Genomic DNA, 57,671 nt, shown 5'->3' on the forward strand with positions numbered 1-57,671 from the left:
CCAACTATAAGCAAGCTTATGATTGGCTCGTTGCCTGCGCGCAGAATCGGACAGGCTACGCCGTGTCCGCTCCGATGCGTACAACATGATGTAACAATTGTCGGTACTGGGTTAGTCGTTTGTTGATTTACATTGCATAATTATAAAATTAAGTTGAATCTGAAATAGAATTTGCGAAACTTAAAAAAGCGAACAAAAATTGCTTTGATGTCGGTTTCCGCAAACAATTTCGTAACGTGTAGGCGAACAGTCGATAGACTGTACGCTGTACAGTGTAGAAATTGTTTCGCGCAAACCGGCAGCGAAGCTCACGGCACTCTAGCAAATAACAGCGTGAAAGGATAGACATATGAATAATTTTAGTTTTAAAATACCGCAGGAAATCATCTGTGGGGTGGATAGTATTGAGAAATTGCCGGGGCTTTTAGCTAAGCAGGGACTTAAGAAGGCAATGGTGGTTTCGGGGCCGCATCTGAATAAGATGGGGGTGGTTGCGAAGATCACGGATATTCTGGCCCAGGCCGGATTGGCTTTTGACAGTTTTACCGAAACTGAAGCGAACCCTTCGGTGGAAACCGTCGATAAGGCGACTAAGGCCTTTGCCAATAGCGGAGCGGACTGTATTATTGCTTTGGGCGGCGGTTCGCCAATGGATGTAGCTAAGGCCGTGGGGGTGCTGGCCAAGTTTGGCGGGTCGATTGGGGACTATGAAGGGGCTGACAAGGTGCCCGGGGCGATTGTGCCGCTGATTGCGATTCCCACCACCGCCGGCACCGGTTCGGAGGTGACGGCCTTTGCGGTGATCACCGATCGTTCCCGGAATTATAAGCTAACGGTGTTCAGTTATGAACTGCTGCCGGCCTTTGCGGTGCTGGATCCGACGCTGGTGATGACTACCCCGGAAAAAACCGCGGCGGCCTGCGGCATTGATGCCCTGGTTCATGCCATCGAGGCCTATCTGTCCAAGGCAGCCTCGCCGTTTTCCGATGCCATGGCTGAAAAGGCACTGGCTCTGATCGGCGCGAATATACGCCTGTTTGTGGCGGATCGGACCAATCCCGAGGCGGCGGCGGCGATGCTTTACGGCAGTATGTTTGCCGGGATCGCCTTTGCCTGGGCGCGGCTGGGCAATGTCCACGCGATGGCCCATCCGCTGGGCGGCTATTTCGATGTGCCTCATGGGGTCGCCAATGCGGTACTGCTGCCGACGGTACTGGAATTTAATGCCCTGGCCGATACTGGCCGCTATCAGACCATTTACGATGCCATCAAAGGCGGGGCGGGCGAAGTCGTTTTCACGCCCCAGACGCTGGTTGCTGAGATCCGCCGCCTGACTACCGCGTTGGGGATTCCTCAGACTCTCGCTGAGGTGGGAGTTACGGCTGAAATGATCCCGGCGATGGCGGTAGATGCCATGAAAAGCGGTAATATTCTGGTCAATCCCCGGGCCACCACCCTGATCCAGATCGAAGATCTGTACCGCCAGGCGTTGTAGGCGGTCAATTATGAATGCGATTGAACAAAAAATAAAACTGGTGGTCGCGTCATCGGGTTGTCCGCTTTATGCACCGGGGGATGAAGTCATTTTTGATGGACCCCTGCTGGATAAGGAACAGAGCGGAAACTTTTGTATGATGGCACTCAGTGCAGTGTTTCCCTTTGTCTATGCGGCCCGTAAAGGCGTCATTACAGACGCCCCGCTTCAATGTCCGGACTGTGGGGAAAAAGTGGTGTTCCGAATTTACAAAGCCTGACACCCCAACCCCCATGCCAAATAAAACAGCAGCGCCGTCACCATTCGGCGCTGCTGTTTTTGTGGGTTAGCGGCAAACTACCGTACCGACCAATTGTTAATCTGTTGTTCGCTGCACCATGCGAAATCCGCTACGCTCCTTTCGCATTGGTCGCGGGCAGTCGCCAACTATAAGCAAGCTTATGATTGGCTCGTTGCCTTCGCGCAGGATCGAACAGGTTTATCAACCTGTTCGCCCCGATGCGTACAACATGATGTAACAATTGTCGGTACTGGTTTAGCTGCTCCAAAATGCGATTGATGAACTCTCGGGTTCATCTTTTTTATGTCCGTCAAATACTTAACTTGTTAAACAAATGATTGCGACTTGACTAAAATGGGCATATACTGTTTAGTAACAAAAATACAAACAATTAATACTGAGGAGGAGAAATGAATAAATCAATGATCCTCACTGTTGTTTTGAAATGGAAAGGTGGCGCGCCAGATGGCCTTAGAAAGTTTATTCAACCGCATTAAAATCAAAGAATCCTCAGCCTTGCCAGAACCAGACGAGTGGTATCTGGAAAACCGTCGTCATGCCCAGGAAATGATGAAAACCGGATCCTGGACCTATGAAATTGGTAATGACACGATTTATTTTACTGATGAATACTATCGCATTTTTGAAACCGTTCCCGATCAGTTGGAGCGAAATGCTGAGTCCTATTTTCAATTTGTCAGCAAAGCCGATATCAATAAGGTGAAAAATTCCCGGGAGCTGGCTTTTCAGGGCCATAATCAGGAACTGGAATACCAGATTATCACGGCTCAGGGTAAGCAAAAATTCGTTAAAGAAAAAACCCGGACACTCCTTGATGAAAAGGGTATCCCGGTTAAAATAATTGGGGCCCTTCAGGATATCACCAGCGAGAAAATCATCGAAAACAGTTTGAAAGAGCTGGGTGAAAACCTCAATCTGGGTCAAAAGGTAGCCGGTTTGGGGAGCTGGAAATTCAATGCCGTAAAAAAGGAAATCTTCTGGTCCGACGAGATTTATCGGATTTATGACCTCAAACCCCAGGAATTTGGCGGCACCGTGGTTGAACTAATGGACTTTACCTATCCCGCGGATCGCCATGTTTTGGCGGAACTAACCCAAAAACGGCTGGCCCATCAAAAATTTGACCTACAGTACCGGATTTTACTGCGCAACGGGGCAATCAAATACGTGCGCCTGGTGGGCGAGCCGATTGCCAATAAGGATGGATTAAACACCGATCTGGTGGGCACTATTCAGGATGTGACGGAAATTAAGGAACTGGAAAACGAGATCATTTTTATCAAAAAAAATCTCGAACAGGCCCAACGGCTGGCCAAAATTGGTAGTTGGGAAATGAATGCCGTGACCGATCGGAATTATATGTCCGCTGAGGCACTGCGGATTTTTGGGATCACTGCGGCGGAATTCCTGGGTACCTTTGAGGATTTTTTGGGCCGGGTCCATCCCGAGGATCGCAGTATCATCACCGACTCGATGGAGGGTGAGTTGAGCGAAGAACCTTTTGAGCTGGAATTTCGGGTGATCCGCAAAGATGGGACCATTCGTGAGGTTTTTCAGGTGGTTGAATACCATCTCGATGAAAACCGTCAGCCCGCCCATGTTTATGGTACGATCCAGGATATTACCGAAAAAAAAGAGTATCAACGGGCGATTGAAATTAAACAGCGCGAGATTGACAAAATTCAGCAGCGCACCAAAATGCTGATTCAGGAATCGGGAATGGTGTTTGAGATCATCACCGCCGATGGGATCATCCGCTATATTAGCGACACTTCCCGGAAGGTCATTAATTATGACCCGCAGAGTATGATTGGCAAAAGCGTCTATGACTACTATGACCATGATGAAGCGGCTTATTTAAAGGGCCTGATTTGCAGTGCCATGGAAAATCCGCGGATCACCGAAACCGGGATCATTACCTTTGCCGGGGCCGGCGATAAGCCCATTTATCTGGAAGTGCACATTCAGAATTTTCTCGATCATCCCATTATTCAGGGGCTGGTGCTGGATTTCCGGGATGTCACCAATCGCATCATCATGCAGCGGAAAATAGAAAAGCTGGCCTCTTATGACGAGACCACAGCGCTGCCCAAACCGAATCAGTTTAAAAAGGAGCTCACCGAAAAATGTCTTACCGCCAGCCTTGACCAGCGCAGTCTGATTGTCATGATGCTGGATTTTGACGGCTTTAAAGAGATCAATGATTCGTTGGGGTTTATGGTCGGTCAGCAACTGATTGTTCAGATTGTGATGCGGCTGCGCGGATTGTTGGGCAAAGACACGCTGATTTCGCGGTATTCCGAAGACCAGTTTGCCATTGTTATCGAGGGGCTGATCAATCTCGAGGCCTACGAGGCCAGGGCGCTGGAAGTCATTGATTTTTTCCATCGGCCTTTTAAAATTGATATTTATGAATTTGATATCAACATTAATGTCGGCGTCAGTGTTTATCCGCTGGAAACGGCAGCAAAAGATGCCGATACTGATGGTGAAGACGAGATGACCGAAGCCGAGCCAGCCGGGGATGAAATTGAACAGCTGGTCCAATATGCCAGTATTGCTCTAATGTGGTCGAAAAAAGAGGGTAAGAACCGTTATCGCTTCTATTCCTCCGAGCTGAATATCCAAAACTACAAACAGCTCCAGTTGCGTCACGATTTGCGGATGGCAGTTAAGCGGGATCAGTTTATGGTTTTTTATCAGCCGATGGTGCGGATCAAAAACAATCAGATTCTGGCGGTTGAAGCCCTGATCCGCTGGAATCATCCGGATTGGGGAATGGTTTCACCCGACGAATTTATTTACCTGGCCGAAGAAACCGGCGCGATTGTCGAAATGGGCAAATGGATGCTCAAAAAAGTCTGTGAGGATCATCGCTATTGGATGTTGAAGGGCTATGAACCGGTTTATATTTCGGTGAATTTTTCCAGCATTCAGTTTTATGAACGGGATTTTGTTAAGAGTATTACCGATGTTCTGGCTGAATATGAGGTCGATCCCCAATATCTGATCGTTGAACTGACCGAAAGCCTGATCATCGAAAATGCACACAAGGCCATTGTCGATATTGAAAAACTGCAGCGGGCCGGGATTAAGGTGGCCCTGGATGATTTTGGAAGCGGCTATTCGTCACTCAGTTACCTGCAGCATTTTAACATCGACATCATCAAAATGGATGCCGCCTTTTTAAAGAACATCATGACCGACCAGACCAGTGCCATTATCACCCGGTCGATCATCAATCTGACCAAGGAGCTGCACATTAAACTGGTTTGCGAAGGGATTGAGAACTGGGGACAGCTGTCGTTTTTGCGGGAATATAACTGCTTTGCGGGACAGGGCTACCTCTACTCCCGACCGGTGCCGTTTCTGAAGATTGATGAAATTCTGGAAAATGGCAAATGCCGGCCGGTCTTCAGCAATACCACCTTCAAGCCCCAGGCCGAGCGGCGAAAATCATTCCGCCAGGTATTCCGGGATTTATTAAAAACCGATCTGCGGATCTTAAAGATCAAGGATAAAACCATGAATGTCGGGAATTCAAAAGCGCTGATTAAAGACCTCGGGCCGGGCGGCCTCTGTTTTATCTCTAACATTCAATTTCCGCTGGAACGGGATTTTACCCTGGAATTTACGACCACCCTGCTGGGTAATGCGGTCACGGCCATCGGCACCCCGGTGTGGAGCCGGGAAGTGGCGGACAATCTGTTTGAATATGGGGTCAAATTTATGATGGATGAACGGGAAGCCGACGAACTGATGCGGACCCTTTATGAGGTACAGGTTAAAATGAAGAAAAATATCCTCTTTGCTGATGGTAACTTTACGGATAAAACCGCCTACCAGTATTTCGACGAACTGACTGGCCAGCCGACTCCGGAAAAAGTGGATTTCAGCCAATATAAAAGAAGCAAATTCTAATCAACGGCGATAAGTTGTGTAAATTGAAGGCATAAAAAAAGATGAACGAATGCTCATCAATCGAATTTTGAAGCAGCTAACCCAGTACCGACAATTGTTACATCATGTTGTACGCATCGGAGCGGACACGGCGTAGCCTGTCCGATTCTGCGCGAAGGCAACGAGCCAATCACAAGCTTGCTTGTAGTTGGCGACTGCCCGCGAACCAAAGAGAAAGAAGCACAGCGGATTTCTCGTGGTTGCAGCGAACAACAGATTAACAATTGGTCGGTACGGTAGTTTGCCGCTAACCTCTAGGATGAACTCTCGGGTTCATCTTTTTTTATGCCGGCCGGCTAGAAGCTGATCGGCTGGGGTTGGTGGGTTTCCAGAAAATCGACGCAGAGGATGTACTTTTGGGCGGCCAGCCGGAAGACCCGGGAATAGGTGATGCAGAGGCTGCCGGTGGCCATCGAAACGTAGGGTTCGGAAATGTAGGTGTCCTGCTTGCGTTTGATCAGATTATAATAGAAATTTTTGATTGAATGATCGACCCCCATCTTGGCTGAGTGGAAGACCAGCTTTTCGCAGGCACCGATGTTTTTGGCTCCCACCGTGTCGCTGCACTGAATCCCCGATTCATCGAGGACGTAGGCGCAATCCACCGCTTCGGCATGGACCAGGCACTTGTGGAGCTGGCCGTCAAATTCATCTGGTCGGTCGACCACCGCCAGGGCTTTGATCATCCCGTTGACGGTGTGGGTGTAGGCCAGACATTTCTGGTTATAGTCCTCCAACTCCTGCAGCAGCAGGGTCTTATAGGCATCGACGACCTCGGCGGTTTTGACGATCAGTTCGGCTTTGAGGACGAAATCATTGCCGGGGCGGGCAAAATAGAAGCCCTGGATCACCTGGCCGCCCAGTTTCAGCACCTGAATCGCTTCGGCCCGGGTTTCCACCCCTTCAGCGACAATCAGGGCGCCAATCTTATTGGTGAGGTTGACCAGCGATTTAAAGACCTCCTGTTTGTGATAAATGCGATCCATATCCTGGATAATCGAGCGGTCGATTTTGACAATATCCGGCTTCAGTCCGGCGATCCGGTCCATGTTGGAAAAGCCGGCCCCGACATCGTCCAGGGCGATCAGAAAGCCCTTGTTTTTGTAGGTAGTCACAAACTGGCTCAGGCCCCGGGTATCGAGGGCCTTGGACTCGTTGATTTCGATGACGATATTCTTAGGGCTGATGCCGCTGTGGCGGACCTGATCGCAGAGATAATTGGACCCGCCGACTTCATCGATGATGGCCGTATCGAGATTCAAAAACAGCAGCAGATCCGGATTGGCCTGATGATAATCATGAAAGGCGGCCAGAACCGCATCCCGGCAGGCCCGGTCGAGTTCGATGGTCAGCCCGCTGGCCAGGGCGGCATCAAAAAGCAGTTTAGGGGCGATCAGCTGGTCTGATCCGGGAATGATGCCCCGGATCAGACCCTCCAGGCCGAGGATTTTTTTCCCGGTCACTGACATAATCGGTTGAAAGTAAGCCACCAGGCTTTTTTGTCGGATGACTTCACTGATATTAACGGCTGTTTCAGCCGGGTTGGTTTGGTGCGTCGATATTTCCAATTGTTTTCTCCAGAATTTTACGATTTATGGCGCTTTTTTGATGTTAGCGGTGAGGTCCGTTGAGTACCGCAAAAGGTCACTCCGTACCGACAATTGCTCGATCAAATTGGTCGCTACGACAGTTCAACGAGCGACTAAAAGCATTACTCTATTGTACTTTTTTATCAGCCTTTTTTCAATCTTTTTCGGGCTTTAATGGTCATGGTGGATATGGTTGCAGCTGTGGCTGTGGACATGGGGTTGGTCTTCCTTGGATTTAATCTGGATAAAATCCTCATAAGCGGCATGAATGGCTTCGTAGTTTTCGAAGATGCTGATGTTGTCGATATTGTCATGGACGGCCTGCAGCAGCTCGTGGACGTGATGGCGGTTTAAATAGTCCGGCAGGCTGACATCAAAATTGACGTAGGAGCCGATCGCCAGAGCCTGGCCGTAGAATTCCGCCAAAGCCTGCATATGGGCAGTGAGGTCAAAGGACAGCAGCGTCTCGTAATCGGGCACGGTGCCGCAGAGATAGGAAAAGAGGACGGCCTTGTTTTCAGCGCTGATCAGGTTGTAGTAGAGGTTGAAACCCCGGTACCAGGCCCGGACTTCCGCTAAAAACAAAAAACAGGCCGAGTCGGGGAATTGGGCTGCCCGCAGATTGGGAACCTGGTATTTCTCCTGAATATCGGCATAATCGATCAGCCGGGTGTATTCATAGGCGATCGCCTGGCCGTATTGCTGGGTTTGATCAAAAAGATCTTCATGGAGCAGCAGATAATAATGGCTGTCGGCATCGTCCGGCAGGACCAGCAGTTTCAGGCGGTCATCAAGCTCCTGTTTGGAGGCTTCAACAATGGCCTGGTCACATTTGGTATTGGCCAGTTTCAGTCGTTCATGATAGAGATCGGTGGTGACAATGATTTCCAATGGGTAATCCTTTTCAACCTGGTAAACGAGATTATATGTTTGGATCATGTTTTTTATTACGGACATGGGGTTCTCCTCCTTGATGGGTGCAAATTTGTCAGTCGCCGCAATCGGGCTATTTCATAAGTATAACCGTTTCAGGGGATGGTGTAAATGGGGGAACGTAGATTTCAGTTCAATCGGAATGGCTCAGGTCACGATCAGCATCACGCCGTACTTAAAAAGGGGGCGCAGCGATTGTTAAAAAAGGTGAGCCGTTCGCTGGTCAGCAGGTACAGAAAGCCGCTTGAAATAAAAATTTGAGGTTTAACTAAAAGTTGGCAGGGTATACTTTAGTTAAGACAAGTACTTGAGGCTATTTCCAATCTGGGCCAGAAAGGATTTAGAGATGAACTGGTTTGCCTTGATCTATTTTAGCTGTTTTATTTATTATTTCATCACTGGGATTGTTACCTTGTTCCGACCCCAAAAGAATGGTGCCAACTGGGTTTTTGGGGTGATCTGCATGAATCTCTCCGTCTGGTCGGGATTTCTTTTTTTGATGTTTATCACCAATGTTCCCGAAACCGCGGCCTTGTACCGACAATTAATGAGCATCTGCTGGTCGACCCTGTTTACGGAGCTCTTATATTTTGTGTTATTTTTATCAAAACAGCAGGTTTTTTACAACCGGGTCTGGAAGAACATGCTGCTACTGATCCCAGGCCTTTTCTGTTTTGGCTATTATTTTCTGACGCCCATTGAAGCGACCTTTATGATTTATCTGGATCCCGGCTGGGCCTTTGGTGTGCCGGCGGATCGGGGCTTTATCTGGGATTATTACTTCATCGCTTATTATGTCACCTACACATTGCTGGCACTGGTAGCCGCCGCCAGCTGGAATCGCAGCACGCCATACGTCCGGGAGCGGCGCCAGTCAATGATTATTTTTCTATCCTTTTTGTCGACCCTGATTCTGAGTGGGATTTCTGATTCGCTGCTGCCGATGCTGGGTATCAGTGCTTTTCCACCATTAACATCGGTGTTTTCACTGGCCTGCATCATGGGCCTGAATGTTGCGATTACCCGCTACCGGATGATGAGTATTACCCCGGAAAGCATTATGATGGAAGTGTTTATGATGATGAACGAGGGTTTGATCATCACCAATGGTCAGGGTCTGATCGTGACGATGAATGCCGGTGCGGAGATGATTCTAGGCTATCAGAGCCGGGAACTTTGCGATCAGCCAATCAAAGCGTTGTTTGAACTGGACGCTGCTTTTGACGGTCAGTCTGACCAGGAGTTAAAAAGCAGCGCCATGACCCTGATCGGCAAAGACCAGCGTCCGGTACCAGTGCTGATCTCCTGTCATACCCATTACGATCAGTTTTCTAATCCCATCGGCACGGTCTTCACTTTTCAGGACATTAAGGACTTAAAGGCGGCCGAAAAAGCGCTGGAGCAGTCCAATCTGGAGCTGGAACAAAAGGTCTGCCAGCGGACCGCGGAACTGGCAGCAATGAATCAGCAGTTGAAAAATGAAATTGCCGAAAACAGCCGCAATGAAGCGCGGATCAAAAAAATGGTTTACGAGGATGCCCTGACAAAATTGTATAACCGCCGCTTTTTTTATGAATATCTGGAAAAGCATATGACCGATGCGATGCGTTATAATAAGGGCTTTACGGTTTTATTTATTGATCTTGACGGGTTTAAAATGATTAATGATTCGCTTGGCCATGACATGGGCGATGCGTTGTTGATCCGGGTCGCCCAAATTCTGAAAAAAGCCCTGCGCGAAAGTGATGTCCTCAGTCGCGCTGGCGGCGATGAGTTTCTGATTTTGCTTGACAATACCTACCTCAAGGAAGAGGTCACCAACGCCTGTGAAAAAGTTCTGCAGCGGCTGGAAATGCCGATTATGATGGACAGCTACAACCTTCACATCAGTGCCAGCATCGGCATCGCCTGTTTTCCGCAACATGGCTATTCCTCAGAATTGTTGATTAAAAATGCCGATATTGCGATGTATGAAGCTAAAGAACAGGGTAAAGGGCGGTTTGTTTTTTACGACGACAGTCTCAAAGAAGATATCGACGAAAACATGAGCCTGACCAATGACCTGTATTCGGCGTTGGAAAATAACGAGTTTGAACTGCTCTATCAACCCCAGGTGGATGCCACCACCCATCAGATTAACGGCTTTGAGGCCCTGATCCGCTGGCATCATCCCGATCGGGGCCTGCTGGGTCCGGCAAAATTCATTCCCCTCGCCGAACAGACCGGACTGATTATCCCGATTGGCGAATGGGTGATCCGAACGGCGATGGCGCAACAGCAAAAATGGCAGGAGCGGATCGGAAAAGCCATGCGGATGGGCGTTAATCTGTCGACCAGACAGCTGAAGATGACCGATTTTGTCGATTGTCTTGAGCGCGCCATGCTCGAGTTTGATATCAATCCGGCTTATTTTGAACTGGAGATCACCGAATCCATTTTCATGGCCGATACAGCCCTGATTCTGGATCAGCTCGGTCACATTAAACGAATGGGGATGGCCATTGCCATTGATGATTTTGGTACCGAATACGCCTCCTTATCCTATCTCAAAAAGCTGCCGCTGGATCGGATCAAAATTCCCAAGACCTTTATTGATGGCATTGGTGACAATGCAAAAGATGAAGCGATTATCGTGTCGACCATTGTTCTGGGCATCAAACTGGGCTGTAGTACTATTGCCGAAGGGGTCGAGCATGAAAATCAGCTTATTTTCCTGAAACAGCACGGCTGTGCCGAAATTCAGGGTTACTATTTTTATCACCCGATGCAAGCTCAAAAAGTTGAGCATGAATTGCTGAATCCGAATAAAAAAACCAATGGGCTGATTTGCCTGCCGGCTCATAAAATTACGTCGGTTCCCAGGTATTACATGTAAAAACGGGAACAATAGATAATAATTATTGATATAAAAAGTCATCCCGATCGAAATGCTTGATCGGGATGACTTTTTGAATGCATCTAATTACTCAATAAAGATACGCCTTTTTGGATGACAAAATACGCCTTTTTCCAGTAGTTACGGTAAAGTTAAAGTGCTATGATATATTTGTCTGAATTTAAACTTAAATAGCAAGATAAAACTCAACGTAATGGGAGAAGAAATGATGCAACATAAACGATTTTACTGGTGGGCTTTAATGACACTGGTTTTTCTGGGTTTCCCGGCAACGGCTTTGGCGGCGGACAATCCGCCGGGGGTAGCCTATCGCGGTCATATCCAGGATTTTGGCGATTACCCGACGGATGGCAGCTGGGTCGACAGCCCCGCGATTATCGGTACTGTCGGCCAGAGTAAGCGGATTGAGGGCTTTGAAATCAAGCTGACCGGAACTGTTCCCGAGGGGATGGAGCTACGTTATAACGTCCATGTCCAGAACAAGGGCTGGCTTTATGACGAGAACGATTCGGCCGACTGGCCCAAAGATGGTGCCTACGCCGGCACCCGGGGCAACAGTCTGCGGATTGAAGCGGTCAAAATCGTTTTGACTGATAGCGAGGGGAAGCCGGTGGGTGGTTACGCGGTTCAGTACCGCGGCCATGTCCAGAATGTCGGGGATCTGCCAGCGGATGACAGCCAGTGGCTGACCGATGGCGAACAGCTGGGCACTGTCGGCAGTTCGTTGCGGCTGGAAGCGCTGCTGGTGCAGGTGGTTAAGACGGGCCAGAAAGATGCCGATTTGTCTGATTATACAGCACTGCTGGCGCAGCTTGATCAGTTGAGTGAAGCAGACTACACGGCCCCGTCCTGGGCCGCTTTACAGAGTGCCATAACCGCTCACCCGGTCACGGTGAAAAATTCCCAGACTGAGGTTGATGCGGCCGTGGCGGCTATTCAGGTGGCTTATGATAAGCTGGAGAAAAAAAATGTGCCGGTTGAGCCAGTGGTTTATGACCAGGTTGGTACTTACGGCCCCAAACAAGGCAGTGAAACCATTGTCGGCGATGTGATGGTCGCCGCCGATGGCGTGATTCTCCAGAATCTGGTGATCGCGGGCAGTCTGACGATCAGTGAAGCAGTTGGTAGCGGAACCGTGACGCTGAACAACGTGACGGTAGAAGGTGATACCCTGGTCCGCGGCGGCGGGGTACACAGCATTAAGATTAACGGCGGCCAATACCGCCGCATTATCATGGAAAAAACCGCCAGCGGCGCAGTCCGGATTGTCGCCACTGGCGTCGATGGCCTGGAGGTGGTGGTCGCTGAAGATGCCAGTGGGGAGGCGATTATCCTTGAAGGCACCTTTGAGAGTGTTACCGTTAATGCCCCGAATATGAGGGTCACCACGCAGGGCAATACCACCACCATCGGGACGATGACGGTGGGCGTCGGGGCTGGCGGCAGTACGGTAACGGTCGCAGCTGGAACCACGATCAGTGATCTGGTGCTGGATGGCAAAGCCGCAGTCAAAGGCCAGGGCACCGTGGCGAAAGCCGCGGTTAAAGCAGATGGCGTTGTCTTTGACAAGAAACCCGGCACGTATACAGTGGCAGCCGGGGTAGTGATTCCGCCGGTGTTCCCGACACCGGATAGCGGCGGCGGCAGTGGTGGGGGCTATACCCCACCGGGGCCGGTTGTAGTGATCGGGGTGAGTCTGAACAAAACCACCGCAACATTGTCGCTCAATGCCACCGAAAGCCTGACGGCGACGGTCGCACCAGCAGCGGCCACCAATAAAACCGTGAGCTGGTCATCCAGCAATGACGCTATCGCCACGGTCGATTCCAGCGGCACGGTCACCGCGGTCAGCGAGGGCCAGGCGACCATCACCGTGACCAGTCAGGACGGCCATAAAAGCGCCACCTGTACAGTCACCGTTAAAGACCTGCAACCGGCCATTGCCGGCGTCACCGTACCCTTTGCCGGGGCGACACCGGTGACGGCCATCACGACGACCAGCCAATTCAGCGGCACGGTCAGCTGGCAGAAAAATGACGGCAGCGGTTACAAAACGCTGGCGGACGGCGAAAAGTTTGATGGCACCAGCACCTATCTGGCGACCATTACCCTGACCATCAAAGCGCCTTATACGGAAATGGATATCCCGCGCAATTTCTTTGCGGTGGCCGGAGCAACCGCCAGCAATGACGCCGGGTCGGCGGTGGTGACGGCCGAATTTTTACCGACCCATCGCTTCAAAATAACTGAGCTGGGGGTCATCACCGCCTATTCCGGCCCCGGCGGGATATTAGCGGTTCCGGCGACGATCAATAACAGCGTGGTCACCGGGATTGGTGAAAATACTTTTAGTGGTCAGCAGACCATTACGGAGATCACCCTGCCGGCGACGGTGACGGCCATCGGCAAGCGGGCTTTTGATGGCTGTACCAGTTTAACCGCCGTCACCTTTACCGCTCCGGCCAGCCTGAAAACCATCGACGAAGCCGCTTTTACGGGCTGTGAATTGTTAAAAAGCATCACCATTCCCAATCAGGTGACAACCATCGGACCGTCAGCCTTTAGTGGGTGCGAGAAATTGGCTACCGTGACCTTTGCCGCCCCCGCAGCGCTGACAAGCATTGGCGCCAGCGCCTTCTTTGAGTGCGATGCGCTGGGCGAGATGACCATCCCTGCCAAGGTCACCAGCCTGGGGGTTATGGCATTTTCAAATTGTAGAGCCCTCGATACGGTCACAATTAATGGTAATCTGCTGGCCATTGAGGATTGGACTTTTTTCGGATGCCGGTCATTGAGTAACATTAACATCCCGGATAGTGTCCAAAGCATCGGTGATGCAGCCTTTTCAGGATGTTCCGAAATATCAACAATGACCATTCCGGCGACGGTGACCAGTCTCGGGGGCCATGCTTTTTATGGTTGCCTGAATCTGACCACCGTGACCTTTACCGGACCGGCAGCGCTATCGTCCATTGGTAACAGCGCCTTTTACAACTGCCAGAAGCTGACAGCGGTTGAGATTCCCGCTCAGGTGACGACCATCGCTGCCACTGCCTTTGGTTATGATGAGGGTAGCAAACCGGCCAGCCGCTGCTATACCTTCCGGGGCCCGGCGCCGACGACACTGGGGCCCGGGGCGCTGCCGACCATGGCCCCGACCCCGACGATCCGGTATTATGGTAATTATGACGGGTACACTGCCGTTGCCTGGGACGGGTATGCCAATAAGTCACTTATTTTGGCCACCCCGACGCAGACTGCCTTGCAAATTGCGAATTCCGGCACCCCATCCGTGACGGTTAACTGGAGCACCGTAGCTGGTGCCGACGCTTATGATGTTTTTGTCAGAGAAGCCACGGGGACCTATGGCACCGCCACCGCATCGGTGGCCAGCGGTGTGACCACGACGGTCATCACCGGCTTAGACAGCAGCAAAAGCTACTATTTTGTTGTCAAAGCCCGGGACGCTTATGGGCAGTCACTGCCGTCTGATGAGCAGTTTACGGACTTTAGTATTGCCGTGACCGGGGTCAGTCTGGATCCGGCAACGCTTAATCTGGTTTACGGGGCCACGGCAACCCTGAGTGCCACCGTGGCCCCGGCCAATGCCACCAATCCGGGGATTACCTGGGCATCCAGTAACCCGACCGTGGCCACGGTAGATCAAAGCGGCACGGTGACGGCCGCTTATGCCGGGACGGCGGTAATCACCGCCAGCTCGATGGCTGATGGTTCGAAAAAAGCCACCACGACGGTGACGGTTCAGGGGCGGTTGAAAATTAACAGCTTTAAAGCGGTAGCCGGGAGCGCGGATGGAAACTTTGTCAGCATGATACTGGAAGGGGATACCTTTAAAACCGGCGTCAGCAGTTTCGATTTTAACGCCGGCACCACCGGGCTGGCATTAGGTTCACCAACCTCGAGTATGAACAATTACTCATTCCTACTTGCCAATACCGCCGCCCCGGGAACCCTGACGCTGCAGGCAACGGGCCTGACCAGCGGGGTCAACAGCACCACCGTCAGCTTAACGGTTACGGCGGTCACACTGGACAAAGAAACGGCCGATCTGACGGTCGGGGGTAATCTGAACCTGATGGCGACCGTTTTACCAGCGGAGGCCCCGGATAAGGCGGTCAGCTGGTCAAGTGATACACCGGGCGTTGCGACGGTTGATGAAAATGGCAAAGTCACCGGGGTGGCGCCAGGAACGGCGATCATTATGGCGCAGACCGCTGTTGGTGTTCAGGATACTTGTACCGTGACGGTCAAGCCGGTTTTTGAGACAACTGCGACGGCAACGGCGGTGACGATTACAAAATATAACGGCAGCGAGACCAATGTCGTAATCCCAGCGACCATCAATAGTATCCCGGTTACGGAAATTGGTGCCAACGCCTTTAGCGGCAATACCCGCGTCACATCGGTGACGATCCCGGCAACGGTGACCACGCTTGGTGAACAAGCGTTTGCGGGTTGTTCGAAACTGAGTATGGTGAATCTGCCGGCAGCAATAACCAGTATTCCCAGCCAGGCTTTTGAGAATTGTCCGTTAATCGATATTACGATTGGTGCGGGGGTAACCTTTGCTGACGCCGCCGCAATGGGTCAATCGGGCACTTCATTTATCACCGCTTACAATACAAATGGGGCGGGTAATTACCATTGCTACTTCAATGTTGTATACCCGCTAGTGGTATGGACTTATGGGCAGGTGGTCGAAAACGGCATGTCCTTTAATACCAGCACTCAGACAATCAATGCGTATAACGGTAGCGGTGTGGCCGTGACCATTCCGGCCCGAATAAGTGGTACCGCGGTCACCACCCTTTATAAAAAAAGTTTTACCAGTAAAAAATTAACCGGATTGACCTTTGCGGCTGATAGTCAGCTGGTGGCGATTGGCGACGGCGCTTTTTTCTCTAATAACCTCGGAAATCTGAGCTTGCCGGTAACCGTTAAAACGATTGGCGGTTCGGCTTTTGAAAGTTGTCAACTAAATAGTGTGACCCTTTCGCCGGTTTTGGAATCGATCGGATTGGCGGCTTTTAGCGGCAACAAGCTGACAGAAATAACCATTCCCGATAGCGTGACAACCATTGATCTACAGGCTTTTGTCGGCAATCAATTAACCAAAGTGGTCATTGCGGGGAGCGGTGAGGCACATCTGACTCTGGGAAACGGAGTGTTTCAGCGAACAGGAGTGGGCCAGAATGAGATTGTCGACATTACCCTGCCTGACAATGTCGTGATCCCTAACGATGTGACCATGGGCGCCTACGGTGCCACCTTCAAGGCTTTCTATGAGGACCCAACGGACAACAACAAGGTTGGCGGGAGGTTTGTTTACGATACCAGCGCCGGAACCTGGAGTAAGCCATAGCGAGGGACTCAAAGTTCAATACCACCAGAAAATCGTATTGCCAGGTCTTTACCCGAGCGGCGGATAAGTTTCGGATCAGTGGGGTGTACAAATTAGGCAACCGCACTAAGTACTTGGCGGTTTGAGGTGTTGATCATCTGTAAAAAAAAGCAGCGAGTTTTTGCCTCGCTGCTTTTTGCTTGCCGATTTTTGCGCACGGGTAAGTTGGTCACCAGTCCGCCGATCCTCAGATCAGCATCGCCACATCCACCAGCAGATCGGTGCGGCTGTCATTAATTGGCCATCAGATAAGCCGGTTCATCGGCATCAACGCTATAGTAGGTGCCCTTGGGCACCACTTCAATCTGGATCGCTTCGAGACGGTAACCGTACCCGGAGGTGCCGGCCATTTCGCCGTTTTTGCCCCAGCCCATCCAGCCGAAGTTCTGGCAATGGACCCGGTAGTAAACATCAAACTGATCGGCATCGGCACCGACTAACTGAATCTCGATTGCTTCAAGCCGTAAACCCATCCCGGAAGTACCGCTGACCTCGCCGTTATAACGCCAGGGGGCCCAACCGATATTCTGGATATGGGTATGATAGGCAATCCCGAGGTCATAGTCGGATTGGACCAACTGCATCTGAATCGCTTCGAGACGGTAACCATAGCCGGAGGTGCCGCTGACCTCACCGTTTTTGCAGTCATACTGCCAGCCGATATTCTGGATATGGGTGCGGTAATAGACATCAACGCCGGAGCCACCGGCACTCAGGACGGTAATCGTGTAACTGGTCGTCTGGCCGCCGATACTGATGGTCAGGGTGCGGGTACCGGCGGTGGTGGCGTCAAAGCCGCTGACGTTGGCGGTGGTGACCGTTTCAGTCCGGGTACTGCCATCGCTGTAGCTGCCGGTGACGACGAGGCCGCTGAGATCCAGGGCTTCGCCAATCTGATAGGTCAGTTTATTGGCCGGACTGGTGATATTGATGCCAGTCAGGGTGACGACGCTCTGGCCGCCGGTAAAGGCTTTGATACAGACATTTGAATCATCGTTGTAGCCGGTGTCATACCAGCCACTGCTGCCGTCAGCACTGATAAAGCTTTCCCCAGAATTGGCACTGGCACCGCTGCTGTAGCCGTACTGAGGAGCTTCCATGGGGATCGCATAATCGGTTTGGGGGGTGCGGTATTTAATTACCACCGCAAAATTCTGGTAAGCGGTCAGGTTTATCGGGGTATTCAGGTCGACGGTGTAGTAGCCCTGATTGGCAAAGCTGGCCGTTTGGGTGGCGCGGAGTTGACCACTAGTCGGTGCGCCTGGAGAAACATCGGTATAGATCCGGATTTCGGCGGTGGTATTGGGGCTCAGCGCATAGGTCGAAATGGCGGTCAGGTTTTCACTGGCGGCGGCGGTAAAGATATTGGCGCCCCAGGATGTGCGGTCCCCGGTGTCATAGCCCCGGGCTGAGGTTTTACCGAGGGGATCATACTGATAACTGCGACTGTAGTTGCTGGTCGCTTCGGCGTTGTTGAAGGCGGTCGGATTGACGCCGGCATAGCTGTCATAATAGGACAGGTAGAAATAACCGGCTTCGCCCCAATCGGTCCCCCAGCTGTTGCGGACAATCCAGGCACCGTTGCCCGGCGCGGTCATCGCAAAGTTGTTGCGGTCGTAATTGTCATCCCAGCCGACAATCACCACATCGTGATCGATGGTGGCGTAGCCGGTGTAGTACAGCGCCGAGGTGTTCTGATTATAGTAACTGGCCGAGTCAAAGGCGCCGGCATAGATGGAGGTGTACACGGCTCCGGTATCCATCAGTGCGGCTTTGATGGCATCGGCGGATTCGGGCAGGTATTCCACCTGCTGAACATGATACGTTGGGGCCAGTCCGGTTTTTTGTGATGAGCCATAGGGATCGCTGCTCTCACTGACGGGGCCGCTCCAGCGGGCCAGGTAGGCAATGGCCATGGTGGCGTTGCCGCCCTGATCAAGACCATAATCAAAGCCGTTATTCCAGCGCAGATTATTTTCTGACAGATCGGCCGCCGCTGTCGGTTTGAGGTAGGACTCCAGTGAACCGAGGCTGGCAAAGGCCCAGCAGTTTCCTAATTCGCCCTGGTCGCGGATCGCGGTCAGTCGGCCCGTGTTGCGCAGATCATAACTGGCCGGAAAGCTGGCTGTATCGATGTCGGCAGTGACCGTCGTTACGATCGGGGCCAGCGGCTCGGGGATATGGCCGAGGCCATGGCCCGTGGCGGTGGCGGTGGTAATATTACCGGCTTCCAGCGCCGATTGGTACTCCAGAAAAGCCGGATTGACCGGTGCCGTTAAGGGGAGGCTGGTATCATTCGCCCAGACGCCGGGGGGAATGACCATCAATGCGACCAGACCGATCAGGATCAGGGTTAATGTGTGTTTTACTCGCCGTTTCATGGCTAACATCCTTTCTTTACACGGTAACGTGTGAACGAACTGGGCCTGGTTGGGAACGCTTACAGGATCATCAAAATAAATGTCTTTATACCACAGATATACCAATTATTGGGGCCGTTATTCAAAAATTTTAATATTTATTGTTTTTCGCGGTAATTGCCAGAAGGGGACTGATTGAAGTGGCGCCAGATGGGTACGTATCTGGCAAATAACTAATTAACCAACCCGATCAACCGCGATAAAAAAGGAAGTGAATTCGATGCGTGATCAACCCGACAAACAATCAGCCCGACGCCAGCCCGATAGCCCATTAGCGGCGGACCATAGTGTCGCCGGCCATGAGGACAGGAAAGTCGAACTGGCCGACATTATCGATGCACCGGCGGTGCAGTCGCTACTGGACAGTTTTTGGCAGCTAACCGGATTGCTGGGGGCCATTGTCGATTGCTACGGCCAGGTGCTGGTGCAGGTCGGCTGGCAGGATATCTGCACAAACTTTCATCGTTGCCATCCACTCACCCGGCAAAACTGCATTGAGAGCGACACCGTGCTGGCTCAGGCCACCACGCCGGGGACCTTTTTATCCTACCGCTGCAAAAACGGCCTGTGGGATATCGCCACCCCGATTGTGATATCCGGTCAGCACCTTGGCAATATCTATTTCGGCCAGTTCAGCTATACGGATGAAATCCTGGATCGCGATTACTTCCGCCAGCAGGCCCGCCGTTATGGTTTTGATGAGCAGGAATACATGGCCGCCCTGGAGCGGGTGCCCCGCTATGACCATCAGACGGTGGCGCTGGTGATGGCCTTTTATAGCAAGCTGGGGGCGATGATTTCGGCCCTGAGTTTTGGCAACCTTCGCTTTGCCCAGATTCTGACCCGCCACCAGACTATGGAAGCCCAGCTTTATCAGGAACAGGAAGCCATTCAATATCTGAGTTTTCATGATCACCTGACCGGTCTGTATAACCGCCGCTTTTATGAAGAAGAACTGGCCCGTCTGGATACTGAAAGAAACTGGCCGCTGACGATTGTGATGGGGGATGTCAACGGCCTCAAACTGGTCAACGATTCCTTTGGCCATGCCAGCGGCGACCAGCTGTTGCAAAAGACTGCCGCCGCCCTGATCCGGGGTTGCCGGGCCGATGACATTATCGCCCGGATGGGGGGCGATGAGTTTGTCATGCTGTTGCCCCAAACCGACGCCACGGAAGCGGCCCGGCTGATCCAGCGGATTAAGAAAGAGCTCGCCAATGAGCGGATCGAGGGCCTGGAAATCTCGGTGTCCTTCGGCGCCGAAACCAAAACCAGCGCTGCCGAGGATATCGCTGCGGTCTTTCGTCAGGCCGAAGATGCGATGTACCATGATAAACTTTATGAAGGCCCCAGCTTAAAGGGCCGGGTTATTGATAATATCATCGCTGTTCTCAATAAAAAAAGTGACCGTGAAGAAGCTCATTCCCGTGAGGTTGCCGCTTTCTGTCAAAAGATGGGGCTGGCCCTGGGGCTGGAGGACGATCAGATCAGGGAACTGAAAGCCTTCGGCTTACTCCACGACATTGGCAAAATTGCCATCGGCGATACCATCCTCAATAAGTCCGGTCTCTTTACCCCCGGGGAAGCGCTGGCGATGAATGGCCATGCTGAAATCGGCTATCGGATTCTCAGCACCAATCACGATATGATGGAGATTGCCGATTATGTCCTGGCTCACCATGAACGCTGGGATGGCAGCGGCTACCCCAAAGGTCTCAAAGGCCGGGAAATCCCGCTGCCGTCCCGGATCTGCGCCATCGCCGATGCCTACGATGCAATGATCAATAAACGCAGCTACAAGCCGACCCTGACCCCGGCCGAGGCCCGGGCCGAACTGCAAAAAAACGCCGGCAGCCAGTTTGATCCGGAGCTGGTGGCGCTGTTTGTAGGTCTGGTGGCGGGGGAAAAGCCGGGTTAATCACTAACCCGGCCGTGCTCTGTCAAAAAAGATAATCCAGTGCCGGCAAACGCGGTGCCCGCCCCCATGGGCATCTTTATTTTGTCGGCTAAGCGGTGGTAGTCGATCAGGAAAAAGGGTATAAATTAAATAATATGCTATTTTGATTATTAATCCTGATGAAAGAGGGAAAATCGAGATGAAAAATGAGAAGATCAGAACGGTTCGTCTGGGCGCTGTCCTGCTGGTGGGGGGGATGCTGTTGCTCACCGGCTGCTCCGCCGCGGCCACTGAAAATAGTACAGCCGACAAGCAACCCGATAAAACCGTCACCACCACCCTTAATCCGGCTATTGCGGCAGCCGCTCAGGAAGCCCTTAAATTCTATCAGTCGGTTACCCTGGATCAACCCCGGGCGCAGCTAGAAACAATGCTGGCGGTACCCGGGGAAGTCCAGGCTGACGGTCGGGTCGCCTACCGCGATCCGGTCAGCGGTTATGGGGTGCTGATTAAGTACGGCGAGGATGACAAGGTCTTTGCCAAACGGTTGATCCCGACGGCTAAAGCCCCGGAACTGGCGGCCCTCAATCCCGTGCCGGTCACCGATAAACAGGCCTATCGGATGGCCGTCGGTATGCCCTTTTATGAGGTCCAGGATGTGATGGGCAGCGACGGCATCGAAATCAGCCTGAGCAAACCCGAAACCGGCGATCCTAAACAGGTCACTGGGCTGGGCTGGTTCAACCCCGACGGTTCCTATGCGGTGGTCTACCTCAATCTGCCCCAGGGCCTGGTCGTAGGCTCGGAATTTGTTGCGGTCTAGCGGGATCAGCGGGGCTTCACTGCGCTCGGCGATGATCTGTTTCTACCTGGCCAACGAAGGCCTGAGTATTCTGGAAAACCTCGCCGCCCGCGGGGTGCCAATCCCGCGGCGGCTAAACAGGTTCTGTCGGTTAGTCTGGCGGTTGGGTGGCAGGATCGATCAATCGTGGGCAATCACTTGATTTCGACCATCAGATGTGATGGTCGAACTGGATTTTTTACATTTGTCAAGGTTTTGTGAAAAAGCATAAAAAGGCGATAATTTACACCTGTTATGGTTTGAATAATGTTCGGGATGGCGTATAATTAAATAATCAGTTAAAATCGGCAATTGCTGGTGTCGATTGGGGCAGTCTTTTCGGCCACCCTGACGATCAGCGCCGGGAAAGGGGGCAGGACCATGGATAAAAATCCCCACAAAGGCCATCGCCAACGGGTTAAAAAGCGGGTTATCAATGAGGGCATCGACAGTTTTGAGGATCACCAGATTCTGGAACTGTTGCTTTTTTATTGCCTGCCGATGAAGGATACCAACGAGCTGGCCCACACCCTGATCGGCCATTACGGGTCGCTGTCGGGAGTCTTTGATGCCGACCCCAAAGACCTCTGCGACACCGCCGGGGTCACCGAAAACACCGCGGTGCTGTTGTCACTGATACCCGCCCTGGCGCGCCGTTATCAGCAGGGCAAGTTTAAGCAAAAGGCAGTCCTGAACAGCACCACCGCCGCCGGCGCATACACCATGGCGCTGTTTACCGGCCGCCTCAACGAGGCCTTTTATGTGATCTGCCTGGACAGTCAGAACCAGGTCAACCAGGCCACCCTGCTCCACGAAGGCACCATCAACGAAGCCCCGGTCTACCCCCGGCTGATCGTTGAAACGGCCCTGCGCCACCAGGCCGCCAGCATCATCCTGGCCCACAACCACCCCGGTGGCAGTCGGCAGCCCTCATCGGCGGATGTGGCGGTGACGAAGAAAATCAAAGCCGCCACCGAAGCCATCGCCATCACCGTCGTCGATCATATTATTGTGGCCGGGGACGGGTATTATAGTTTTGCCGAGAACCGGATGTTGTGAATAAGGGGCTGACGCCAAATTGAAATGTCAGCTAGAGCTGGAAATAGGATTTTGAGTTATCAATTATAATAGCATTTTAAAGGGAAATCACTTATAATAATGACTAAGAAGGTGAACGAATGAAAGATAGCGAGTCAAAAATACAGAATCCCCATGACAAGTTTTTTAAGGAAACATTCTCTAATCCGGGAGTGGCCAGAGATTTCATCGAGAACTACCTGCCAGAACCGATTTTGAAATTAGTTGATCTGAATGATCTGGAAATTCAGAACGGCAGTCACGTCGATGAAGAACTCAGCGCGGTATTCTCAGACATGTTGTTCAGGACAAAAATCAATCAGAGAGACGGGTATCTTTATTTTCTCTTTGAACACAAGAGTTATCCGGATAGAATGGTTGCGCTGCAGCTACTGACGTATATGGTTCGGATCTGGAACCAGAAAGTCAACCGCGAGAATGACACCCATATCCCGGTGATCATCCCGCTGGTGATCTATCATGGGAAAACGAAATGGAAAATCGGTTCGATGCTCAGTGATCTGATTATGGATTTTGAGACCTTGCCGGAAGAAGTTAAACAGTTGACGCCGGATTATCGCTATCTGATCTATGATTTATCGCAGTTTTCAGATGAAGATATCAAAGGAAATGCAGAACTGACGATTGCATTATCCATTTTCAGAGACATTTTTAATAAAAACAGTCAGGAATTTCTTGAAACCATTTTTAAGGCCGCCAGAGCTCTGGATGAGTTAGAGGAAAAAGAAACAGGACTGCAGTATTTTGAAACCTGCATGCGCTATATCCTGTCATCAGGACCCCCGCTTTCAAAGGATCAACTGAATACTGTTATTAAGCAATTAGAAGTAACCTACAAGAAAGGAAGTGAAGTGACTATGACATTAGCTGAAGTTTTAAGAGAAGAAGGATTTGAAAAAGGCATTGAAAAAGGCATTGAAAAAGGCATTGAAAAGGGTGAAGCACGGGCTTATTCAAAAATGGCAATTAAAGCTTTGTCTAAAAAACTGGGAATTCTGCCAGCAGAATATCGAGAAAAGCTTGTCCAACTGGATTTAATCACTTTAGAAACGTTGAACGAAGAAATCGACAACTTCAAAAGTATCGAAGATGTCAAAAAGTTTCTGGGACTCTGATTTACACCGGATATATTTGGTTTATGAAGTGAAAAGCGTGTAATGGATCGATTCAATACTGTTGAAGGAAGAAAAAATGTATAATAATGATTACATTATGCGATAGAAACATTTCCAGCCGGTTCAACCCTTGCGATGGACGGGCTGGATTTTTTTATTTAAAAAAACCTAAAAATGACGGAGCTGTTGCATTTTCGACCAGACCACCACCGCAAAAATCATCACTCTGGCAAGCTGGCCACCATAATGACAGCTCAATGACCGGGCAACAGACCCCAAAATAAAATGGCGGCCATTTGATAAAAGCACGTTTAATTCTGACACACAAGTTGCCACATCTTGCCAGACAGGATAAACCGTTTATAATAAAAGATAGCGGGATTTTCTGCTCTGATGTAGTTGCTCACACCGGCTTTTTTAGCAGATGACAAGGTTTTGAAAAAAAGAAAATGAAGGGATCGTTTTTGATACTAAAAAAGGGGGGTGTTCATAAAGTTTTGAAAAAATTAGAAAAAGAACGAATTTATCGTAAAACCGAACCACAAAAAAATATGCTCAATTCGCTAATTGTATTAGTAGTGATTTTAGATCAGACAAAAGGCAATACCCGAATAAACATTAATGACTTACTTAGAAAACCACGCAATGTGGGAAAGGTTTTTAATTTAGATATTATCGAACTAACTGGACATTTGTATCAATTAGAAAAATTGGGACATATCAAAGTTGTGCGTACGGCTGGGCTGGATGTCATCAAGATCATAACCTTGCCCCTCGGGATCAGGTCGTTGTTACAGCAAAATTGTATCCTTGAAAGTAGATGAAAACGATGGACATATTTGTTATACTAATTGTAATCAATGCATTGGGTGTTGAAGGTTTTTAAACGAAGGGAGGGGAAAAGTCAACGATGGCCCACTAACCGATGGTCAGCAGTCAAATCGGTCATGTCACAAACAACCATCGGCGCAACAAGGAGGAAATGCTTATGGAAAGTAACAACAAGAAGCGTCAAACGGTCAAATCAGTCGCGGCGCAGGGGGGTGCTCAACCAGGTTATGCAACGGTGGTTTGTCCCCATTATCAGGGCTGCAAATATGGGGCCGTAAAATCGCCCAAAGCCCGCCACCGTTGTTTTGGCAAGCTCTACAAGATCAGTCACTGGGAATCCTGGATCGTGATTGCTTTTAAGTGCAAGCTGGCCGGGAAACGGATGCTGATTGAAATTAAAGGCGGCGAGTGTCGTCATATCCCCGCGGATTCACCGGACTATGCCGGGATTCTGCCGCGGCTGCAAATCTTGAAGTGCAACAAATGCGGCAAACGGATCCTTGATTATTTTCCGGTCTGTGGCGAAACCTGTGTCGAAGCGAAATGCCATCATGATGGCCATCCGGATGTCTATCCGATTGGCTGAGCCAGGCAATGGACCGGCTTGCTTTTAAAAACGGCAGCTGGAGAAGAGCGGCTGGCGATGATTAAGAAAAGGGAGGAAGGTTTGGCCGTAAGGCGAAACCACCAGCAACGATCACCAGAAATTAAATAAATGATGAACGTGAATGATACTGAGTTAAGATGCGCCTGTTTTGACAGAGTGACTAAGATACCGGATGTTCGCAAATTTTGGGAAGTGGCCCATTGGTTTGTGTACATGCGGTATTTTTTTGCGTTGCGCCACTTCCCAATCTTTAGAAAGGATTGAAATGAATACAAATTATCGGATGACAACGGATTTACAGGTGCTGGCGGACTATTTGGCTGATGCGGTGCTGATCGCCTTTGATTTTGAAACGGCGCCGGCGGCGGGCTGGTGGGCTGACCGGGAGGCGGCCCTGGACCCCCACCGGGGGGACATTGTCGGGGTTTCGCTGGCGGTGGCGGCGGGCTCCGCGGTGTATCTGCCGCTGGGCCACCATGCGGGGGCCAATGCGGAGGCCGGGGCCGTCTGGGCATTTTTGCGGCAGCGTGTTTTTGAAAACCCCGCGGTCATTAAAATTGCCCACAACCTGGCCTTTGAGGCCAAATTTCTGCTGGCCCGGGGGATTGCCCTGGTGGCCCCGGTCTATGACACGATGGCGGCGGCGCAACTGATCTATAAGGAAGACGGCCATTTTCGGCGGCTGGCCGATGTTGGTTTAAAAACTCTGGCCCGGGACTGGTTGGGGCTGGAGCTGCCCACTTTTGTCGAGGTGGTGGGGCTGGGCAGCTTTGCCGATCTTAATCCCCAGGACCCGGCCACGATTGCTTATGCCTGTCATGACGCCGATCTGGCCCGGCGCCTCTATGATCTGGAAAACGCCTGGTTTCAAAGCAACATCCCGGCCCATGAAGGGCTGATCAAGGCCCTCGAAAGTCCGGTGGCGCTGTTTACGGCGCGGATGGAGTACCGCGGTTTTTTTGCCGATCGGGTCGGGATTGGCGCGGCGGCGGTGGCCTGTCGCGAGCGGTTGGGGATGTATCAGAATGATCTGGAAACGGGTGGCCGGCGCCCGGTGCAAGTCGGTAAAAATGCCGCCACCAATGATCTCAAGGCCTATCTCTTTGATGATCTGGGGCTGCCGGTACTCAAACGCACCGAGACCGGCAAAGCGGCCCTTGATGAGGATGCGATCAAGCAGCTCAGTGCCTATTGCCGGGCCCAAGACCTGCCGGCAGGGGCCTATCTGGCGGCGATTTCCGCTTATCGGGGTCTCGCCAAACTCTATAAAAGCTATGTCCTGGGGCTGGCCGACCAGATCAATCCGGCCACCGCGGCCATTCACAGCCACTTTTTTCCGCTCGGCGCCGAAACCGGCCGCTTTAGCAGTGCCCAGCCCAATTGTCAGAACCTGCCGGCGGGATCGGTTCATGGCGTCAATGTTCGCGATTTTCTGGTGGCCCGGCCGGGCATGACGCTGGTCGCGGTCGATTACAGCCAGATCGAGCTGCGGATCGGGGCCTGGTTTACCGGCGACGTCAACCTGCTGGCGGTCTACCGCGAGGGCGGCGATATTCACGCTGTTACGACCGCGGCGGTTTATGGGATCAGTCTGGCTGAGGCCCTGGACAAGGACCATCCCGACTATAAGGCGCGCCGGACGGTCGCCAAGAATATCAATTTCGGGATCTTTTACGGTCTCTATCCCCGCGGGCTGCAGGATATTCTGCGGGTTAAGGCTGACCAGAGCCTCAGCCTGGAAGCCTGTCAGGCGATGATTTTCAATCTCCGCCGGGCCTATCCGGGACTGGCCCCCTGGCAGGATCAGGTACGCCGGGCGGCCCGCTATCACGAAACGGTCGACACGGCGCTGGGTCGGCGCCGCTGCCTGCCGGGCATCAATGCCCCCGAGGAAGGGCTGCAGGGCCACTTTGAGCGGGCCGCCCTGAACCATCCGATTCAGGGCACGGCCGCCGATATTTTAAAGCTGGCGATGGTCCGGCTGGAGGCCGGCCTGAGTGCCCGGCCCTTTATCTGGCCGCTACTGACGGTTCATGACGAGATCGTTTTTGAGGTTGAAACGGCCCAGCTGGCCGCCGCGATTGCCTGGATCAGGGCCGTGATGACGGCCCCGCCCTTCCCGGGTTTTGATGTCCCGCTGGCGGTGGAAGTCACGGTCGGGCCGCGCTATGGTTCGCTGGTGGCGTGGGCCGGGGCCGCCGGGGAATAAGGGGCGGGTGTCACCCTGACGTCCCGACCAATTGTTAATCTGTTGTTCGCTGCGCCATGCGAAATCCGCTTTGCTCCTTTCGCATTGGTCGCGGGCAGTCGCCAACTACAAGCAAGCTTGTGATTGGCTCGTTGCCTGCGCGCAGAATCGGACAGGCTACGCCGTGTCCGCTCCGATGCGGACAACATGATGTAACAATTGTCGGTACTGGTTGGTGCTGGTGTAAGCTTATGGCCTCACACCAACATTGGCCCTGAATAAATAATAAGAACTTGGAGAAAAGCGATGAAAAATAAATCTTTTGAACAGATCCGGCCCCTGGAAATCACCCTGGCGGCCTTTCTGGCCGCCTTTCATGGCGGGCCCTATGGGCTGCGCAGTTTTGCTGAGGGGGCGGCCGGCCGCCGCGGCGGGGGCCGCAACCGGACGGTGACAGCGGCGGAACTGGCGGCGCCGGACGGGCCGCTGCTGGGCCAGCTGCAGCGCGAGAATGACGGCGAACGGCGGGGCATCTTTTTTGTCGTCAACCCCGGTGGCCATAAGGATCATGATATCACGGCCGTGGCGGCCCAGTTTGTTGAGGCCGATGAGCTGCCTCTGGAAAGCCAATGGGACAACCTGATGGCTTTCCCGCTGCCGCCCTCGATTGTCGTAAAAACCCGCAAGTCCCTGCATGGCTATTGGCTGCTCAAGGGCTGCGATGAGTCCGGACTGGCCCAATTCCGGGTCCTCCAAAAACAACTGGCGGCCCACTTTGGCGGCGATCCGGTGATTAATAATCCCAGCCGGGTGATGCGGCTGCCGGGTTTTAACCACCACAAGGCCGAGCCGCTGGCGGTTGTCTGTCTGCTCTATGAACCCGAGCGCCGCTATACCCAGAGGCAACTGGCGACGGTGTTGGCGGGCCTGCATCCCGATGACCGGCGTTTTGCCGAGACCGCCAAAAGCCCGGCCAAGACCGCGCCAGCGCCACCGCTGGCGCCGCCCCGGAGCGATTTTGACCTCGGTCAATTGCTGCGCAGCTGCGACTTTATCCGCCACTGTCAGGCCCAGGCCACGACCCTGCCGGAACCGCTGTGGTATCCGATGATCACCAATCTGGCTGATGTCCCCGGCGGCGAGGCGGCCATCCACGACCTGTCGGCCGCTCATCCCGGTTACAGCTTTGCGGCCACGGCGGCTAAAATTGCCCAGTTTCGCCGCTCCGGCACCGGGCCCTTCAGCTGTGAAACGATTGCCGCATGGGGCTTTAGCTGTCCGAAGCTGGGACGCTGCCCGGCCCGGCAGCCCCGCGACCTGGGTCAGGTGCCACCGCCGCCCTGGTATGTTAAAAGCCGGACCGGGCTGCGGCTGGTCCCCGGCGTCCTGGCCAACGCCCTGGCGGCCCATAAAAAAATCTTTTATGCGCGGCAATGCTACTATCAGTATCTGGCGGGGGTCTATCAAAAGGTCGATGAGCTCCACGTCAAGCATATCATCCGCAAATACCTGCGCCCTGATGATGTCACCATGCATCAGATCAACGACGTCCATGGCCAGTGGACGATGGAAATCCTCAAAAGCCCCGAACGGCTCAATGCCAACAGGGATCTGATCAATTTAAAAAACGGCCTCTATGACCGTCACAGCGGGACGCTTAAGCCCCATGATCCCGAGCTGCTGTCAACGATTCAGCTGGCCGTCGGCTATCACGCCGAGGCTCTGGCGCCGCGCTTTGCGGCCTTTTTAAAGGACTGTCTGGACCCCGCCACCGAGCTGCTGGTGCAGGAGCTGTGCGGCTATCTGCTGGTGCCGGAAACGCGGGCCCAGAAGGCCTTTGTCCTGGTCGGGGAAGGCGGCGCCGGTAAATCGACGCTGCTTGCGGTGATTCAGGAGCTGCTGTTGGGGGCGGCCAATGTCTCCAATATTTCCTGGCAGAATCTCGGCGAGACCTTTCTGACCGCTGAGCTGGACGGCCGCCTGGCCAATATCTTTGCCGATCTGCCCTCTAAAAATATCGACGACAGCAGCCTTTTTAAGAGCCTCACCGGCGAGGACTGGCTGACCGCCCAGCGCAAAAACAAGGACCCCCACGGCTTTAAGAGTACCGCCCGGCTGGTCTTTTCCTGCAACAGCATCCCCAAAAACCTCGGCGACCGCAGCGAAGCCTTTTACCGCCGCCTGGTGATTATCCCCTTTTTACCGGCCCGGCCGGTGGCCCAGCGCGATCTCCATTTAAAGGAGAAGCTGGCCGCGGAAGCCCCGGGGATTTTAAACTGGGCCCTGGCCGGCCTGAAGCGACTGGCCGACAAGGGTTATTGCTTTAGTGAATCGTCAGCCAGCCGCGAAGCCCTGGATAGCTATCGGACCGCTGGCAGCTCGGTGCTGTCCTTTGTGGCCGATTGCTGCGTGGTGGGTCCCCAGCGGCAGGTGGCGGCGGCCCAGCTCTACCACGCCTACCAGCAGTACAGTGGCGGATCGGGCTTGCGGCCGGTTAGTCAGAAACGCTTCTGGATGGAGCTAAAAGAAAGTTATGGGATGGTCGAAAAAAGCAAGGAAATACTCAGCAGACGTTCCTTGTATAGCGGGATTGGTCTGGAAGATTTTGGGGATTTGGCATGGAGTTGAACAAAATAAGACAAAGTGGCGAATTCGTTATCGCAAAAAGTCGAAAAAGAAGGGGTTTTGAAGGGGTTGAGAAGGGCACAAATAGCTTAACGAAGGCGTCGGAAGGGATGGAAGGGGTTTTTTCCAAACTCCGCTCATCGGAACAAAAAATAATAAACGAACCAGACCGGCTTTTTTTAGCCGCCAACCCCTTCAACCCCTTCATAAAGGGGACGGCGGCTAAAAATATAAAAGGCCAGCAAGGTGCAGCTAAAGAATGCTGGTTGACTAGAATGGTTGGTACGGTTATCAATTAAACCTGACGCATCATTCCGTAGGGGCGGTCATTGCCCGCCCGAATACCGGAGGATGAAAGGGGGACGTTACGGGTGTCAGCCCCCAGGATGACATCCCGAAATGTCCCCCTGTCATGCGGAGGAAACGGCATCCCTCAGGCAGCAAGCCGGCGGTGCCACCGCGACCCCCAAAAGAAAGGAGCCCCGATGTCCATCAAAACGATCAAAGCACGTATCACCGAACTGCAGGCCCGGATCTGGCGCACCCGTCAATACCTGGCCCACACCCACAAACAACTGGCCCTGAGCCAGCGGGTCAGCCCGGCCACCGGTCATCGCTGCCGTCAGCAGCTCCGGGCCCTGCAAATCGCCATCGCCCGCGACAGCGATGATCTGGAAACGCTCAACCGGGCCCTGATCGCCGCCATCGACAGCCAGGAAAACCCCCAGATCCAGGAAATCATGACCCGCCGCTATTTAAACGACCAGCCCTTTGCCGCCATCGCCGCGGCCATGGGCTACGACCTGCGTTGGGTTTATCGGCTCCACGCCCGGGGGCTGGGAGCGGTGGGGCAGGAAAGTAAGCGATGAATGATTGGCTACCCTTCGGGGTGGCTATTTATTTTTACATCCCGCCATTTAAAGCCATCCCGCCACCATGTTAGACTGGTATCAAGACGAGGAAAGGAGGAACACCAATGGCAGTAACCACTGATTTTATCGAACAGAAGATCCAGATCCGCTCCAACCATGGGATGGTTGACGGCAAGGAAAAAATCACCACCCGCACCTACGGCGATGTCCGGGCCAGTGCCACCGACCAGGACATTTATGATGTCGCGGTGATCATTGCCGGGCTCCAGCAGCCGGTCATGGAAGAATGCTTTAAGCAGGAAACCAACCTGATCATCCCGGTCTAAACCATGGTTCGCATTACTGATCATTACGTAATGCTGTGCCGACCAATTGTTAATCGGTTGTTCGCTGCGGAATCGGACAGGTTTATCAACCTTTCCGCTCCGATGCGGACAACATGATGTAACAATTGTCGGCACTGGGGTTCGGACTGCATAAGCTGAACTTCGCAATGACTACATCTCAAGTAGAAAGGAGGAACCAAATGGCAGCAAATACAATCCTGCAACTGACCTTTAAGCGGTCGGATCTCAAAACCACGACGATGTCGATTGCGACGCCCAAGGTCGGACTGACCGTCGATGCGGTCAACACGGCAATGGCGGCGATCATCGCCAAAAACATTTTTGCCCCGGACAACATGGCTCTGGTCTCCAAGGTCAAGGCCGAACTGGTTGTCACCGACACCACCGCCTTTAGCATGAGCTAGGGGTTTCAGCGGCGGGCCCAATTGGGTTCGGCGTGGTCGGGGCCGACCATTTATCAATCTGTTGTTCGCTGCGGGATCGGACAGGTCGATGACCTGTTCGCCCCGATGCGGACAACATGATGTGATAAATGTCGGCCCCTGAATCGATGTTTGTTTGGGGCCCTGATGCCCCGGAGGATGAAAGGGGGACGTTACGGCGTGTCAGCCCTGCGGATGACATCCCGAAATGTCCCTCTGTCATCCGCAGGAAACGCACCCCAACCAACGCAAACCAAATTGATTACCGAAAGGAAAACGATGAATGAAGAGATTGTAAAAATCCAAACTGCCCTGGCGGCCCGGGGCTATCATCCCGGGCCCCTGGATGGCCGCGAGGGACCCAAGACCCGGAAGGCCATTCAGGCTTTTCAGCGGGACGCGGGCCTGGACCCCGATGGGGTGGTCGGGACGCTGACGGCCAACCGGCTCTTTACTGAAACGCTGAGTCGGATCGCCTTTGACAGCGACGGCTCGACGCCGCACTTTGCCCGGGCCGAGTTTGCCTGTGATTGCGGCGGCGCCTATTGCGACGGCTTCCCGGCCGAGATGAACCTGGAGCTGCTGCTCAAGCTTGAAGCCCTGCGCAATGCCCTGAACGTCCCGGTGCGGATCACCTCCGGGGTTCGCTGCCGCCAGCGCAACGGGGAGGTCGGCGGGGTCGACAATTCCCAGCATCTGTTTGGCCAGGCCGCCGATTGCTACGCCCCCGGGATTCCGATTGCCACCGTTGCCGCCATTGCTGAGAGCCTGGGGCTGACCGCAATCTGCTATGAGGCCGACGGCTTTGTCCATCTGGCGGTATAGCTGGGCCCTGGTCGGCGGTCTGGTCGGTCAGTGGCTGGGCGGCTGGGACGGCTTTCTGTTGTGCCTGACCGCCTTTGTCGTGATCGACTACCTGACCGGCTTTCTGGCTGCCGCCTGGCAAGGCCGTCTGTCCAGTGCCCAGGGCTTTCGCGGCATCCTCAAGAAAATGCTGATCTTTATCGTGGTCGGTATCGGCCACCTGCTCGATACCACCCTGCTGGGCGGGGCCGGTGCGCCGCTGCGGTCGGCGATGATCTTTTTCTACCTGGCCAACGAAGGCCTGAGCATTTTAGAAAACCTGGCTGTCCTGGGGGTCCCGATCCCCCGGCGGCTGGAACAGGTGCTGACCGAGCTGGGCGAGGAAGAGCCGCCGCCCTAACCTGAATCATTGCTTGCATCCCCCGCCAGACCTGGTTTATTTACCGGTCGGCGGGGGTTTTTTATGGCCAAAACCGAAAAAAATAGAAATAATTAAAAAAACCGCACCTGTCTCACCGGGTTTTTTAGCAGATGTTAGTTTTTTTGGTGCCAGGTCATCGATGGCGGCCTTTTTGTTGAAAAAAAGGGTGGGTTTGGGCGGATAAGGTTTTGCGTTTCCGTACGAAAAGCGTATAATAAAATTATCATGTTCGCGTCAGCTGACCGTCCGCCCTGATGGCGAACCGGATCGGCTCCTGGGCAGAAAGAGGAAATCATGGCAAACTATCAGATTATTGGTCCCGCTACCAACCACAACTGCATCACCGGCGAAAGCGATCACTTTTTTCCCTATCTCCGGGAGGCGATCGGCCGGGCACTTAAAATCGACCTCAATGTTTCGTTTCTGATGGTCTCCGGCGTCCGGCTGCTACTAAAAGACCTGACCGCGGCGGCCGCGGCGGGGGTGCCGATTACCATTCTCTGCGCCAATTACCTCAACATCACCCAGCCCGAAGCCCTCTATCTGCTCAAAGATGCCCTGGGCGACCGGTGTGATCTGCGCTTTTACAATGTCCCTAATCAGTCCTTTCACGCCAAGGCCTATTTTTTTACCTATCCCGATAGCGAGGAGGTCTTTGTCGGTTCTTCCAACCTGTCCCGGTCGGCCCTGACTTGCGGCATTGAGTGGAATTACCGGATTGACAGCCGGACCCATCCCGGCGACTGCGCCTTTTTTCGCCAGACCTTCGAGACCCTGTTAAATGATCACAGCATTCCCATCGATGACCGGGAGCTCAAACGCTACGCCAAACAATGGGTGCGACCCAAAATCTATCAGCAGCTTGACCAGCTCGAAGCCGATCAGCCGCAGGAAACCATTGATGCGCCGCGGCCGGATAATCGGGTGGCCCAGCCCCAGGCCGGTTATGCGGTGGATGTCGCTGATTCCGTCCCGGCGCCGCTGATTGCCTTTCCCCAGCCCACCGGGGCTCAGGTGGAAGCCCTCTATGCGCTAAAACAGTTTCGCCGCGAACAGCTTGACCGGGGCCTGATTGTGGCCGCCACCGGCATCGGCAAAACCTTTCTGGCCGCCTTTGATAGTCGTGATTATAAACGGATTCTCTTTGTCGCCCATCGCGATGAAATTCTCAGCCAGGCCGCCCATACCTTTGCCTGCGTCCGGCCCGACCTTAGCGCCGGCCACTTTGACGGCAGCTGCAAGGACACCGCCGCCGATATCATCTTTGCCTCGGTCCAGACCCTGGGCGACCGCGACTATCTGTGCGACCGCTATTTTGCCCCTGATGCCTTTGACTACATCATCATTGACGAATTCCATCACGCCGTATCCAGCTGTTATCAGAACATCATCGATTATTTTAAGCCCGGTTTTCTGCTGGGCCTCACCGCCACCCCGGAGCGGCTGGACAATCAGGATGTTTTTGCCCTCTGTGACTACAATGTAGTTTACGAGGTCCGCCTCAAAGAAGCCATCAACCGCGGCTGGCTGACGCCGTTTCGCTATTATGGTATCTACGATGATCTGGACTACGACCAGATCGATTTTAAAAATGGCCGCTACGATGATAAGCAGCTGGCGCTGCTGGCCAGCGTCAACCGCCGCGGCCAGCTGATTTTTCAGCATTATGCCAAATATGGCAGCCGCCGGGCCCTGGGCTTTTGCATCAACCGCCGCCACGCCCTGTATATGACCCGCTATTTTAGGGATCAGGGGATCGCCTGCGCCGCGGTGATTAGCGGCAGCCCGCCGGATGATGGGAAAGCGTTGACCCTGGACCGGGAAACCGCCATCAAAAAACTTAAGGACGGGGAGCTGCAGGTGCTTTTTTCGGTGGATATGTTTAACGAGGGGCTGGATATCCCCGAACTGGACATGGTCCTGTTTCTGCGGCCGACCCAGTCACCGACGGTCTTTCTGCAGCAACTGGGCCGGGGTCTGCGCAAGACCCGGGGCAAAACCCACCTCAAAGTGCTGGATTTTATCGGCAATTATAAAAAAGCCAATCTGGTGCCCTTTTTTCTGACCAGCACGGCCCCACCGGAAAGTGGTGGCCGCCGGGGTTACCAGCTGCCCGGTGAGGCCGATTTCCCCGAGGACTGTCTGGTCGACTTTGATTTCCGGCTGATTGATCTGTTTAAGAAAATGGCTCAGGATCAGAAAAAACTAAAAGACCGGGTGCTGGATGAGTTTGAACGGATTCAGGATGAACTGGGCCGCCGGCCGCTGCGGCTGGATCTCTATGTCCATCTGGATGAAGCCATTTATCAGAGCATCCGCAGCAAAAAAGACCTCAATCCCTTCCGTGATTATCTGACCTTTCTTGATGCGATCGGCCAGACCACGGCCGCCGAAAAAGAACTGCTGGGCAGCCCGGGCCACGCCTTTCTTCGAAACATCGAAAACACCGCCATGACAAAAACCTATAAGATGCCGGTGCTGCTGGCCTTTTATAATGGCAGTGCGATGAAGCTGGCCATTGATGACGACGATCTTTACCAGAGCTTCAAGGCTTTCTATGAAAAAGGCTCCAACCGGGTCGATCTGCTGCGCGACAAGACTACCGCCAATGCCATGGGCTGGGGACAAAAAGAATATGTCAGCCTGGCCAGGCGCAATCCGGTCCATTTTCTGGCCCAATCCGCCGGGGAATTCTTTTTTCTAAACGGTGAGGCTTTCTGTCTGGCGCCCGAACTGGACGCCTTTGTGACCAACCCGGTTTTTGTCGGACACTTTAAAGATATTATCGACTACCGTACCAAACGCTTTTATAAAGAACGGCTGGAAAAAATGGAAACCCAGGCGTAAAGTCCAAAATTACCACCAAACAGGAGAACCGCATGACTAAGTTATCCCATAAAACCGCAAATAAAACGTTGCAATATTATAATGAAACCGCCCGGACCTTTGTCCAGGGCACCATCGACGCTGACCTCAGCAAACTGCATCGACGCTTTTTAAAACTGTTGCCGATCCAGGCCCACATCCTCGATCTGGGTTGCGGCTCCGGCCGCGACAGCAAAGCTTTTATCGATGCCGGTTATCAGGTCACTGCCATTGACGGCTCGGAAGGCTGCTGCCGCCTGGCCGCCGATTATATCGGCCAGCCCGTGCTCTGCCAGACCTTTGCCGAACTCAATTTTGATGCGGCCTTTGACGGCGTCTGGGCCTGCGCCTCGCTGCTCCACGTGCCCTATGCCGAACTCACCGACATTTTCGGGAAAGTTGCCCGGGCCTTAAGACCCGGCGGCACTTTATATGCTTCCTTTAAATATGGGGATTTTGAAGGGCAGCGCAACGGCCGGTATTTTACAGATTTGGATGAAGAACGGCTGGCGGCAGTGATTGAGCCAGTGACGGGGCTGGAGATTGTGGAGACTTTTGTGACTGGGGATGTAAGAGATGGACGGGGTGGGGAGACGTGGCTGAATGTGATTGGGTTAGTAAAAAATTAGCATTGTAAGGTGAACCGTATATTTTAAGTTAACTCAAAAAAATTTCGTAATATTCGGATAAAAGCGAAATTTTGAATGAAGTTTATTTAAATTAAAATACTAAATGGCATATTTCTATTTCAAAATGGATTTTGAAAGGGGTTTCGTATGAAGATTTATTTTAGTGATTTCTTTGAAGTAGAACCTGAAAAATTAAAAAATTATGAGGCATTCAATATTTCTTTACTTAATGATTTACCATTATTCATTGACCCATTTCTTATTTTTTGTAGTGAAAAACTTGAATACAAAGAATTGCATAATTCAATTATCGATTATTTGTTTTTTTTAAGAGATGAAGCTCTAAAGAACCAAGAGCTAACACAGGGTATGATGGATTTATGGTATAAATTTCCTGAAGTAAAACAAACGTATTTGGGATTCTGTAAAAATGGAAATTCGGGACGAGGTCTTGGTGAAGATTTTGCAATAGCACTTCATTCAGGTTTAAATAGTATTTTTAGAAATTTTGGAAATGAAGAAATAACCAAAAGTACCCACGTTGAAAAATTGTGTTTGATTAAACCAAAAGTTGGTCGTGATAGTATAAGTGATTTTGTTACAAATCTTATAAAAGGTTATTTGCTAACATTTACTGAGGAATTTACGAAAAAAAATATACAAGATAAGTATTGTATGGAATTTAATGTTGCAAAGGCTTTTTTTAATTATGAAAAGAAAGTTTGGCAACCAAAAAAGTATTATCTGCCGATGCACAACAATCACTTTGTGCTGTTAACACCTTGCGATTTACTTGTTAGAGTAGATACTTGGATTAACAAGAACGACATGTACAAAAATATACAAAATATCGCAGTTAGTATCGAAGATGAGGCTTTGAGATTTGCAGTAAATGATTATTTTATTAGTTTATTATCAGAAAAGCCCCAAAAACAAGACAAGTTAATAGCAGCACAAAAAACGATTGAAAAATATCCGTCATTAATTGACTACTATATCAGAGACAAAGAAGAGCAAGAAGCTTTAGCCTTAGAAAATTCTTTAGAAGAAGTAAGTGAAGTCAATAAAGTATTTATTGAACAGGTTGTTGAACTTGCAAATTTTCTAAAAGATAAAACGGGTTTTTATGATGTGCAACCAAACTCTTTTGATGAAGCGATGGAGCGAGTAAATTTTCTGAAGCATGTTATTGAGGATTGTGACGGCTATAGATGGTTTTATGATGGTGATAAGCCAATCAGAAGAGAAGCTGACTTGCATATTATGTATAAATTAGTTTGTTATGATACCATTGCAGATTTCAATAGCGAAGTGAATAATGGCAGAGGTCCTGTTGATTTTAAAGCTTCTAACAATAGAAAAGATACGACATTGATCGAATTCAAATTATCAAGAACATTAAAAAAGAACTTAGAAAAACAAGTTAACGTTTATAAGGACGCGAATAATACTGATAAAGCAATAAAAGTAATTTTATACTTTACTGATGAAGAGTATAAGAAAACAATAAATATTCTAAACGAACTTGAACTGTCTGGTAAACCGGGAATTGTGTTAATAGATGCTAGGGCCGATAAAATACAAGCATCAAAAGCAAAATAATCTTTATGTAAATGACTAAGATGGATCTATATATTTGTTAAATATAAAAAGAAGGGAAAAGACAACATGAGGAAAATAGCTCTGGTTATAGGCAATAATGAATATGAAAGTATGATTCAACTTAAGTGTGCGACAAAAGATGCCACAGATATTAGTAAAAAATTAGAAACCTTAGGATTTGATTGTGTTTGCGAATTAAACATTGACTACAGGAAAATGTGTACAGTAATTCATGAATTTGAAGAAATAATTAATGAGTATGAAATCGGATTAGTATATTTCGCAGGTCATGGCTTTGAAATTGAAAAAACAAATTATTTGGCTATGACAGATACCGGCATTGGTATAAATGATATTCCAGTAAAACACATGGCATTTAAATTGGATGAATTTATTAAAATTTATGATAATAGCAGTTTGAATGTAAAAATAATAATTTTAGATGCTTGTAGAGAGAACTTTTCAACAGGTACTAGAGGTAATAATCTAAATGGTTTTGCGCCAATGTTTGCACCAAAAGGCACAATTATTGCATATTCTACTTCACCTGGACAAAAAGCAAAAGAGAACCTATTATTAGGCAATGGAATTTATACAAATGCCTTAATAAAATGTTTGGATTTACCAAGAATACCGATTGAAGGTATGTTTAAAAAAGTAAGAGAAATCGTAAGTACTGAAACTCAAAACAGTCAGATACCTTGGGAACACACATCATTATTGGGCAATTTTTATTTTAATCCAGATATTGCAAATGGTTCTTCAAAGGCGATATATTCAAAAACAGCATTGGAAGATGCAACATATATGTTCACCAAAGACAGCGTCTTAAAAGACATTATAAACGATTTAAAAAGACATGATTGGTATGTGCAAAATCCTGCAATTACAAGATTGGACGCAATTGATTGGAGTTTAGCTAGTGTGAATGAGATTTTTATTTTAGGAAGAAATATTTATCAAACGGCCTGTGGTGGTTCTAACAATGCAGTAAATTACCTAGATAATTTAACATACAATTTAAATAATCTACCATATGATGTCATTAAACATTTGTTAAATGGTATGACTTATGAAATTTACTTTGATCGTAATGGAAAGTTAAGAAATTCATTTAAAACTACGCAGTTTGAAAATGTTATCGGTGCTTTTGAACTTAGAAAAAGTGAGGAATTGAAATTCATTCAAAGTGAACTTACAAAAAATGATGAATATGTACTCTATATCCCAGGGAGCGAACAAAAATTAATTTTTAGTGTTACGTTGAAGTTAAATGACGAGAACCAACCAACATTCGAGGTTGTTGATGTAGCTTGTAATGGGCAATCTGTACTCTACAATTTAGAGGGAACTGAAAAATATAAAAGCGAAGATTTCTGGCATTATTCTATAGAATCAAAAAGTAAATTTGAAGAAGACGTAAGAAAAAAAATAGTAGCCCCGAAAGAAAGGATTGAGTTTATATATAGTCATGATTGTGAAAATTTTATAACTCCCGATAGCTTTAGTCTTAGATGGTATGGAAAATAGTTTAGACTGCTTTGAAGAGATTTTTTAGCGAATAAATTAATTGTGTTTATTGGAGATTAATGTGATAAAATTACAACTACTTGATTATAATAAATCAAAAGAAACAGATTTGTTAGTTACATCATTTGTAAATAACAATATAAAAATTATGTTGGATGTATTAATAGCACTACTTGATGAGACTGAAGAAACAGAGACTTTTATGGAATTTTTCTTGCCAAGAGCATATGTAAGACGCGAAAGCAAAGAAGCTCGGTTGCTTTTTGAGGAACTATTGGAATTAATCAACTCAAGCATTATGAGACCTTTTATAAAGCCAAAATATGAATATCTCCTTTACTCAGTTTTAGAATGGTGGGAAGATCTTTGTGATAATGAAAAAGATTTATTGCAATACGAATTGGACATATTATCATTGGACAAAATAAAAAGCGAACAAGAATATTTAGATGAGACAGGAGATAACATTATTTTAGAAGCAGTGACTAATTTTGAATATTATTATACATTTTGTTTTTATGATCATTATTTTTTCCCTGAAGCAGTCGAGTCTTTAGTTACAACATATTTAGATGATAGACCATTTTTTGAATTGTTTTTTTCAGATGTAGATTTAGATGACTATTTGATTATAATGCCAAATGATCTTAGAGAGCTTTATATTGAAGAAAAAGATAAGATTACAAAAGAATCAAAAAGCATTGTGATGCATAAACAAATTTCAGAAAATCAAATAATAAATGAAATTTCGTTTTGTCTTGCTTCACTAGAACAGAGGATTGTTGAAATTGAAAATAGAGATGAGAATGAAATTAGTAATGATATTTACAATGGATTATTAAGGCTTTTTACTGTAGCTTTTGAATTGCAGTGTTCGAGAGAAATGCCGATTGGACGAGCTATAAAAAAATTAGGTGAAACAGACATATATATTTATCAGAATACATCAAATAAAAGAAAAGACTGGTGTATTATCGAAAATAAAATTTTGGAGAAATTTGAAGATCAATATCAGCAATTGATAGGGTACCTAAATAATAACTTCGAATTTGGCGTGACAATCTCGATTAATAAAAATAAAAGTATCGAAGATGCAGTAAACTTTATCGAGAAAAAGTTAGTTAGCTTAAAAAAATCACAAGAAGAGTTTCAAATTGTAGAGATTAAAAAACATTCTATACCACCTTATATCATTAAATCTAGGCATAACCTACCTGGAAGTTTTAAACGAACTATGATGATATATCATTTTGTTTTAAATTTGCACGATCCTGAAAGGAAAAAAATTGCACAAAAAGCACGAAAATGACTAGAACCGTGCCTATCATTAATCTATCAACTCATAAAAACCATCATCTTTGTGAACTGTCAAATGAGCTACAGGCTTGTCGATTGCGAGGTCCTTTTTCACTCGGGTTGTGCGTGAGAATTGGTTGAATGTGAACAGGGAGAACGTATATAATAAGATGAAACAAGTTTACACAAAGGAGCATCCCATGAAATATTACAAAGTAGCCGCTGCAATTATTAAGCATAACGATGAAATTCTCTGCATGCAGCGGCCAGAAACAGTGTGTTTAGACCTCTCACTAAAATATGAGTTTCCCGGCGGTAAAATCGAACCAGGCGAGACCGCCGAAGAAGCCCTTGAGCGTGAATTAAAAGAAGAAATGGCATTAGCGGTGCGGGTGCTGCCAGAGAACTTTTTTATGACCGTTGAACATCAGTATCCGGAATTCTTTATTGAAATGCATAGCTATATCGTCCCGGTTGAAAGCAAAGCCTTTGAGCGCTTAGAACACCACCATCATTGTTGGCTACCGGTAGAACGCCTGAACGAACTGGATTGGGCCCCGGCGGATATCCCGATTATGGAGAAATTAATGCGCAAATAGTAAGACCTAAAGAGGAGTCAAAATGGAATCACATAAAGCAGTGCAAGCCGGTATTTATTCCGGGTTAATTGACAAAAACAGTATTTCCCTCGAACAATATCGGCCCCGGCTGCTGATTAATGATGCCAGTAAAGGGCAAAAAGTATTAACCAGCTTAATTAGTGAGCTGAGTCAATGCGATGAGTTCTTTTTTTCGGTGGCCTTTATCACCGAAAGCGGGGTGGTCTCGCTCTTAAACACCCTGATCGAATTGGAACAGAAAAACATCCCGGGGCGGATCATTGCCTCACGCTATCTGGAATTTACCCAACCCAAAGCACTGCGGCGGCTTTTGGCTTTTTCTAACATTGATCTGCGGATCGTCACCGCTGGTAACCATCACACCAAGGGCTATATCTTTCGCAAAAATGATGTGTATAGCCTAATTGTCGGCAGCAGCAACATGACCCAAAACGCCTTATCGTCCAATAAAGAATGGAACCTGAAAGTCACCTCGATGGATAAGGGTTCCCTGATCCACGAAACCTTGAGTGAATTTGACGGCCTCTTTCAATCAGCGGTCCGGGTCGACGGCCCATGGATTGATCAGTATGAAGAAATTTATCTCCAAAATCTAGTCAAACAAAGCGTCCCTCGTCCCGAAAAACCGGCCGATCAGCTGAAGGTAGCTGATCACCCATCGACCTTTCAAGTTGATTTTAAGCCCCTAGCGCCGGTAAACCCCCTTTTGCCACTGGATCAGGTGATGCCCAACACGATGCAGGTCAAAGCGCTGGCGGGAATCGAGCAGATCCGCAATGAAAATCAGCACAAAGCCCTCCTGATCTCGGCTACGGGTACCGGAAAAACCTATTTAGCCGCCTTTGATGTCAAAAAGGTCAGACCCCGGCGGTTGCTCTTTTTAGCCCATCGCGAGCAGCTCTTAAACCAAGCGATGGTAAGCTTTGAACGGGTGCTGGGTGACCCGCTAAGCTGTGGCAAATTATCGGGGGGCCATCACCAGGTCGATCGGCCCTATTTATTTTCCACGGTTCAAACCATCGCCAAGGATCAATACCTCTATGCCTTTCGACCCGGAGAATTTGACTATATTATCATTGACGAAAGTCATCGAGCTGGGGCCCACAGCTATCAAAAGATTTTAAATTATTTCAAACCGCAATTTTTACTGGGCATGACCGCAACCCCAGAAAGAACCGATGCCCATAATATCTGTGCCGATTTTGATTATAACATTGCCTATGAGATCCGCTTGCAAGAGGCCATGGCTGAAGCGATGCTGTGTCCCTTCCATTATTTTGGGATCACCGAAATCAGTGTCAACGGACAATTGATTGACGACAGCGCCGATTTTAATTATCTGACGTCAGAGGAACGGACCAAAAACATCATCAAGCAGATCCACCGTTATGGGCATGACGGCCCCAGGGTTAAGGGGCTGGTCTTTTGCTCCCGCAATGATGAAGCGGCGGTTTTATCGGAACAGTTTAATGACCGCGGCTTTAAAACGGTGGCCCTCTCTGGCAGCGACTCGGCTGACCGGCGGGAGGAAATGATAAGACGGCTAGAAAGTGACGGCGCCGATGCCCTGGACTATATCTTTAGCGTGGATTTATTTAATGAGGGTTTAGATGTTCCCGCCCTCAATCAAATCGTCATGCTCAGGCCCACCCAGTCGGCGATTATCTTTGTCCAGCAACTTGGCCGGGGGCTTAGAAAAGCGGAAAACAAAGAATTTGTGGTGATCCTCGATTTTATTGGTAACTATAAAAACAATTTTATGATCCCGATGGCCTTATCGGATGACCGCAGCTTTAATAAGGATACCATCCGCCGCTACACGGTCGAGGGGACCCGGGTCATTCCCGGTGCTTCCACCATCAATTTTGATGCGATTGCCCGGCGCAAAATATTTGAAGCGATTGATGAGGTGAATTTTAGCAATTCAAAATTTATGAAAGAAAGCTATATTAACCTGAAATATCGGTTGGGGCGAATACCGAAACTGATGGATTTCGAGTTTCATGAATCAATGGATTTAGAAGTATTATTTTCGGCTAAGCTGGGATCATATCATGAATTTTTGAAAAAAAACGAACCAGAGTATACCCTTAAATTTAATGCGACTCAAGAAGAAATGTTATTATTTGTCTCGAAGAAATTGGCGGTTGGTAAAAGACCCCATGAATTATTGGTGCTTAAATCGATTTTAACGGGTATCCCCGAGCCACTCCAGCAGATGAAAATTGAGTTGACGGAGCATTATGGCATTGACGTCAAAGAAAAAGCCATCACGAATGTCAGCAATATTTTATCCAATCAATTTCAAGTCGGGGCCGCTAAAAACAGCTTTGATGGTGCGGTTTTTCTAGACGGTCAAAAGCCCGCGCCAGCTTTTTTAGAACAGCTAAAAAATGAGCAGTTTAAAGCCACTTTAACCGAATTAGTGGAATATGGTTTATTTCGCCATAGTAAATACTATGGCCACCACTATCAAGGGTCGGCCTTGTGTCTTTATCAAAAATACTCTTATGAAGATGTTTGCCGCTTGTTAGAGTGGGAAAAAAATGAAGTATCATTAAATATCGGTGGCTACAAATATGATGAAAAATCAGCGACCTATCCGGTCTTTATTAATTATCATAAAAGCGAAGCGATTGAATCCTCAATTAATTACGAAGATCGCTTCATCGCACCCTCTAGCCTGATCGCCATTTCCAAGTCCGGCCGCTCCATCGAATCCAATGACGTCCAGGTGGCTTTACAGGCCCGTCAATTAGGGGTCGATCTGGAGTTGTTTGTCCGTAAGAATAAGGATGATAAAGCTTCCAAAGAGTTTTATTATCTGGGCAAAATGTTTCCCACCGGCGAAGCCCATGAAATCGTCATGGAAAAAGCCAATAAAAAGGCGGTTGAGATTCATTATCAGCTGGATACCCCGGTTAGAGAAGATATTTATGAGTATCTTTGTGATGTTCCGGACTATGATTAGAAAATAAAAGGAGAAAACCATGGGTTTAGATCTTATACTCGAAGCAACTGAAAAGAAAAAGTTTTATGAAAACAGTGCCTACTTTAATCAAGAGGCGGAAGACGAAATTCCCTTTAATGTCCGCTGCCAGATGCGTACCATCGAGTCACTTAAAAACGAAGAAGAATTAATGGATGCCTTGGGTGATATGGAGGCCCGGGCGTTTCGGGAAATCGATAGCTGTCGGTATATTATCGTCGATAAAGAAGGCGTACAGGAATTAATCTGCAACCCAAATCTTTCCGAAGAGGCACAGCAAGCGCTAAAGAAAGTCTTGGAAGAGGTCGATTTCGAAAAGGAAATATTTACCGTCTACCCCTGGTGGTAAGCATAACAACAAGTTTTCAGAAATTTAGCATAAATTTAAAGGAGGTCGCCCATGTCACTATTCACCCCCAGCACCAGCCCCATCTTCCTGAAAGAAGATTCCACCACCAGCCAGCATATCGCCCGGCTTAAAGAACTTCATGACAAAGCCACCGGCAAGGTCAAAGATGACATTGCCCGGGAAATCACCCTGACCAGCTATGGCGAAGTCGGGGAGCGGAACATTGCCTTTGAACTGAAAAACGCCGGCATCCCGATGGTGGTCATCCATGATCTTCACCTCCAACATGGAGACCTGTCAGCGCAGATCGATTATGTGGTGGTGACTCGGAAGCTGGTCTTTTTTATCGAATGCAAGAACCTTTATGGTAACGTTGACATTGATAACCAGGGCAATTTTGTCAGAAGCTATCCCTGGAATGGCCGCACCGTCAAGGAAGGGATTTATTCGCCGATTACTCAGAACCAGCGCCATCTGGAAGTTTATCGGCAGCTCCGACTGGCCCAGACCACCAATCCGATCAAGCGCCTGGGTTTACAGAACAACTTTGACAGTTTTTACAAATCGGTGGTGGTGCTGGCTAATCCCAAAACGGTTTTAAATGCCAAATATGCCAAAAAAGATGTTAAAGACCGGGTGATCCGAGCCGATCAGCTGATTGCCTACATCAAAGAGCAAAATAAAAAATCGAAAGAAGCGGCCACCAGCGAAAAAGCAATGAAAGCCTGGGCCGAAAGAATTTTAGCCCTGCACCAGCCACTTCCCAGTGACTACACCCAAAAATATGAAACCATCATCTCAAGCACATCAGCGGCCACCCCGGTCGCACCCAGGCAGACCGGAGCACCAGCGTCGGGAACCGAAAAACTGGCAGTGCAGGAATCAGCTGCGAAACCTTACACCGTGTCAGCACCGCAAGATACTGATCTGGTGGCCAAACTCAAAGCCTATCGCCGGGAAACCAGCCGCACCGAAAACGTTCAAGCCTATGTGGTTTTCAATGATCGGCAATTGGAAGATCTGATCAACCAGAAGCCAAAAACATTGGAAGAATTGCAGCGGATATCTGGTTTTGGGCCAGTTAAAACAGAAAAGTACGGTCCCGGCATTCTGGCCGTGATCAATCCTGCCCAATGCATGAAGGCTCCGGCAGTCAATGCCATTAAAAACCAGCCCTGGTCACCCGCCCAACTGGTCGGCGAAAAAATAACCCATCAAAGTTTTGGATCGGGGACGGTCAAAAGCGTCAGCCGACATGAGATTATCATCAAGTTTCCAATGACCGCCCGAAGTTTTGATTTTCCGGATGTCTTTGATATAACCATCTGGCTGTCAAACCCGGCCTTGCAAAAGCAAGTGGAAGAGCTGATCAAAGCAAAAAAGAAAGATGCTGGGGTACCAGCCCCGTAACTTAAAAAACGAAACTTATCACAACTAAAAGCGAGGTGAATCATGAAACCAATTATTGCTGCTTGTGGAAATGACTGCAGCGTCTGTCCCCGGATGCTGCCTAAAACGGCTGCCGAATTAACGGCGACGGCGGAACTGTGGTATAAGTTCGGCTATCGCGATCAGGTGGTCTCCAATGATGAGATCAGCTGTCGGGGTTGCACCCCGGACACCTGGTGTCGACATGAAATTGTTACCTGTACGGCCAGTCGAAAAATAAAAAATTGCGGTGAATGTGGCGATTATCCCTGTAACAAAATACTGGCAGCCTTTGAGAATACGAAACGCCATCAGCCGGATTGCCAAAAATGTTGTACCGAAGCGGAGTTTGCGATCTTGGAAAAGGCTTTTTTCGAAAAACAAATAAATCTGGAAAAAGTGCGGAACGATAAGGGACAGCGATGAACTGTTCAACCTGGCCAGCCTGGGAAAATTCAATTTCCGCATGCAGGTTATCCCATACATCAATGAATGCCTTTGAAAGCAGGTCAAAATGAAGATCAATAAAATACAATTATTCAAAATAGTCGCAGTTATTCTTTATCCGTTGTTTTTTTTACTGATGCAGGAGCTGTTTGCCAACATTGAAAATTCACCCAATACGATGATGACTTTGGATGTAAATTTTTATCGGTTATTAGCGTTGAAGCTTGTGCTGACACAATTTTTCCAATGGTTCGTGTTGGGGGTGCTGCTGGCTTTTCTTAATGTGAATGATCGTCCCAGCTTTCATTTTAAAAAGGGTCTTTTTCTGATTGCCATGGCCTGGATGGTTCTGGCTTTTATAGGCTTGTATCCGAATGTTATTATTATGAGTTTCCCGCACGCAAAGTTTCTGGAATTACTGCGTAATGTGGTCCCGATTTTTTCTGGCTTCTTTCTTTTTAAAAGCTTGTTTGGCGAAGAAAAGATCACCGGTCCTGATCGGAAAGAGATTGATGGTGCCCGGCATTAATTTATTTGAGCCTGATCTTTTGTTAAAATTGAGACGACAGTTGAGATAGAAAGCACAACCAACTAAAGCTATAAAAATTCCCCAAAGGAGGTCCCACCCCATGCTCACCGCACCCCCAACCCCAGCCCTGATTGCCCACTGGCAGTCCGTCTTTAAAACCTACCAGTCGCGGCTGGTGCCCAATCGAAAAAGCACCGCTGAGGTGATTGCCTATCTGTCCGAGCGCTATCCGCTGACCGCCGTGGACACCGCCGCCGCCCTGGCGGTAGTCACCGGCAACATTACCGAAAACCGTCCCTTTGCCGAAAAATGTCCGCCGGGACGGGACTTGCGGCCGGTGGTCTTTCGGATTCCCCGGCAGGGGAGTGGCGTCCGGCTGTATGAACAGCGGGAGGCCCTTTATGGTGACACCCCGATCATGGTCGGGCTGGAGCACGAAACGGCCTTTGTGATGGTGGAAGGCAGCAGCGATCTGGCCGATGAACTGGTGGCCTTTGCCGGTCTGGATGCCGCCGATCTGAACAACTACTATCTGGTCGCCAATTACATCGCCTGTCTGGAAAAATTTGGTTTGTTAGCCCAGGTCATTTCGGAGCAACCGCTATTCCAATGATGCCACCTTGAATTAAAAAGACTATCTGCCTAAATAAAAATTAAACGAAATGCGGCTATATTTTAAAATAGCCGCATTTCATTTAAAATATATTGTTAGTTTTCAGCGTTCTGGGTATAATTGATCTATGGAGGTGTGTGCAAATGAAACTAGAAATGCAAATACCAGCTGGGAAGAAAATTATTAATATAAAAGAACTAAAAAATATAGGCTTTAGCTACTATCAAATTAATAAAGCTGTTGAAGCAGGAAAGCTTACAAAGCTGAATAAAAGCAATTATGAAAACTGCGATTTCAATGGCGAGGTATCAGATTTTATCTATGTTTATGCTTATGCACCAACCGGTGTCATTTGCTTGATGAGTGCTGCAGTATTTTACGGTTTGTCAAATTATTGGCCGGATTCAATTGATGTTGCAGTACCAAAGAAAAAAAACATCACTACGTTACCGGACTGGCCAACATTCAATTTATATTATTTCGAGAGCGATCGTTATGAAACCGGAATTTTAGAGCGATGGACGGGGGAGAATCGATTTAAAATTTATGACATTGAAAAAACGGTGGTTGATATAATTTATTATCGTAACAAGATCGGGATTGAGGAAACAAAAGAGATATTGACTAAATATTTAAAAAGAGAAGATCGTAACATAAACAAATTATATCGTTACGCTGAGCTTCTAAAGTGTAGCGATGTTTTAAAAACTTATTTGGAGGTGCTGATTTGATAAGTGCGGATTCCATTAAGGCTAAACTAAAAAACCAGGCATCGAGTCGTGGTCAGTTATATCAGGAAGTTATGACAGCATATGGTTTGGAAAGAACAATTTATCGGATTTCGGTATCTGATACAATCAATTACGGAATTTAAGGAGTATCACGGAATAAACGTATCGGTTTTAGCCTATTTGGATAAAACTAAAATTCCGATTTCCATTGATATTGGCTTTGGTGATGTGGTTCACCCTGACCGGGTTTTGATGGATTTCCCGGTACTGCTTGATATGGAAATCCCGACAATTTATGCTTATTCATTAGCTTCGGCAGTATCTGAAAAATTTGAAGCCATCGTGTCGCTGGGTTATGCCAATAGTAGACTTAAGGACTTTTACGACATCTATATTTTACTCTGTAACTTTGACTTTGATGGAAATGAACTATGTGAAGCAATCATAGAGACATTTTCTCACAGAGGAACACGAATGGATGATATTGTTGCTTTTGAAGATGACTTTGCGGACGATACGACTCGTCGAAACCGATGGAATGCTTTTGTTAAAAAGAAAAGAGCGATGGTTATTATTGAATTTAGTGATTTGTTAATAAGTATGAAACTATTCTTAGAACCTGTAATTAACGCAATTAACAAACAAGAAACATATGAAGGAAAATGGATTTCGGAAAAGAAAATATGGCAGCTATTTTAAAGGTAACTTGTTAGCGAATCTAATTGCTTCAGTGCTTGACTGTGCGCCAAGAGTAGACAAGAATTAGAAAAAGCCTGTAAAGCGACAGTAAGAAAATAGCGTCAACTCGATATGGGCAGCGCTATTCCGACGCTTGCCTATAACCTTGAGGCTAAATTTATTATTCATTCAATCGTTCTAAAATGGATTGACGGTAAGCATCACGAGTATGATCTGCTTAGTTCGGCATAATTACCAACTTTAGGACTAGTCGATGTAAGATATTGTTTTTAACGATTGCCTTTAACTGCATGGCATTATTGGTGATCATAGCAGTACCTCCATATTGTTTAAAATCTTAGGTTTTACTCTGAGTTTTTCGGCAACGTCCATGAGCTTGTTGATATTTTTAGTTTTAGAGCCTGCGTAGGTCTTCATTGCCTGATTCACAATTTGAATATCAGTCGTGTTATTACCTTTGACAATATCACACAGGGTTCGCTCGATGTCATAGACCCGCAGTGTATTGCCCCAGGGCGATTTCAGGGATGTGATGCCCAGTTCATAAATATCGGGAATCACTCTTTTGATAATGACGTTTTCTGTGCTGAGCGAGGAAGCATGATATCCGTGTGGAAAGGTCATATTAAATTTGCTGGGGGTACGATCACTCATTCTGTGAAGATACAGAGCTGTTTCATGCGAGAAAATTCCTTTGTTATAGCGGTATTGAAGTATATACAGCTCATCTTCCCAGACGTCCGGTCGCGCGTAGATACCCCGGCTGATTTTGTATAATTCATTTTTATTAACCAGTTCCGTCAGACAGCGGCGCGGAATATTAGCCGCTGTCACCTGACTGGCAGTAATAAAACCATTATGTTTGTTTATTATTTCTTGAATGTTTTCATTGCAGAGCATCTGTATCATCTCCTTAAATTGTACATTTACACATCATATTCTACCACAATGATGTGCAGTTGTACAGGTGGAATTATACGCTGCGATGGCGGTGCCTGCCATTAATTTATTAATGATCTGACGGTGCCAATTTATAAACTTATGATACCACCATTGCGGGAGATCACGGCTGTCATCAGCCCGCGAGAGCCAATAAAAAAACACTAGCGAGGTAAGGATGAGAGGTATTGACGAAAATCGATCGCAAAAGATAAAATGGCATGGAAAAATCATAACTATCCAACCACGAACCCGGGTATGGCGTTATGTTACCGATAACCGAACCCATTATCACCTTGGCTATAACCTGCTGATCAAAGGTGGAAGTGATGAGGGAAAAACGGAGTTTTGGGTGGCTATTTCGGAAAAACAGCAACAAAAATCCGGCTTTCAAATTGGCGATACCATCGCAGGCAGTGGCTGGACGAAAAAGTACCCGGAACGGGAATTTGCCGATTATTACCGAGCCGGTTCCCTGAAAATTATGAATTGTGAGCGTGATTTAAAAGAGACTGTCTCACCCTGGACGGGACCTCTGCCGGACTTGCAAATCTACGAAGAACGGGGGGCTCGGATGCTCAGTAAAAGCATCTGGCAGGGAAAGTGTCTGACCTGTTTCTGGGCGGCTATGGCCAATGTTGAAATCCAATGGGACTTTGATCGTGATATTAAGAAATATCGCTTTGAAACATATTGCTACGGACCCAAATCCTGTCGGTACTATAAAATGGGCCGGGGCCGATCGGTCCCTTATAAAAACCGGGGTTCCGCCATCGATGATGGCTACCTGGATGAGCTCTGCACCGAAGGACGGGATTGGGATGATTAGAAATCAGAAACCCGTGGTACCTGACATCAATTTATAAGTTAAAAAAGTCGATAGTTATGTCGACAGTATAGAACCACCGCAATTACGCCATCTTAACATACCGAACAATCTCTGCAATCTTTTCTTATCATATTGAGGACGTGCTTAACATTAATCGATTAACGCTGCTTATCGCAGTGACGAACAAAGGAGAACACGATGGAAACGATGTCCTGGTCATTACCAACCAGTCCGGCGGGCGAGCTACCCGTGATTGTCTCGGAATATCTGCTCAATCCGCTGGGCATTTTTGTCAAGCGGGAAAAACGGATGCCTAAGAAAGCCGGGTTGACCGCCTTAACCGGCTTTCGGATCGGCTATGCGGCGGTTCCGGGCACTGATTATCGGGCGGCACCGATGGATCGCAATGCCATTCTCTGGCATAAAATCACCCGCATCAAGGAAGCCGGGGAAGGCTGCCTGATCGTCTCGGGAAACCGGCAGGATACCATCAATCTCTGCTTTGACCCGGTTAATCGAACGGCAGTGCAGGCATTCATAAAAACCATGCGCCAACAGCACCCGACCATCGGGGCGCCGGATGATGTGGCGGCATCCTGGCTGTGCTGGCGGGACGATGATGACTGGGGCGATGCCCAACTGTCCCTGGCCGAGATGGTCGCCCAGGAAAACGATACCGAGCGCTTTATTGAGCTGGAAATTTTTGAAGAAACCCGTCTGCCGGGTGTCCGGGATCATGCCGTTCCGGAAATGCCGGTGACGGCGGAGCGACTGGCATGCTGTTCCCAATGCGGCACAGCTCTCGGGTCGGATGATAACTTCTGCCCGGAATGTGGCCTGCGCCAGCGGGATTGAAATCGAATTAAAAAACTTCCATCAAGCCCATCAGCCTGGCTAAAACCTGCTGATCAAAGGTTGTCGTGATGTGGGAAATCGGGAAAATCTTTGGCCGGTTCTGAGCGCGCCGCCAGCACTTTCATGGCCACCAGTTGTTCGGCTTTGGGTTTAAGGATTTATAGAAGGAATCTCACGATGAAATGTATTCAATGCCAACAATCCGAGGAATTAATCAGCTAAAATGGTTTCGTGCCCGACACCGATTAAACTTATAGGGAGAAAGCAGGTATAAACATGACCTTTATGATACTAATTATATTGATCGGCTTAGCATTTATTCTTTATCCCCGAAAACCAAAAGAGACGACTAAAAAGTCAGAACAAAAACCAGAGCTCAACAAGCAGTGGGATGAAACTGACTATGCAAAAGCAAGTGGATATAGCCAGAAGGACACGCTAAACAATAAAGGCAATCGCGGTGAATATCTGAGCTTTCAAGAACTAAAAAAACTTGAAGGTGATCATCGGGTTTTGGTCAATCTTTATTTACCAAAAAGTAATGGTGAAACCACAGAAATTGATTTGTTGCTTTTATCTGAAACGGGGATTTATGTGATTGAGTCAAAGAATTACAGCGGTTGGATTTATGGTGATGAAAAAAATAAATACTGGACACAAGTGCTTAATTCCAAATCAAAGAAGCAATTTTTCAATCCTATCTGGCAAAATAAAACACATATCAAGGCATTAAAAGAGGTCACGAAAATTCAAGATGATAATTTTTATGTTTCATACATCGTATTTGGTGATACGTGCACCTTGAAAATGGTGAATACCACTTCTAAAGATATGAAACTATTGTATTTGTGTGAAGTAGTTAGAGAATTAAAATCAGCCACGGCGAACAGGATGAAGGTCATGACAAGCGTTCAAGTGGACGAATTGTACCTTAAGTTACAGGCGTATTCGAGAGCAAATGAAGAAACTAAGAATGCCCATATTCAAGCGATTAATAAAAAAGTAAATTAATGGATCCAGGTCGGGATAGTCGTATCGTATTTTGAGAGGTTAAATTAAAGATAACGAAGGCGTTTATACCCTGCATGAGAAATGAAAAAGGCAGTACGATTGTTAACATTGGTGGTTTTGCCGATGGTCGAATGGCATTTCCCTATTACTCTGTTGATGTTGCTACGAGAGCTGGGGTATTTTCATTTATTAAAGCAATAAATCGCGAACTGGAAATCGAAGGTCACGCCACCAGAGTGACTTACTTTTGTCCAAGTCCGGCGGATACCGAGGCCGAAAAGCCATTCCACGTTTTGTGGAAAAAGATCGGCATAACGATTGTACCGGTCGAAAAGGTGGCTTAGGAAAAAGATAAAATATACCTAAGATTGGGATGTGAAAGATTGATGGTAATTAATGATTCTGAAAAGAATAATGAAATTTTTATAGAAAATGAGGACAAGGCGAATCAATATGCGGCTAAATGTTTGATCATTGTTGCAGCTATTGTTGGAAGTGTATGGATTTTAAATTCCATCAATTTTTTTATTATTTCAAAAACGCTGATGAACATAGCCATGCCGACAAGTATAACATTGTTTCTTTTGCCATCGTTGCTGGTTAAAATGATTAGCGGTCAAAAGTGGTACCTGAAATATCTGATCATGGCTTGTACCATTATGGGAATGACCATTCTTTCGACAATGATGACGTATCATACGATCCTTGCCTGGATTTGTCCGTTATTGATTTCCTGCCATTATTATTCTAAAAAGTTTACTGCGTGGACTTTGGCGGGAAGTGTTGTTTTTATGACGATGGCTATTTTTGCCGGACTTTATGTTGGTTTATGGGATTCGAATATGATGGCTGAAATGGATGGGGTGAAAGAGCGGATCATTACCGCAAGCATTTTGATTAGAACCTTTAAGTTCTATTATTTGCCGCGAGTATTTACCCTAATCGCATTCGCGCCAATTTGTTTTACCTTGATGGATCGGACTCGGGCGCTTCTGAATAAACAGAAAAAAGATAATGAAGAAAAAGAACGAATTTCAGCTGAACTGAATGTGGCCACGGAAATCCAAACATCAATGCTGCCCAGTATTTTTCCTGACTTCACGAATCGAGCAGAATTTGAAATTTATGCGACGATGAAACCCGCTAAAGAAGTGGGTGGTGACTTTTATGACTTCTTTTCCATTGATGATGATCATTTGGCAGTCGTGATTGCCGATGTCTCGGGGAAAGGTGTTCCAGCGGCGTTATTTATGGTAGTTGCTAAAACATTGATTAAAAATCAAGCCCAGGTTGGTCGGACGCCGGTTGAAATTTTTACATTAGTGAATGCCCAGCTTTGTGAAAATAACGAAGTGGGGATGTTTGTCACCGCTTTTATGGGGGTATACGAAATTTCGACACATCATTTTGTTTGTGTGAATGCCGGACATAATCCGCCATTGTTAAAAAGAGCAGATGGCAGCTTTGAATATTTGAAATTGCATACCGGCTTTGTGCTTGGCGGAATGGAAGAGATTAAGTATAAACAACAAGAAATGCAGCTGACAAGTGGCGATGAATTATATCTCTATACCGATGGCGTCACCGAAGCAACGAATATCAATGATGAATTGTATGGTGAGGATAGATTGCTTGCTGCACTCAATAATAATAGGGACTTAAGTACAGATGAGTTGCTTTCAAGTATAAAAAATGACATTGACAGCTTTGTAAATGGAGCCCCCCAATTTGATGATATTACAATGGTCGCCTTTAAAATTGGAATTTAGTGATGATGTCAATTTCAATGTATCCATTATTTTCCAGAACCAGCGCAGTAATGGAATAATCTTTCCATGAGTTAAGTCAGATCAGTAAAATAAAGCGAACCAGTTAATCGTGACTATCAAATATGGGCAAGCAATTGGAGGCTGTCAAGGATGAATATTAATTTTAATGAATACTTTAAAAAACAAAATAAATTTAGCGGCAATGTATTGGTATCAAAAAATAATGAAATTATCTTTAGTGAATCATATGGCTATTCAAATAAGGAAAAAGGAATAAAAAATACACTACAAACAAAATTCATGATTGGCTCAATGACAAAGGCGATAACGGCATTAGGCATTATGCAGTTAGCCGAAAAAGGGATGCTCTCAACCCAACAGCATCTTGACGACTTTCTTCCTGACTTTTACAGGGGACGTGGAATCACCATTCATCATCTGCTCACGCATACGTCGGGGATCCCTAACTACTTAATGTTAAAAAAACAATTAAAATGGGGCGAACGTCATAGCCCCCAAGAAATACTGCAAATTGTAAAAGGTTATCAATTGAAATTCCCGGCTGGTGAAAAATGGTCGTACAGCAATACGAATTATCTTATTCTGGGTTTGATCATCGAAATAGTATCGGGTATGAGTTATCACCAATATGTTAAAAATAATCTATTTATTCCGGCTCAAATGAATCATTCAGGTTTTATTGATGAAGAACAAAAAAATGTCGCCACTAATTATATTAGCGGTAAAAAAGGGTTCGATATGGACCCATCAATGACCTTTGCCTGTGGTGATCTTGTCACAACGGTTGGTGATTTTTATTTGCTTGATCGCGCAATCCAGGATGGCAAACTATTCAAAACCCAAAAAGCAAAGGAAATGCAAAAGCCTCACCATGACGGCAAATATGTGAAATGCGGATATGGATTGTTTGTAAAAAAACATTTTGATGGTATAAGTATCTGCCATGGCGGGTCAATGCCAAATGGTTACACGTCTCATTTTGAAAAATATTTTGATGACGATATTAGCATTGTTGTATTAAGCAATGATTTAGTAAAATACCAATTCTTATCACTGAGCGGGGCGGGTGGTACCTATATCAGTAGAGAGATTGCTTCATTAATTTATGGTAAAAAGTTAGGTGCTTTAAAGAAGATATTCTAAAAGATATTATAAAGCGATTATTAAACAAAGGAGATCTGATTATGCGACGAACAATTATTGTGGTGGTGGCCGTTATCGCAATTGGGATAACGGTTTACCTGGTCAGTACGATGAACTTGTTTTCAGACAATAACAATGGCGCGCCAGATGGGGTTTCCCAGGCGACGGCCGACCGCTATCAGGAATTGGAAATTCGCGAATATCAGGGGGTCCGGCTTGACCCGGCCATCGGCCCCCGGGATAATTCAATCTCCGGGATTCAAACGGTCGATCTTGACAGCTATCAGCTCCAGCTAACCGGTCTGGTTGCGAAACCCGGCAGCTACAGCTATCAACAGGTATTGGAAAAAGAACCGTCGCAACGCCTGATTACCCTGTATTGTGTTGAAGGCTGGCAGGCCACGGTACTCTGGGAAGGGGTGCGGATCACTGATTTGCTGGCTGATGCTGGGATTAAAGACGAGGCCACCACCGTGATTTTTCACTGTGTCGATGGCTATACCACTTCGCTGCCCCTGGCGACCATTAAAGACAAAGATATGTTATTGGCCTATGCGGCGAACGGTGTGGCCCTGCCGGCGTCAATGGGTTATCCGTTTATTGTTGTGGCTGAAGATAAACTGGGTTATAAGTGGGCCCGCTGGGTCAATGAAATCGAGCTGTCCAGTGATGAAAACTATAAAGGATACTGGGAAAAGCGCGGCTATGAAAACGACGCAAATGTGAATTAAAAGACTACCGCCCTGGCCCAAAGTGTGATTATTGACGAGGAGATGCAATGAAATTTTCAACCTTTTATTTTAGTGGCACCGGCAACACCCGCTGGGCCGCTTCGGAATTCACTAAAATGATTCAGGACCAGGGCCATCAGGCCGAGCTGTATGCCATTGATATCGGAGCCCAGCTCAGCGATGAGCAGATCCGGACGATTGTGGCTGATGCCGATGCCATTGGCTTTGCCAACCCTATTTATGGTGGCGATATTCCCCCGATTATGCGAACCTTTATCGGCCGCGTGGTGGGCCTGGTCGGGCCGCTGGCGACGGCCAAAAACGTTTATGTGATCAACACCTATGGCTATGTCAACGCCTTTGGACCCAACGAGACGCAAAAGCTGCTGGCTGGTTCCGGCCTTACGTTAAGCGCCTATGTTAATATTCAGCTCTGCAATAATGTCACCAGCAGCAAACCGCTGGACCGAGCCAAACTGGCCCAGCGGATGGTCCGGGGCCGCCAGGAACTGAACCGCCTGGCGGATCGTCTGATCGCCGGTCGCAAACGGATCAGGGGCCACGGTCCGCAACTGCTGATTGGCACGATGATCCGCAAAAAAATACCGGAGGCGATTGCCAAATTTTATCAGACCCTCGGTGTCGACCGCGCCATCTGCACCCGCTGCATGGTCTGCGTCAAAAACTGCCCCACCGGCAGTATCCGGCTGAAGGGCGATAAGTTTGTCTTCTCAGCTGGCTGCACCGCCTGCATGCGCTGTTATAATTTTTGTCCCACCGGTGCCATCACCATCGACGGCGTCGTTGCCGATCCCCACACGTTTCCTCGTTATCAGGGGCCGGAGGCATCAGCGCCAGATGACCTGGCTACTAGGTAAGGTGAGGGATGCTAGTTGGTCGTCAGGGCGATCATCCGGTGCGGCCCCGAAACGATAGAAACCGGCAAACCGGGGTATAAAGTG

At 48.6% G+C, this 57,671-nt stretch carries 47 protein-coding genes and 1 pseudogene; 43 read left to right on the forward strand and 5 right to left on the reverse strand.

Translation table 11 applies throughout. The annotated features are described in order from the left end of the window. Window positions 1–349: 349 nt before the first annotated feature. The 3 genes from A3KS_RS0119195 to A3KS_RS22980 all read left to right on the forward strand — a co-directional run bounded on the left by A3KS_RS0119195 (window position 350) and on the right by A3KS_RS22980 (window position 5,717). Window positions 350–1,495 (forward strand): iron-containing alcohol dehydrogenase family protein, encoded by a 1,146-nt coding sequence (locus tag A3KS_RS0119195; protein ID WP_026396276.1) that lies wholly within the window; start codon window positions 350–352, stop codon window positions 1,493–1,495. A gap of 10 nt (window positions 1,496–1,505) precedes the next feature. Next, complete coding sequence (locus A3KS_RS0119200) at window positions 1,506–1,754, forward strand: TIGR04076 family protein (protein ID WP_026396277.1); 249 nt, start codon at window positions 1,506–1,508, stop codon at window positions 1,752–1,754. Window positions 1,755–2,240: 486 nt separating this feature from the next. Further along, window positions 2,241–5,717 carry an EAL domain-containing protein gene (locus A3KS_RS22980; protein ID WP_051356009.1) on the forward strand — a complete coding sequence of 1,159 codons (3,477 nt, stop codon included), beginning with the start codon at window positions 2,241–2,243 and terminating at the stop codon, window positions 5,715–5,717. A gap of 335 nt (window positions 5,718–6,052) precedes the next feature. Here A3KS_RS22980 and A3KS_RS0119210 read toward each other — a convergent pair whose 3' ends face one another. Both A3KS_RS0119210 and A3KS_RS0119215 read right to left on the reverse strand, forming a co-directional pair. After that, window positions 6,053–7,324 (reverse strand): EAL domain-containing protein, encoded by a 1,272-nt coding sequence (locus A3KS_RS0119210; RefSeq protein WP_051356010.1) that lies wholly within the window; start codon window positions 7,322–7,324, stop codon window positions 6,053–6,055. Window positions 7,325–7,516: 192 nt separating this feature from the next. Then, a complete protein-coding gene (locus tag A3KS_RS0119215) occupies window positions 7,517–8,302 on the reverse strand; it encodes a hypothetical protein (RefSeq protein ID WP_026396279.1) in 786 nt (261 codons plus the stop codon). Window positions 8,303–8,624: 322 nt separating this feature from the next. Here A3KS_RS0119215 and A3KS_RS0119225 point away from each other — a divergent pair, with 322 nt between their 5' ends. Further along, window positions 8,625–11,153: an EAL domain-containing protein gene (locus A3KS_RS0119225; RefSeq protein WP_026396280.1), complete on the forward strand. Its 2,529-nt coding sequence runs from the start codon at window positions 8,625–8,627 to the stop codon at window positions 11,151–11,153. Between the two features lie 229 nt (window positions 11,154–11,382). After that, window positions 11,383–16,557, forward strand: a complete 5,175-nt coding sequence (locus tag A3KS_RS22985) for a leucine-rich repeat protein (protein ID WP_169727725.1) — start codon at window positions 11,383–11,385, stop codon at window positions 16,555–16,557. Between the two features lie 272 nt (window positions 16,558–16,829). Here A3KS_RS22985 and A3KS_RS22990 read toward each other — a convergent pair whose 3' ends face one another. Further along, window positions 16,830–18,977 carry a lectin like domain-containing protein gene (locus tag A3KS_RS22990; RefSeq protein ID WP_051356012.1) on the reverse strand — a complete coding sequence of 716 codons (2,148 nt, stop codon included), beginning with the start codon at window positions 18,975–18,977 and terminating at the stop codon, window positions 16,830–16,832. A 259-nt stretch (window positions 18,978–19,236) separates the two neighbouring features. On the opposite strand from A3KS_RS22990, the gene A3KS_RS22995 reads away from it, so the two are divergent. The 5 genes from A3KS_RS22995 to A3KS_RS0119260 all read left to right on the forward strand — a co-directional run bounded on the left by A3KS_RS22995 (window position 19,237) and on the right by A3KS_RS0119260 (window position 23,967). Beyond that, entirely contained in the window at window positions 19,237–20,934 is a 1,698-nt protein-coding gene (locus A3KS_RS22995; RefSeq protein ID WP_051356013.1) for a PocR ligand-binding domain-containing protein, read from the forward strand. A gap of 178 nt (window positions 20,935–21,112) precedes the next feature. Continuing rightward, complete coding sequence (locus A3KS_RS0119250) at window positions 21,113–21,736, forward strand: hypothetical protein (protein ID WP_026396281.1); 624 nt, start codon at window positions 21,113–21,115, stop codon at window positions 21,734–21,736. Continuing rightward, complete coding sequence (locus A3KS_RS23385) at window positions 21,726–21,917, forward strand: phage holin family protein (protein ID WP_278247330.1); 192 nt, start codon at window positions 21,726–21,728, stop codon at window positions 21,915–21,917. The genes A3KS_RS0119250 and A3KS_RS23385 overlap by 11 nt, the downstream gene beginning before the upstream one ends. A gap of 218 nt (window positions 21,918–22,135) precedes the next feature. Further along, window positions 22,136–22,813, forward strand: a complete 678-nt coding sequence (gene radC / locus A3KS_RS0119255; protein ID WP_026396282.1) for a RadC family protein — start codon at window positions 22,136–22,138, stop codon at window positions 22,811–22,813. Between the two features lie 119 nt (window positions 22,814–22,932). Then, window positions 22,933–23,967 carry an Rpn family recombination-promoting nuclease/putative transposase gene (locus A3KS_RS0119260; RefSeq protein ID WP_026396283.1) on the forward strand — a complete coding sequence of 345 codons (1,035 nt, stop codon included), beginning with the start codon at window positions 22,933–22,935 and terminating at the stop codon, window positions 23,965–23,967. A 168-nt stretch (window positions 23,968–24,135) separates the two neighbouring features. Here the strand turns inward: A3KS_RS0119260 and A3KS_RS23690 are convergent, their stop codons facing one another. After that, complete coding sequence (locus A3KS_RS23690) at window positions 24,136–24,291, reverse strand: hypothetical protein (protein ID WP_156913393.1); 156 nt, start codon at window positions 24,289–24,291, stop codon at window positions 24,136–24,138. A 173-nt stretch (window positions 24,292–24,464) separates the two neighbouring features. On the opposite strand from A3KS_RS23690, the gene A3KS_RS0119270 reads away from it, so the two are divergent. The 25 genes and pseudogenes from A3KS_RS0119270 to A3KS_RS0119395 all read left to right on the forward strand — a co-directional run bounded on the left by A3KS_RS0119270 (window position 24,465) and on the right by A3KS_RS0119395 (window position 49,411). Then, a complete protein-coding gene (locus A3KS_RS0119270; protein WP_169727726.1) occupies window positions 24,465–24,791 on the forward strand; it encodes a DUF4007 family protein in 327 nt (108 codons plus the stop codon). A gap of 164 nt (window positions 24,792–24,955) precedes the next feature. After that, entirely contained in the window at window positions 24,956–25,384 is a 429-nt protein-coding gene (locus A3KS_RS0119275; RefSeq protein ID WP_026396285.1) for a hypothetical protein, read from the forward strand. Window positions 25,385–25,670: 286 nt separating this feature from the next. After that, window positions 25,671–27,614, forward strand: coding sequence for a DNA polymerase (locus A3KS_RS0119280; RefSeq protein ID WP_051356014.1), 1,944 nt, complete (start codon window positions 25,671–25,673; stop codon window positions 27,612–27,614). Between the two features lie 621 nt (window positions 27,615–28,235). Further along, window positions 28,236–28,382, forward strand: a pseudogene (locus tag A3KS_RS24340) (hypothetical protein); the annotation flags it as partial. 129 nt (window positions 28,383–28,511) lie between these two features. Continuing rightward, on the forward strand, window positions 28,512–30,221 hold the full coding sequence (locus A3KS_RS22100) for a DNA primase family protein (RefSeq protein ID WP_242834805.1): 1,710 nt from the start codon (window positions 28,512–28,514) through the stop codon (window positions 30,219–30,221). Further along, a complete protein-coding gene (locus A3KS_RS0119290) occupies window positions 30,212–30,517 on the forward strand; it encodes a hypothetical protein (protein ID WP_026396287.1) in 306 nt (101 codons plus the stop codon). Before A3KS_RS22100 ends, A3KS_RS0119290 begins: the two co-directional genes overlap by 10 nt. 30 nt (window positions 30,518–30,547) lie before the next feature. Further along, window positions 30,548–31,087: a hypothetical protein gene (locus A3KS_RS0119295; protein ID WP_169727727.1), complete on the forward strand. Its 540-nt coding sequence runs from the start codon at window positions 30,548–30,550 to the stop codon at window positions 31,085–31,087. A gap of 107 nt (window positions 31,088–31,194) precedes the next feature. Beyond that, entirely contained in the window at window positions 31,195–31,416 is a 222-nt protein-coding gene (locus tag A3KS_RS22105) for a DUF1659 domain-containing protein (protein WP_035356847.1), read from the forward strand. A gap of 200 nt (window positions 31,417–31,616) precedes the next feature. Further along, complete coding sequence (locus A3KS_RS22110; protein WP_035356849.1) at window positions 31,617–31,841, forward strand: DUF2922 domain-containing protein; 225 nt, start codon at window positions 31,617–31,619, stop codon at window positions 31,839–31,841. Between the two features lie 177 nt (window positions 31,842–32,018). Next, on the forward strand, window positions 32,019–32,684 hold the full coding sequence (locus tag A3KS_RS22115) for a D-Ala-D-Ala carboxypeptidase family metallohydrolase (RefSeq protein ID WP_051356016.1): 666 nt from the start codon (window positions 32,019–32,021) through the stop codon (window positions 32,682–32,684). Further along, the gene (locus A3KS_RS0119320) at window positions 32,665–33,063 is read left to right on the forward strand and encodes a phage holin family protein (RefSeq protein ID WP_242834806.1); all 399 of its coding nucleotides are present in this window, start codon (window positions 32,665–32,667) and stop codon (window positions 33,061–33,063) included. The genes A3KS_RS22115 and A3KS_RS0119320 overlap by 20 nt, the downstream gene beginning before the upstream one ends. A 315-nt stretch (window positions 33,064–33,378) precedes the next feature. Then, window positions 33,379–35,931 (forward strand): DEAD/DEAH box helicase family protein, encoded by a 2,553-nt coding sequence (locus A3KS_RS0119330; protein WP_026396291.1) that lies wholly within the window; start codon window positions 33,379–33,381, stop codon window positions 35,929–35,931. Window positions 35,932–35,963: 32 nt separating this feature from the next. Further along, window positions 35,964–36,578 (forward strand): class I SAM-dependent methyltransferase, encoded by a 615-nt coding sequence (locus tag A3KS_RS0119335; RefSeq protein WP_026396292.1) that lies wholly within the window; start codon window positions 35,964–35,966, stop codon window positions 36,576–36,578. Window positions 36,579–36,725: 147 nt separating this feature from the next. Further along, window positions 36,726–38,180, forward strand: a complete 1,455-nt coding sequence (locus A3KS_RS0119340; RefSeq protein WP_026396293.1) for a hypothetical protein — start codon at window positions 36,726–36,728, stop codon at window positions 38,178–38,180. A gap of 66 nt (window positions 38,181–38,246) precedes the next feature. Beyond that, window positions 38,247–39,710 (forward strand): caspase family protein, encoded by a 1,464-nt coding sequence (locus tag A3KS_RS22120; protein WP_051356017.1) that lies wholly within the window; start codon window positions 38,247–38,249, stop codon window positions 39,708–39,710. Window positions 39,711–39,771: 61 nt separating this feature from the next. Next, window positions 39,772–41,019 (forward strand): hypothetical protein, encoded by a 1,248-nt coding sequence (locus tag A3KS_RS0119350; protein ID WP_026396294.1) that lies wholly within the window; start codon window positions 39,772–39,774, stop codon window positions 41,017–41,019. 187 nt (window positions 41,020–41,206) lie between these two features. Then, window positions 41,207–41,605, forward strand: coding sequence for a (deoxy)nucleoside triphosphate pyrophosphohydrolase (locus A3KS_RS0119355; RefSeq protein ID WP_026396295.1), 399 nt, complete (start codon window positions 41,207–41,209; stop codon window positions 41,603–41,605). Between the two features lie 22 nt (window positions 41,606–41,627). Continuing rightward, window positions 41,628–44,597, forward strand: coding sequence for a DEAD/DEAH box helicase (locus A3KS_RS0119360; RefSeq protein WP_051356018.1), 2,970 nt, complete (start codon window positions 41,628–41,630; stop codon window positions 44,595–44,597). A 19-nt stretch (window positions 44,598–44,616) separates the two neighbouring features. Then, window positions 44,617–44,964: a hypothetical protein gene (locus tag A3KS_RS0119365; RefSeq protein WP_026396297.1), complete on the forward strand. Its 348-nt coding sequence runs from the start codon at window positions 44,617–44,619 to the stop codon at window positions 44,962–44,964. A 51-nt stretch (window positions 44,965–45,015) separates the two neighbouring features. Beyond that, on the forward strand, window positions 45,016–46,374 hold the full coding sequence (locus tag A3KS_RS22125) for an HRDC domain-containing protein (RefSeq protein ID WP_084505090.1): 1,359 nt from the start codon (window positions 45,016–45,018) through the stop codon (window positions 46,372–46,374). A 42-nt stretch (window positions 46,375–46,416) separates the two neighbouring features. Further along, complete coding sequence (locus tag A3KS_RS0119375; RefSeq protein WP_026396298.1) at window positions 46,417–46,818, forward strand: DUF3795 domain-containing protein; 402 nt, start codon at window positions 46,417–46,419, stop codon at window positions 46,816–46,818. Window positions 46,819–46,906: 88 nt separating this feature from the next. Then, complete coding sequence (locus A3KS_RS0119380) at window positions 46,907–47,368, forward strand: hypothetical protein (RefSeq protein ID WP_026396299.1); 462 nt, start codon at window positions 46,907–46,909, stop codon at window positions 47,366–47,368. Between the two features lie 100 nt (window positions 47,369–47,468). Next, entirely contained in the window at window positions 47,469–47,981 is a 513-nt protein-coding gene (locus A3KS_RS0119385; protein WP_026396300.1) for a hypothetical protein, read from the forward strand. A 143-nt stretch (window positions 47,982–48,124) separates the two neighbouring features. After that, window positions 48,125–48,712 carry a type IV toxin-antitoxin system AbiEi family antitoxin domain-containing protein gene (locus A3KS_RS0119390; RefSeq protein ID WP_026396301.1) on the forward strand — a complete coding sequence of 196 codons (588 nt, stop codon included), beginning with the start codon at window positions 48,125–48,127 and terminating at the stop codon, window positions 48,710–48,712. Between the two features lie 81 nt (window positions 48,713–48,793). After that, window positions 48,794–49,411 (forward strand): nucleotidyl transferase AbiEii/AbiGii toxin family protein, encoded by a 618-nt coding sequence (locus A3KS_RS0119395; protein WP_026396302.1) that lies wholly within the window; start codon window positions 48,794–48,796, stop codon window positions 49,409–49,411. A gap of 306 nt (window positions 49,412–49,717) precedes the next feature. Here the strand turns inward: A3KS_RS0119395 and A3KS_RS0119405 are convergent, their stop codons facing one another. Next, window positions 49,718–50,311, reverse strand: a complete 594-nt coding sequence (locus A3KS_RS0119405; protein ID WP_026396303.1) for a type IV toxin-antitoxin system AbiEi family antitoxin domain-containing protein — start codon at window positions 50,309–50,311, stop codon at window positions 49,718–49,720. A gap of 217 nt (window positions 50,312–50,528) precedes the next feature. Here A3KS_RS0119405 and A3KS_RS0119410 point away from each other — a divergent pair, with 217 nt between their 5' ends. The 8 genes from A3KS_RS0119410 (at window position 50,529) to A3KS_RS0119445 (ending at window position 57,587) form a co-directional block, all read left to right on the forward strand. Beyond that, a complete protein-coding gene (locus A3KS_RS0119410; protein ID WP_026396304.1) occupies window positions 50,529–51,179 on the forward strand; it encodes a hypothetical protein in 651 nt (216 codons plus the stop codon). Window positions 51,180–51,377: 198 nt separating this feature from the next. After that, window positions 51,378–52,034 carry a zinc ribbon domain-containing protein gene (locus A3KS_RS0119415; protein ID WP_026396305.1) on the forward strand — a complete coding sequence of 219 codons (657 nt, stop codon included), beginning with the start codon at window positions 51,378–51,380 and terminating at the stop codon, window positions 52,032–52,034. 276 nt (window positions 52,035–52,310) lie between these two features. Then, window positions 52,311–53,045 carry a nuclease-related domain-containing protein gene (locus A3KS_RS22130; RefSeq protein ID WP_084505091.1) on the forward strand — a complete coding sequence of 245 codons (735 nt, stop codon included), beginning with the start codon at window positions 52,311–52,313 and terminating at the stop codon, window positions 53,043–53,045. 50 nt (window positions 53,046–53,095) lie between these two features. Next, a complete protein-coding gene (locus A3KS_RS0119425; RefSeq protein WP_278247331.1) occupies window positions 53,096–53,389 on the forward strand; it encodes an SDR family NAD(P)-dependent oxidoreductase in 294 nt (97 codons plus the stop codon). A gap of 42 nt (window positions 53,390–53,431) precedes the next feature. Beyond that, window positions 53,432–54,814: a PP2C family protein-serine/threonine phosphatase gene (locus A3KS_RS23000; protein WP_051356019.1), complete on the forward strand. Its 1,383-nt coding sequence runs from the start codon at window positions 53,432–53,434 to the stop codon at window positions 54,812–54,814. Between the two features lie 150 nt (window positions 54,815–54,964). Beyond that, window positions 54,965–55,978: a serine hydrolase domain-containing protein gene (locus A3KS_RS0119435; RefSeq protein WP_035356852.1), complete on the forward strand. Its 1,014-nt coding sequence runs from the start codon at window positions 54,965–54,967 to the stop codon at window positions 55,976–55,978. Between the two features lie 41 nt (window positions 55,979–56,019). Beyond that, the gene (locus A3KS_RS0119440) at window positions 56,020–56,709 is read left to right on the forward strand and encodes a molybdopterin-dependent oxidoreductase (RefSeq protein ID WP_051356020.1); all 690 of its coding nucleotides are present in this window, start codon (window positions 56,020–56,022) and stop codon (window positions 56,707–56,709) included. 47 nt (window positions 56,710–56,756) lie between these two features. Then, complete coding sequence (locus tag A3KS_RS0119445) at window positions 56,757–57,587, forward strand: EFR1 family ferrodoxin (protein WP_026396309.1); 831 nt, start codon at window positions 56,757–56,759, stop codon at window positions 57,585–57,587. Window positions 57,588–57,671 lie beyond the last annotated feature (84 nt).

The sequence above is a fragment of the Acetobacterium malicum subsp. dehalogenans DSM 11527 genome, from assembly GCF_000472665.1.
GTDB lineage: Bacteria > Bacillota > Clostridia > Eubacteriales > Eubacteriaceae > Acetobacterium > Acetobacterium malicum.

Bases quoted from the DNA above. Each gene is read 5' to 3' on its own strand.
- A3KS_RS0119195 (WP_026396276.1), top strand. From the start codon at position 350: ATGAATAATTTTAGTTTTAAAATACCGCAGGAAATCATCTGTGGGGTG.
- A3KS_RS0119200 (WP_026396277.1), top strand. From the start codon at position 1,506: ATGAATGCGATTGAACAAAAAATAAAACTGGTGGTCGCGTCATCGGGT.
- A3KS_RS22980 (WP_051356009.1), top strand. From the start codon at position 2,241: ATGGCCTTAGAAAGTTTATTCAACCGCATTAAAATCAAAGAATCCTCA.
- A3KS_RS0119215 (WP_026396279.1), bottom strand. From the start codon at position 8,302: ATGTCCGTAATAAAAAACATGATCCAAACATATAATCTCGTTTACCAG.
- A3KS_RS0119225 (WP_026396280.1), top strand. From the start codon at position 8,625: ATGAACTGGTTTGCCTTGATCTATTTTAGCTGTTTTATTTATTATTTC.
- A3KS_RS22985 (WP_169727725.1), top strand. From the start codon at position 11,383: ATGCAACATAAACGATTTTACTGGTGGGCTTTAATGACACTGGTTTTT.
- A3KS_RS22990 (WP_051356012.1), bottom strand. From the start codon at position 18,977: ATGAAACGGCGAGTAAAACACACATTAACCCTGATCCTGATCGGTCTG.
- A3KS_RS22995 (WP_051356013.1), top strand. From the start codon at position 19,237: ATGCGTGATCAACCCGACAAACAATCAGCCCGACGCCAGCCCGATAGC.
- A3KS_RS0119250 (WP_026396281.1), top strand. From the start codon at position 21,113: ATGAAAAATGAGAAGATCAGAACGGTTCGTCTGGGCGCTGTCCTGCTG.
- radC (WP_026396282.1), top strand. From the start codon at position 22,136: ATGGATAAAAATCCCCACAAAGGCCATCGCCAACGGGTTAAAAAGCGG.
- A3KS_RS0119260 (WP_026396283.1), top strand. From the start codon at position 22,933: ATGAAAGATAGCGAGTCAAAAATACAGAATCCCCATGACAAGTTTTTT.
- A3KS_RS0119275 (WP_026396285.1), top strand. From the start codon at position 24,956: ATGGAAAGTAACAACAAGAAGCGTCAAACGGTCAAATCAGTCGCGGCG.
- A3KS_RS0119280 (WP_051356014.1), top strand. From the start codon at position 25,671: ATGAATACAAATTATCGGATGACAACGGATTTACAGGTGCTGGCGGAC.
- A3KS_RS0119290 (WP_026396287.1), top strand. From the start codon at position 30,212: ATGGAGTTGAACAAAATAAGACAAAGTGGCGAATTCGTTATCGCAAAA.
- A3KS_RS22105 (WP_035356847.1), top strand. From the start codon at position 31,195: ATGGCAGTAACCACTGATTTTATCGAACAGAAGATCCAGATCCGCTCC.
- A3KS_RS22110 (WP_035356849.1), top strand. From the start codon at position 31,617: ATGGCAGCAAATACAATCCTGCAACTGACCTTTAAGCGGTCGGATCTC.
- A3KS_RS22115 (WP_051356016.1), top strand. From the start codon at position 32,019: ATGAAAGGGGGACGTTACGGCGTGTCAGCCCTGCGGATGACATCCCGA.
- A3KS_RS0119330 (WP_026396291.1), top strand. From the start codon at position 33,379: ATGGCAAACTATCAGATTATTGGTCCCGCTACCAACCACAACTGCATC.
- A3KS_RS0119335 (WP_026396292.1), top strand. From the start codon at position 35,964: ATGACTAAGTTATCCCATAAAACCGCAAATAAAACGTTGCAATATTAT.
- A3KS_RS0119340 (WP_026396293.1), top strand. From the start codon at position 36,726: ATGAAGATTTATTTTAGTGATTTCTTTGAAGTAGAACCTGAAAAATTA.
- A3KS_RS22120 (WP_051356017.1), top strand. From the start codon at position 38,247: ATGAGGAAAATAGCTCTGGTTATAGGCAATAATGAATATGAAAGTATG.
- A3KS_RS0119355 (WP_026396295.1), top strand. From the start codon at position 41,207: ATGAAATATTACAAAGTAGCCGCTGCAATTATTAAGCATAACGATGAA.
- A3KS_RS0119360 (WP_051356018.1), top strand. From the start codon at position 41,628: ATGGAATCACATAAAGCAGTGCAAGCCGGTATTTATTCCGGGTTAATT.
- A3KS_RS0119365 (WP_026396297.1), top strand. From the start codon at position 44,617: ATGGGTTTAGATCTTATACTCGAAGCAACTGAAAAGAAAAAGTTTTAT.
- A3KS_RS22125 (WP_084505090.1), top strand. From the start codon at position 45,016: ATGTCACTATTCACCCCCAGCACCAGCCCCATCTTCCTGAAAGAAGAT.
- A3KS_RS0119375 (WP_026396298.1), top strand. From the start codon at position 46,417: ATGAAACCAATTATTGCTGCTTGTGGAAATGACTGCAGCGTCTGTCCC.
- A3KS_RS0119380 (WP_026396299.1), top strand. From the start codon at position 46,907: ATGAAGATCAATAAAATACAATTATTCAAAATAGTCGCAGTTATTCTT.
- A3KS_RS0119385 (WP_026396300.1), top strand. From the start codon at position 47,469: ATGCTCACCGCACCCCCAACCCCAGCCCTGATTGCCCACTGGCAGTCC.
- A3KS_RS0119390 (WP_026396301.1), top strand. From the start codon at position 48,125: ATGAAACTAGAAATGCAAATACCAGCTGGGAAGAAAATTATTAATATA.
- A3KS_RS0119395 (WP_026396302.1), top strand. From the start codon at position 48,794: ATGGTTTGGAAAGAACAATTTATCGGATTTCGGTATCTGATACAATCA.
- A3KS_RS0119405 (WP_026396303.1), bottom strand. From the start codon at position 50,311: ATGCTCTGCAATGAAAACATTCAAGAAATAATAAACAAACATAATGGT.
- A3KS_RS0119410 (WP_026396304.1), top strand. From the start codon at position 50,529: ATGAGAGGTATTGACGAAAATCGATCGCAAAAGATAAAATGGCATGGA.
- A3KS_RS0119415 (WP_026396305.1), top strand. From the start codon at position 51,378: ATGGAAACGATGTCCTGGTCATTACCAACCAGTCCGGCGGGCGAGCTA.
- A3KS_RS22130 (WP_084505091.1), top strand. From the start codon at position 52,311: ATGACCTTTATGATACTAATTATATTGATCGGCTTAGCATTTATTCTT.
- A3KS_RS23000 (WP_051356019.1), top strand. From the start codon at position 53,432: ATGGTAATTAATGATTCTGAAAAGAATAATGAAATTTTTATAGAAAAT.
- A3KS_RS0119435 (WP_035356852.1), top strand. From the start codon at position 54,965: ATGAATATTAATTTTAATGAATACTTTAAAAAACAAAATAAATTTAGC.
- A3KS_RS0119440 (WP_051356020.1), top strand. From the start codon at position 56,020: ATGCGACGAACAATTATTGTGGTGGTGGCCGTTATCGCAATTGGGATA.
- A3KS_RS0119445 (WP_026396309.1), top strand. From the start codon at position 56,757: ATGAAATTTTCAACCTTTTATTTTAGTGGCACCGGCAACACCCGCTGG.